General features: G+C 71.8%; 52 protein-coding genes and 1 tRNA gene (1 of these 53 cut by a window edge). 32 read left to right on the forward strand and 21 right to left on the reverse strand.

Going from position 1 to position 56,902, the window contains the following annotated elements:
- Nucleotides 1-115 precede the first annotated feature (115 nt).
- From NOD94_RS16355 to NOD94_RS16380, 6 genes are all read left to right on the forward strand, one after another.
- On the forward strand, nucleotides 116-901 hold the full coding sequence (locus tag NOD94_RS16355; protein WP_281206662.1) for a 2-keto-4-pentenoate hydratase: 786 nt from the start codon (nucleotides 116-118) through the stop codon (nucleotides 899-901).
- Between the two features lie 20 nt (nucleotides 902-921).
- Nucleotides 922-1,815 (forward strand): acetaldehyde dehydrogenase (acetylating), encoded by an 894-nt coding sequence (locus NOD94_RS16360; RefSeq protein ID WP_281206663.1) that lies wholly within the window; start codon nucleotides 922-924, stop codon nucleotides 1,813-1,815.
- Nucleotides 1,812-2,852, forward strand: a complete 1,041-nt coding sequence (dmpG, locus tag NOD94_RS16365; RefSeq protein ID WP_281206664.1) for a 4-hydroxy-2-oxovalerate aldolase — start codon at nucleotides 1,812-1,814, stop codon at nucleotides 2,850-2,852. The genes NOD94_RS16360 and dmpG overlap by 4 nt, the downstream gene beginning before the upstream one ends.
- 77 nt (nucleotides 2,853-2,929) lie before the next feature.
- Nucleotides 2,930-4,075, forward strand: coding sequence for a Rieske 2Fe-2S domain-containing protein (locus NOD94_RS16370; RefSeq protein ID WP_281206665.1), 1,146 nt, complete (start codon nucleotides 2,930-2,932; stop codon nucleotides 4,073-4,075).
- Nucleotides 4,075-4,305: a hypothetical protein gene (locus NOD94_RS16375; RefSeq protein ID WP_281206666.1), complete on the forward strand. Its 231-nt coding sequence runs from the start codon at nucleotides 4,075-4,077 to the stop codon at nucleotides 4,303-4,305. Before NOD94_RS16370 ends, NOD94_RS16375 begins: the two co-directional genes overlap by 1 nt.
- Complete coding sequence (locus NOD94_RS16380; RefSeq protein WP_281206667.1) at nucleotides 4,298-5,395, forward strand: ferredoxin--NADP reductase; 1,098 nt, start codon at nucleotides 4,298-4,300, stop codon at nucleotides 5,393-5,395. Before NOD94_RS16375 ends, NOD94_RS16380 begins: the two co-directional genes overlap by 8 nt.
- A gap of 69 nt (nucleotides 5,396-5,464) precedes the next feature.
- Here the strand turns inward: NOD94_RS16380 and NOD94_RS16385 are convergent, their stop codons facing one another.
- Entirely contained in the window at nucleotides 5,465-6,337 is an 873-nt protein-coding gene (locus NOD94_RS16385; RefSeq protein ID WP_281206669.1) for an IclR family transcriptional regulator, read from the reverse strand.
- 253 nt (nucleotides 6,338-6,590) lie between these two features.
- Between NOD94_RS16385 and hsaA the strand changes: the two genes are divergently transcribed.
- From hsaA to NOD94_RS16415, 6 genes are all read left to right on the forward strand, one after another.
- Entirely contained in the window at nucleotides 6,591-7,760 is a 1,170-nt protein-coding gene (gene hsaA / locus NOD94_RS16390; protein WP_281206670.1) for a 3-hydroxy-9,10-secoandrosta-1,3,5(10)-triene-9,17-dione monooxygenase oxygenase subunit, read from the forward strand.
- The gene (hsaD, locus tag NOD94_RS16395) at nucleotides 7,757-8,608 is read left to right on the forward strand and encodes a 4,5:9,10-diseco-3-hydroxy-5,9,17-trioxoandrosta-1(10),2-diene-4-oate hydrolase (protein WP_281206671.1); all 852 of its coding nucleotides are present in this window, start codon (nucleotides 7,757-7,759) and stop codon (nucleotides 8,606-8,608) included. Before hsaA ends, hsaD begins: the two co-directional genes overlap by 4 nt.
- A 16-nt stretch (nucleotides 8,609-8,624) precedes the next feature.
- Nucleotides 8,625-9,518: a VOC family protein gene (locus NOD94_RS16400; RefSeq protein WP_281206672.1), complete on the forward strand. Its 894-nt coding sequence runs from the start codon at nucleotides 8,625-8,627 to the stop codon at nucleotides 9,516-9,518.
- Nucleotides 9,506-10,024, forward strand: a complete 519-nt coding sequence (locus tag NOD94_RS16405) for a flavin reductase family protein (protein WP_281206673.1) — start codon at nucleotides 9,506-9,508, stop codon at nucleotides 10,022-10,024. Before NOD94_RS16400 ends, NOD94_RS16405 begins: the two co-directional genes overlap by 13 nt.
- Nucleotides 10,021-11,715 (forward strand): FAD-dependent oxidoreductase, encoded by a 1,695-nt coding sequence (locus NOD94_RS16410; protein ID WP_281206674.1) that lies wholly within the window; start codon nucleotides 10,021-10,023, stop codon nucleotides 11,713-11,715. The genes NOD94_RS16405 and NOD94_RS16410 overlap by 4 nt, the downstream gene beginning before the upstream one ends.
- Before the next feature lie 67 nt (nucleotides 11,716-11,782).
- On the forward strand, nucleotides 11,783-12,109 hold the full coding sequence (locus NOD94_RS16415) for a hypothetical protein (protein WP_281206675.1): 327 nt from the start codon (nucleotides 11,783-11,785) through the stop codon (nucleotides 12,107-12,109).
- 35 nt (nucleotides 12,110-12,144) lie between these two features.
- Here NOD94_RS16415 and NOD94_RS16420 read toward each other — a convergent pair whose 3' ends face one another.
- Both NOD94_RS16420 and NOD94_RS16425 read right to left on the reverse strand, forming a co-directional pair.
- Nucleotides 12,145-12,852: an HAD family acid phosphatase gene (locus tag NOD94_RS16420; protein WP_281206676.1), complete on the reverse strand. Its 708-nt coding sequence runs from the start codon at nucleotides 12,850-12,852 to the stop codon at nucleotides 12,145-12,147.
- Nucleotides 12,853-12,965: 113 nt separating this feature from the next.
- Nucleotides 12,966-13,916, reverse strand: coding sequence for a hypothetical protein (locus NOD94_RS16425; protein WP_281206677.1), 951 nt, complete (start codon nucleotides 13,914-13,916; stop codon nucleotides 12,966-12,968).
- 131 nt (nucleotides 13,917-14,047) lie between these two features.
- Here NOD94_RS16425 and NOD94_RS16430 point away from each other — a divergent pair, with 131 nt between their 5' ends.
- The 7 genes from NOD94_RS16430 (at nucleotide 14,048) to NOD94_RS16460 (ending at nucleotide 23,573) form a co-directional block, all read left to right on the forward strand.
- A complete protein-coding gene (locus NOD94_RS16430; protein ID WP_281206678.1) occupies nucleotides 14,048-14,821 on the forward strand; it encodes a serine protease in 774 nt (257 codons plus the stop codon).
- 256 nt (nucleotides 14,822-15,077) lie between these two features.
- A complete protein-coding gene (locus NOD94_RS16435; RefSeq protein WP_281206679.1) occupies nucleotides 15,078-15,734 on the forward strand; it encodes a response regulator transcription factor in 657 nt (218 codons plus the stop codon).
- Between the two features lie 70 nt (nucleotides 15,735-15,804).
- The gene (locus NOD94_RS16440; RefSeq protein WP_281206680.1) at nucleotides 15,805-17,052 is read left to right on the forward strand and encodes a histidine kinase; all 1,248 of its coding nucleotides are present in this window, start codon (nucleotides 15,805-15,807) and stop codon (nucleotides 17,050-17,052) included.
- 113 nt (nucleotides 17,053-17,165) lie between these two features.
- The gene (locus NOD94_RS16445; protein WP_281206681.1) at nucleotides 17,166-17,477 is read left to right on the forward strand and encodes a chorismate mutase; all 312 of its coding nucleotides are present in this window, start codon (nucleotides 17,166-17,168) and stop codon (nucleotides 17,475-17,477) included.
- 113 nt (nucleotides 17,478-17,590) lie between these two features.
- The gene (gene pepN / locus NOD94_RS16450; protein ID WP_281206682.1) at nucleotides 17,591-20,095 is read left to right on the forward strand and encodes an aminopeptidase N; all 2,505 of its coding nucleotides are present in this window, start codon (nucleotides 17,591-17,593) and stop codon (nucleotides 20,093-20,095) included.
- A 671-nt stretch (nucleotides 20,096-20,766) separates the two neighbouring features.
- Nucleotides 20,767-22,167 (forward strand): aminotransferase class V-fold PLP-dependent enzyme, encoded by a 1,401-nt coding sequence (locus NOD94_RS16455; protein WP_281206683.1) that lies wholly within the window; start codon nucleotides 20,767-20,769, stop codon nucleotides 22,165-22,167.
- Nucleotides 22,164-23,573 (forward strand): SidA/IucD/PvdA family monooxygenase, encoded by a 1,410-nt coding sequence (locus NOD94_RS16460; protein WP_281206685.1) that lies wholly within the window; start codon nucleotides 22,164-22,166, stop codon nucleotides 23,571-23,573. Before NOD94_RS16455 ends, NOD94_RS16460 begins: the two co-directional genes overlap by 4 nt.
- 21 nt (nucleotides 23,574-23,594) lie before the next feature.
- Here the strand turns inward: NOD94_RS16460 and NOD94_RS16465 are convergent, their stop codons facing one another.
- A complete protein-coding gene (locus tag NOD94_RS16465) occupies nucleotides 23,595-25,403 on the reverse strand; it encodes a 5'-nucleotidase C-terminal domain-containing protein (RefSeq protein ID WP_281206714.1) in 1,809 nt (602 codons plus the stop codon).
- 130 nt (nucleotides 25,404-25,533) lie between these two features.
- Between NOD94_RS16465 and NOD94_RS16470 the strand changes: the two genes are divergently transcribed.
- The 3 genes from NOD94_RS16470 to NOD94_RS16480 all read left to right on the forward strand — a co-directional run bounded on the left by NOD94_RS16470 (nucleotide 25,534) and on the right by NOD94_RS16480 (nucleotide 28,464).
- On the forward strand, nucleotides 25,534-26,238 hold the full coding sequence (locus NOD94_RS16470) for an SIMPL domain-containing protein (RefSeq protein WP_281206686.1): 705 nt from the start codon (nucleotides 25,534-25,536) through the stop codon (nucleotides 26,236-26,238).
- 168 nt (nucleotides 26,239-26,406) lie between these two features.
- Complete coding sequence (gene pyk, locus NOD94_RS16475) at nucleotides 26,407-27,834, forward strand: pyruvate kinase (protein WP_281206687.1); 1,428 nt, start codon at nucleotides 26,407-26,409, stop codon at nucleotides 27,832-27,834.
- Nucleotides 27,835-27,960: 126 nt separating this feature from the next.
- Nucleotides 27,961-28,464, forward strand: coding sequence for a GNAT family N-acetyltransferase (locus NOD94_RS16480; RefSeq protein ID WP_281206688.1), 504 nt, complete (start codon nucleotides 27,961-27,963; stop codon nucleotides 28,462-28,464).
- 58 nt (nucleotides 28,465-28,522) lie between these two features.
- On the opposite strand, the gene NOD94_RS16485 is transcribed toward NOD94_RS16480, so the two are convergent.
- The 4 genes from NOD94_RS16485 to NOD94_RS16500 all read right to left on the reverse strand — a co-directional run bounded on the left by NOD94_RS16485 (nucleotide 28,523) and on the right by NOD94_RS16500 (nucleotide 30,146).
- Nucleotides 28,523-28,822, reverse strand: a complete 300-nt coding sequence (locus NOD94_RS16485; protein WP_281206689.1) for a hypothetical protein — start codon at nucleotides 28,820-28,822, stop codon at nucleotides 28,523-28,525.
- A 65-nt stretch (nucleotides 28,823-28,887) separates the two neighbouring features.
- On the reverse strand, nucleotides 28,888-29,139 hold the full coding sequence (locus NOD94_RS16490; protein ID WP_281206690.1) for an EF-hand domain-containing protein: 252 nt from the start codon (nucleotides 29,137-29,139) through the stop codon (nucleotides 28,888-28,890).
- A 73-nt stretch (nucleotides 29,140-29,212) separates the two neighbouring features.
- Nucleotides 29,213-29,962 (reverse strand): helix-turn-helix domain-containing protein, encoded by a 750-nt coding sequence (locus NOD94_RS16495; RefSeq protein ID WP_281206691.1) that lies wholly within the window; start codon nucleotides 29,960-29,962, stop codon nucleotides 29,213-29,215.
- Nucleotides 29,963-30,071: 109 nt separating this feature from the next.
- Nucleotides 30,072-30,146: transfer RNA gene (locus NOD94_RS16500), tRNA-Leu, on the reverse strand.
- Between the two features lie 97 nt (nucleotides 30,147-30,243).
- Between NOD94_RS16500 and NOD94_RS16505 the strand changes: the two genes are divergently transcribed.
- Entirely contained in the window at nucleotides 30,244-30,903 is a 660-nt protein-coding gene (locus tag NOD94_RS16505) for a response regulator (protein ID WP_281206692.1), read from the forward strand.
- Between the two features lie 85 nt (nucleotides 30,904-30,988).
- Here the strand turns inward: NOD94_RS16505 and NOD94_RS16510 are convergent, their stop codons facing one another.
- The 8 genes from NOD94_RS16510 to NOD94_RS16545 all read right to left on the reverse strand — a co-directional run bounded on the left by NOD94_RS16510 (nucleotide 30,989) and on the right by NOD94_RS16545 (nucleotide 40,865).
- Entirely contained in the window at nucleotides 30,989-31,705 is a 717-nt protein-coding gene (locus tag NOD94_RS16510) for an ABC transporter ATP-binding protein (RefSeq protein ID WP_281206693.1), read from the reverse strand.
- On the reverse strand, nucleotides 31,702-32,766 hold the full coding sequence (locus NOD94_RS16515) for an ABC transporter ATP-binding protein (protein WP_281206694.1): 1,065 nt from the start codon (nucleotides 32,764-32,766) through the stop codon (nucleotides 31,702-31,704). The genes NOD94_RS16510 and NOD94_RS16515 overlap by 4 nt, the downstream gene beginning before the upstream one ends.
- A gap of 3 nt (nucleotides 32,767-32,769) precedes the next feature.
- Entirely contained in the window at nucleotides 32,770-34,587 is a 1,818-nt protein-coding gene (locus NOD94_RS16520; RefSeq protein WP_281206715.1) for a branched-chain amino acid ABC transporter permease, read from the reverse strand.
- A 5-nt stretch (nucleotides 34,588-34,592) separates the two neighbouring features.
- On the reverse strand, nucleotides 34,593-35,525 hold the full coding sequence (locus tag NOD94_RS16525; protein ID WP_281206695.1) for a branched-chain amino acid ABC transporter permease: 933 nt from the start codon (nucleotides 35,523-35,525) through the stop codon (nucleotides 34,593-34,595).
- A gap of 113 nt (nucleotides 35,526-35,638) precedes the next feature.
- Complete coding sequence (locus NOD94_RS16530) at nucleotides 35,639-36,874, reverse strand: branched-chain amino acid ABC transporter substrate-binding protein (protein WP_281206696.1); 1,236 nt, start codon at nucleotides 36,872-36,874, stop codon at nucleotides 35,639-35,641.
- Between the two features lie 543 nt (nucleotides 36,875-37,417).
- Nucleotides 37,418-37,828 carry a hypothetical protein gene (locus NOD94_RS16535; protein ID WP_281206697.1) on the reverse strand — a complete coding sequence of 137 codons (411 nt, stop codon included), beginning with the start codon at nucleotides 37,826-37,828 and terminating at the stop codon, nucleotides 37,418-37,420.
- A 239-nt stretch (nucleotides 37,829-38,067) separates the two neighbouring features.
- Entirely contained in the window at nucleotides 38,068-38,541 is a 474-nt protein-coding gene (locus NOD94_RS16540) for a hotdog fold thioesterase (protein WP_281206698.1), read from the reverse strand.
- Between the two features lie 53 nt (nucleotides 38,542-38,594).
- A complete protein-coding gene (locus NOD94_RS16545; RefSeq protein ID WP_281206699.1) occupies nucleotides 38,595-40,865 on the reverse strand; it encodes an FdhF/YdeP family oxidoreductase in 2,271 nt (756 codons plus the stop codon).
- Between the two features lie 267 nt (nucleotides 40,866-41,132).
- Here NOD94_RS16545 and polA point away from each other — a divergent pair, with 267 nt between their 5' ends.
- Nucleotides 41,133-43,856, forward strand: a complete 2,724-nt coding sequence (polA, locus tag NOD94_RS16550; protein WP_281206700.1) for a DNA polymerase I — start codon at nucleotides 41,133-41,135, stop codon at nucleotides 43,854-43,856.
- Between the two features lie 60 nt (nucleotides 43,857-43,916).
- Here polA and NOD94_RS16555 read toward each other — a convergent pair whose 3' ends face one another.
- The gene (locus tag NOD94_RS16555) at nucleotides 43,917-44,777 is read right to left on the reverse strand and encodes a DUF4184 family protein (RefSeq protein ID WP_281206701.1); all 861 of its coding nucleotides are present in this window, start codon (nucleotides 44,775-44,777) and stop codon (nucleotides 43,917-43,919) included.
- A 145-nt stretch (nucleotides 44,778-44,922) separates the two neighbouring features.
- On the opposite strand from NOD94_RS16555, the gene NOD94_RS16560 reads away from it, so the two are divergent.
- From NOD94_RS16560 to NOD94_RS16575, 4 genes are all read left to right on the forward strand, one after another.
- Nucleotides 44,923-46,356: a lytic transglycosylase domain-containing protein gene (locus tag NOD94_RS16560; RefSeq protein ID WP_281206702.1), complete on the forward strand. Its 1,434-nt coding sequence runs from the start codon at nucleotides 44,923-44,925 to the stop codon at nucleotides 46,354-46,356.
- Between the two features lie 278 nt (nucleotides 46,357-46,634).
- Nucleotides 46,635-47,117, forward strand: a complete 483-nt coding sequence (locus NOD94_RS16565) for a DUF6193 family natural product biosynthesis protein (protein WP_281206703.1) — start codon at nucleotides 46,635-46,637, stop codon at nucleotides 47,115-47,117.
- 156 nt (nucleotides 47,118-47,273) lie between these two features.
- Nucleotides 47,274-47,414: an SPW_0924 family protein gene (locus NOD94_RS16570; RefSeq protein WP_281206704.1), complete on the forward strand. Its 141-nt coding sequence runs from the start codon at nucleotides 47,274-47,276 to the stop codon at nucleotides 47,412-47,414.
- Between the two features lie 12 nt (nucleotides 47,415-47,426).
- Entirely contained in the window at nucleotides 47,427-48,419 is a 993-nt protein-coding gene (locus NOD94_RS16575) for a DUF3068 domain-containing protein (protein WP_281206705.1), read from the forward strand.
- Here NOD94_RS16575 and hrpB read toward each other — a convergent pair.
- Together hrpB and NOD94_RS16585 are read right to left on the reverse strand one after the other, a co-directional pair.
- Nucleotides 48,409-50,928: an ATP-dependent helicase HrpB gene (hrpB, locus tag NOD94_RS16580; protein WP_281206706.1), complete on the reverse strand. Its 2,520-nt coding sequence runs from the start codon at nucleotides 50,926-50,928 to the stop codon at nucleotides 48,409-48,411. The genes NOD94_RS16575 and hrpB overlap by 11 nt on opposite strands.
- 5 nt (nucleotides 50,929-50,933) lie before the next feature.
- Complete coding sequence (locus tag NOD94_RS16585) at nucleotides 50,934-51,803, reverse strand: class I SAM-dependent methyltransferase (RefSeq protein ID WP_281206707.1); 870 nt, start codon at nucleotides 51,801-51,803, stop codon at nucleotides 50,934-50,936.
- A 350-nt stretch (nucleotides 51,804-52,153) separates the two neighbouring features.
- On the opposite strand from NOD94_RS16585, the gene rpsA reads away from it, so the two are divergent.
- The 4 genes from rpsA to NOD94_RS16605 all read left to right on the forward strand — a co-directional run bounded on the left by rpsA (nucleotide 52,154) and on the right by NOD94_RS16605 (nucleotide 56,071).
- Complete coding sequence (gene rpsA, locus NOD94_RS16590; RefSeq protein ID WP_281206708.1) at nucleotides 52,154-53,671, forward strand: 30S ribosomal protein S1; 1,518 nt, start codon at nucleotides 52,154-52,156, stop codon at nucleotides 53,669-53,671.
- Between the two features lie 240 nt (nucleotides 53,672-53,911).
- Entirely contained in the window at nucleotides 53,912-54,850 is a 939-nt protein-coding gene (locus tag NOD94_RS16595; protein ID WP_281206709.1) for a PAC2 family protein, read from the forward strand.
- A gap of 77 nt (nucleotides 54,851-54,927) precedes the next feature.
- On the forward strand, nucleotides 54,928-55,539 hold the full coding sequence (gene coaE, locus NOD94_RS16600; RefSeq protein WP_281206710.1) for a dephospho-CoA kinase: 612 nt from the start codon (nucleotides 54,928-54,930) through the stop codon (nucleotides 55,537-55,539).
- Nucleotides 55,540-55,732: 193 nt separating this feature from the next.
- A complete protein-coding gene (locus NOD94_RS16605; RefSeq protein WP_281206716.1) occupies nucleotides 55,733-56,071 on the forward strand; it encodes a tetratricopeptide repeat protein in 339 nt (112 codons plus the stop codon).
- Nucleotides 56,072-56,115: 44 nt separating this feature from the next.
- On the opposite strand, the gene NOD94_RS16610 is transcribed toward NOD94_RS16605, so the two are convergent.
- Together NOD94_RS16610 and NOD94_RS16615 are read right to left on the reverse strand one after the other, a co-directional pair.
- Entirely contained in the window at nucleotides 56,116-56,376 is a 261-nt protein-coding gene (locus NOD94_RS16610) for a DUF6343 family protein (RefSeq protein WP_281206711.1), read from the reverse strand.
- Between the two features lie 191 nt (nucleotides 56,377-56,567).
- Nucleotides 56,568-56,902 carry the 3' portion of a hypothetical protein gene (locus NOD94_RS16615; RefSeq protein WP_281206712.1) on the reverse strand. The gene runs 325 nt beyond the window's last position, so the window shows 335 of its 660 coding nt (coding positions 326-660); the start codon falls outside the window, past its right edge; it ends in the stop codon at nucleotides 56,568-56,570.

Below are 56,902 nucleotides of genomic sequence, written 5' to 3' on the forward strand. Positions count from 1 at the left end.
GGGACGGAAACGTCCCGGCCCACGGCCTTTCCCGCTCACCGGGAACACGCCCTCCCGCCCGCGCCCGCCGCCCGCCTACCGTCTGCCGCACCACACCACGCAGCCGGGAGGACCCATGATCGACGACCTGCGCCGGCGCGAGGCCGCCGAGCTGCTGCGCGGGGCCGAACGGCACCGGACCCCCGTACGGCCGCTCACCGAACTGTTCGAGGGCATCGACACGCAGGACGCGTACGAGATCCAGCTGATCAACATCCGCCACCGCACCGGCGGCGGCGACGCCCGCGTCACCGGCCACAAGGTCGGGCTCTCCTCGCCCGTCATGCAGGCCATGATGGGCGTCGACGAGCCCGACTACGGCCACCTGCTGGACACGATGGAGCTGCGCCGGGACGACCCCGTCCGGGCCGCCGCCTACTGCGCGCCCCGCATCGAGGCCGAGGTCGGCTTCGTCCTCGGCACCGACCTGCCGGGGGAGGGCTGCACCGTGGCCGACGTGCTGGCCGCCACCGAACGCGTCGTCCCCGCACTGGAATTGATCGACAGCCGGATCGCCGACTGGCGCATCACCATCGCCGACACCATCGCCGACAACGCCTCCTCCGCCGGCTACGTCATCGGCGAGGGCCGCGACCCCCGCGAACTCGACCTGAGGGCGGTCGAGGCCCGCGTCGCGTGCGACGGCGAACTCCTCGCCGAGGGCCGCTCCGACGCCGTCCTCGGCGACCCCACCACCGCCGTCGCCTGGCTGGCCCGCACCGTCGCCCGCTTCGGCGTCCCGCTGCGCAAGGGCCACCTGATCCTGCCCGGCTCCTGCACCCGCGCCGTGGACGTACGCGCCGGACGGACCTACACCGCCGACTTCACCGGGCTCGGCCCGGTGTCCCTCTCCTTCGTCTGAGGCCCGTACGGGAGTACCGCATGAAGAAAGCCACCGCAGCCGTCGTCGGCTCCGGCAACATCGGCACCGACCTGCTCCACAAACTGCTCCGCTCCCCGCACATCGAGCCCCGCTGGATGATCGGCGTGGACCCCGACAGCGAAGGCCTCGCCCGCGCCCGCCGCGCCGGCCTCGACACCTCCCACGAGGGCGTCGACTGGCTCCTGGCCCGCGACGAACTCCCCGACCTGGTCTTCGAGGCCACCTCCGCCTCCGTCCACCGGGCCAACGCCCCGCGCTACGCCGAGCTCGGCATCAAGGCCGTCGACCTCACCCCCGCCGCCATCGGCCCCGCCGTGGTCCCGCCCGCGAACCTCACCGCCCACCTCGACCGGGCCAACGTCAACATGATCACCTGTGGCGGCCAGGCCACCATCCCGATGGTGTACGCCGTCTCCCGCGTGGTGCCCGTGGCCTACGCGGAGATCGTCGCCTCGGTGGCCTCCGTCTCCGCCGGCCCCGGAACCCGCGCCAACATCGACGAGTTCACCCGCACCACCGCCCGCGGCATCGAGGACATCGGCGGCGCCGCCCGCGGCAAGGCGATCATCATCCTCAACCCCGCCGAACCCCCGGTGATGATGCGCGACACCGTCTTCTGCGCGATCCCGCCGGACGCCGACCGGGAGGCCGTCGCCGCCTCCATCCACCAGGTCGTCCGCGAGGTGGCCGGCTACGTCCCCGGCTACCGGCTGCGCACCGAGCCGCAGTTCGACGAACCGTCCGCGGCGAACGGCGGCAACGCCCGCGTCGCGGTGTTCCTGGAGGTCGAGGGCGCGGGCGACTACCTGCCGCCGTACGCCGGGAACCTCGACATCATGACCGCCGCCGCCACCAAGGTCGGCGAGGAGTTCGCCAAGGAGCTGCACCCGTGAACGCCTACTCCGACACCCTCGACATCCGCGTCACCGACTCCTGCCTGCGGGACGGCTCGCACGCCAAGCGGCACCAATTCACCGTCGACGACGTGACGTCGATCGTCGCCGCCCTCGACACGGCCGGGGTCCCCGTCATCGAGGTCGCGCACGGCGACGGACTCGGCGGGTCCTCCTTCAACTACGGCTTCTCCCGGACCCCCGAGCAGGAACTCATCAAGGCCGCCGCCGAAACGGCCCGGAACGCGAAGATCGCGTTCCTGATGCTGCCCGGACTCGGCGTCAAGGACGACATCCGCGCCGCCCACGCGAGCGGCGGGAGCATCTGCCGGATCGCCACCCACTGCACCGAGGCCGACATCTCGGTCCAACACTTCGGGCTGGCCCGCGCGATGGGCCTGGAGACCGTGGGCTTCCTGATGATGGCCCACTCCACCAGCCCCGAGAACCTCGCCCGCCAGGCCCGGATCATGGCCGACGCCGGCTGCCAGTGCGTGTACGTCGTCGACTCCGCGGGCGCCCTCGTCATGGACCAGGTCACCGACCGGGTCCAGGCCCTGGTCGCCGAGCTCGGCGCCGACGCCCAGGTCGGCTTCCACGGCCACGAGAACCTCGGCCTCGGCGTCGGCAACTCCGTCGCCGCCGTCCGGGCCGGCGCCCTCCAGATCGACGGCTCCACCCGCCGCCTCGGCGCGGGCGCCGGCAACACCCCCGTCGAGGCGTTCGCCGCCGTCTGCCACAAGATGGGCATCCGCACCGGCATCGACGTCCTCGCCATCATCGACGCCGCCGAGGACGTGGTGCGGCCCGTCATGGACGACGAGTGCCGCCTCGACCGGATGTCCCTGCTCATGGGCCACGCCGGCGTCTACTCCAGCTTCCTCGTGCACGCCTACCGGCAGGCCGAACGCTACGGGGTCCCCGGCGCGCGGATCCTGCTGCGCGCGGGCGAACGCCGCCTCGTCGGCGGGCAGGAGGACCAGCTCATCGACATCGCCCTGGAACTCGCGGCCGAGGCCGGGGACTCCCGCGCGTAACCCGGCCCGCCCCGGCCCGAGTCGCCGCCGCAGGGCACCCCCGCAGCACACCCCACAAAGAAGTGGAGGGCCTCCCCATGGCCTCAACCGACGAAGGACCCCGCGTCATCGAGGCGGCGGCCGTACCCGCCCGCTTCGCGCGCGGCTGGCACTGCCTCGGCCTCGCCGCCCCCTTCGAGGACGGCGCCCCGCACGAGGTGGAGGCCTTCGGGACCCGCCTCGTCGTCTTCCGGGGCGCCGACAACGGAGAACTGGGCGTCCTGAACGCCTACTGCCCCCACATGGGCGGCAACCTCGCCCACGGCACCGTCAAGGGCGACACCGTCGCCTGCCCCTTCCACGACTGGCGCTGGTCCGGCAACGGCCGCTGCGCCGACGTCCCCTACGCCCGCCGCGTCCCACCGCGCGCCCGGACCCGCGCCTGGACCACCCTGCGGCGCAACGGCCAGCTCTACGTCTGGCACGACCCGGAGGGCAACCCGCCGCCCGAGGGCGTCACCATCCCCGAGATCGAGGGCCACGGCAGCGCCGACTGGAGCGACTGGAGCTGGAACTCCCTGCGCGTCGAGAACGCCAACTGCCGGGAGATCGTCGACAACGTCGTGGACATGGCGCACTTCTACTACGTGCACTACGCCTTCCCGCACTACTTCAAGAACGTCTTCGACGGACACGTCGCCACCCAGTACATGGAGTCCACCCCGCGCGGCGACGTCGACCTCGGCACCCTCTCCACCGGCGGCGGCCTGCGCTCCGACGCCTCCTACCACGGCCCCTCCTACATGATCGACCGGCTGTGGAGCGACGTCGGCGGCGGCCTGGAGATGGAATCCGTACTGATCAACTGCCACTACCCGGTCGACGAGAACAGCTTCGTCCTCATGTACGGGGCGAGCGTCAAGAAGCTCCCCGGCATGAGCGACGAACAGGCCGCCGAGGCCGCCCGCCTCACCGCCGAGGGGCTGGCCGTCGGCTTCGAGCAGGACGTGGAGATCTGGCGGAACAAGACCCGCATCGACAACCCCCTCCTCACCGAGGAGGACGGGCCCGTCTACCAGCTCCGCCGCTGGTACGAGCAGTTCTACGTCGACGCCGCCGACATCAAGGACGAGATGGTCCGGCGCTTCGAGTTCGAGATCGACACCACCCGCGCCACCGCCGCCTGGAAGGCGGAGGTCGAGGAGAACCTCGCCCGCCGCGCCGCGTCCCCGGGCGGCGCGTGATGACCCCCGTCGCCTGCGCGGAGTGCGGGACCGAGGTGCTGTGCGAGAAGTTCAGCGCCGCCCACACCCAGGTCCAGTGGACGGACCGGGCGGCCTCGGTGTGCCCGCGCATCGCCGCCCGGGTCGCCGCCGGCGAACTCAGCGCCCGCGTCCGCTCCTGCCCGGCCCTGCGCGCCGGCATCGAGGCGGCCGTACGGGAGGGCCGGCTGGAGGTGCCCGCCGATGCGTGAGAGCACTGCCGCACGGGCCGCCGCACCGGCGCCCGCCCCCACCGCACCGGCACCCGCGCCCGCTGCGGCGCCCGCGCCCGCCGGCTCGCTGCGGGTCCGGGTCCGGGAGCGGATCCAGGAGACCCCGGACGCGGTGTCCCTCGTGCTGGACACCGAACTGCCCTACCGCCCAGGTCAGTTCCTCACCCTGCGGATCCCCGGCGGCGGCGCCCGCTGCTACTCCCTGGCCAGCTCGCCGCACACCGGCGAGCCCATGAGGATCACCGTCAAACGGGTCCCCGGCGGGCTCGGCTCCGGCTGGGTCTGCGACACCGTCGCGGCGGGCGACGAACTGGAGGTCCTGCCACCGGCGGGCGCCTTCACCCCCGGCCCGGACGGCCTCGACCGGGACCTGCTGCTCGTCGCCGGCGGCAGCGGCATCACCCCGGTGCTCTCCCTGGCCAAGTCGGCCCTCGCCGCCGGGCGGGGCCGGATCGCCCTGCTGTACGCCAACCGGGACCCCGCATCGGTCATCTTCCGCCACGAGCTGGAGGAGTTGGCCGCCCGGCACCCCGACCGGCTGACCGTCGTGCACTGGTTGGAGAGCCTGAGCGGGCTGCCGACCGCCGCCCGGCTCGGGGGGCTTCTCGCCCCGTACGCGGGCCGCGAGGCCTGGCTGTGCGGTCCCGGACCGCTCATGGACGCCGCCGAGACGGCCCTGCGCTCGGCCGGGGCGCCAGGCTCCCGCATCCGCCGCGAACGCTACTTCTCCCTCGGCGCAGACGTGTTCGCCCCCGCGGCGGGGCCCGCTCAATCCCCACCCGCCGATGCCGGCGCCGATGCCGCCGCCGTCGTGCGGCTCGACGGGGAGACCCGTACCGCGTCCTGGCCGCGCCGGGCCACGCTGCTCGACGCCCTCCTCGCCGCGGGCGTCGAAGCCCCGTACTCCTGCCGCGAGGGCGCCTGCGCGGCCTGCTGCTGCCGGGTGGTCGAGGGCGAGGTGACGATGGTCCGCAACGAGGTCCTCGACGCCGAGGACCTCGCCGACGGCTACGTCCTCGCCTGCCAGGCCTTCCCGGTCACCGACCGGGTCCGGGTGACCTACGGCTGAAACGCAACGGGCCCGGCCCCCTGGCGAGGGGTCGGGTCCGGTGCGTGTGCGATGAGGTATCTGTACCCGCTACATCCACTCGCTGAACCGCAACCAACCCATCATGTTGTCCATTTCCCGCGCCGACACGGCCGGCTCGGCGGCCACGGGCGGTACGGAGGCCGCCGCGCGGCCCGCCCGACCCGGCCCGTACAGCTCGCGCCACACGGACCGCGCGCAGGCCAGGACCGCGGGCGCCTGCCGGGCGAGCTCGCGCTCGCCCCGGCAGGAGGACAGGGACACGGCGGCGACCGCCCGTCCCGCGCCCCGCAGCGGCGCGGCCACGCAGTGGACCCCGCGGAAGGTTTCCTCCCGGTCGTGGGCGACGCCGCGCTCGCGGGTCGCCGCCAGCTCCGCCCGCAGCGCGGCCGGACGGACCAGGGTCCGGGCCGTGCGCGGGCGCAGCCCCCGGGCCAGGACCTCCTCGACGGTGTCCTGGTCGCCGAAGGCGAGCATCGCCTTCCCGGCGGCCGTGGAACAGGCCGGCATCCGGCCGCCGACCCGGGAGGGCACGGCGCCCGCCTCCGACCCGCCGATCCGTTCCAGACAGACCACTTCCGCCCCGTCCAGCACCCACAGGTGCACCAGCTGCCCGGTCTGCTCGTGCAGCGCGTGCAGCAGCGGCAGGGCCGCCCGGCGCAGTCGGTTGTGGTGGGCGGCGAGCGCGCCGAGCTCCAGCATCCGCATGCCCATCCGGTAGTCCCGGCCCTCCCGGTCCAGCCAGCGCAACCGCACCAGTTGGTCCAGGATCCGGTGGGCGGACGAGCGGGGGATCCCGCTGCGGCGCACCACCTCGGTCAGCGAGAGCCGTGGCTGCGGACCCTCGAAGGCACCCAGGACCTTGGCGGCCTTCTCCAGCAGTGACAGCGGTGCGAGCCCGCTCTCCATGACCTGATCGAGCACGAGGAACCCCCTGCGTGAGGCGTTGGAGCGACCCTGCCACGCGGCCCCGGGCCCGGGGAAGGACCCGGAACCATGTATTTCATTCAGTAATACTTCTGATCGTCATGAGAGGGGTGCTGGGGCGCCCGGCGCGACCCCCGCCGCACCCTCCACGACGCCTTCCCGCTCAGCGGGAACGCCCCGTTCCTCGCCCCCGACCCCCGGGCGTACGTTCACCGCACCCCGAAGCCGACGACCCCGAGAAAGGGACACCATGAGCGACGAAGACGTCCTCGACGCAGTCCGCGCCCTCGCCCCGGCCCTGCGCGAACGCGCCGCCGAAGCGGAGGCTCAGCGCAAGGTTCCCGAGGCGAGCATCAAGGAACTCACCGGCGCCGGATTCTTCCGCCTGCTCCAGCCCAGGGCCCACGGCGGGCGCGCAGCGCACCCCGGGGTCTTCTACGAGGCCGTCAAGGAGATCGCCAAGGCCTGCGGCTCCACCGGCTGGGTCGCCTCCGTCGTCGGCGTCCACCCCTGGCACGTCGCGCTCTACGACCCCCGCGCCCAGGAGGAGGTCTGGGGCCCGGACCGCGACACCCGCATCTGTTCCTCGTACGCCCCCACCGGCAAGGTCGCCCCGGTCGCCGGCGGCTTCACCCTCAGCGGCCGCTGGCACTTCTCCTCCGGCTGCGACCACGCCGACTGGGCCCTGCTCGGCGCGCTCGTCACCGACGCCGAGGGCCGACCCGTGGACATGCGCACCTTCCTCGTGCCCCGCACCCAGTACCGCATCGACGAGGTCTGGGACACCGTGGGCCTGCGCGGCTCCGGCTCCAACGACATCGTCGTCGAGGAGGTCTTCGTCCCCGAGCACCGCGCCCTCAGCTTCGGGCCCGTCACCGCCCTGGACGTCCCCGGCCACGCGCTCAACCCCGAGCCCCTCTACCGGCTCCCGTACGCCTCGATCTTCACCACCACCATCTCCACCCCGATCGTCGGCATCGCCGAGGGCGCCTACGAGGGGTACGTGGCCGCGACCCGCGAACGCTTCCGGACCTCCTACGGCCAGCAGGTCGCCGAGGACCCCTTCGCGCAGGTCCGCATCGCCCGCGCCGCCAGTGACATCGACGCCTCCTGGCTCCAGCTCCGGCGCAACATCGGCGACCTCCACGCCCTCGCCGAACGCGGCGAACCCCTGCCCCTGGCCCTGCGCACCCGGGTCCGCCGCGACCAGGTCCTCGCCACCGAACGCTGCGTCGCCGCCGTCGACCTGCTGATGGAGAACGCGGGCGGCGGCGCCATGCGCACCGGCGCCAACCCCGTCCAGCGGGCCTGGCGCGACGTCCACACCGGACGCGGCCACGCCGCCAACGACCCCGAACGGGCACTGGTCCTCTTCGGCCAGGGCGCCCTCGGCCTCGACATCCAGGACACGATGCTGTGAGCCTCACCTACGAGAACACCTCCCGGACCGTGAAGGCCGGCGGCCTCGCCCTCCACCACCACGTGGCGGGACCCGCCGACGCACCCGTCGTGATCATGCTGCACGGCGGCGGACCCGGCGCCTCCGGCTGGTCCAACTTCGGCGCCAACCTGCCCCACTTCGCCGCCCGGTTCCGCACCCTGCTCGTCGACCTGCCCTGCTACGGCCGCTCCGACAAGCCCGAACCCGACTGCGACTACTTCACCTTCAGCGCCCGCGCCGTCGTCGCCCTCATGGACGAACTCGGCATCGAGGAAGCCCACTTCATCGGAAACTCCCTCGGCGGCGGCACCGCCGTCCGGATCGCCCTCGACCACCCGGAGCGGGTCGCGAAACTGCTCCTGATGGGCCCCGGCGGCATCTCCTTGAACCTGTTCTCCGCCGACCCCACCGAAGGCATCAAGCGGCTCTTCGAGTTCAGCCTCGCCCCCGAACCCACCCGCGCCGCGATGCGCACCTTCCTCACCACCCTCGTCCACGACCCGGCCGTCGTCACCGCCGCCCTCGTCGAGGAGCGCTTCGCGCAGGCCACCGACCCCGAGGCACGGCTCGGCAACGCCCGCATGGCCGCCGCCTTCACGAAATGGCCCGAGGACACCCTCCTGTGGCGCGAGGCCCACCGCATCACCCGCCCGGTGCTCCTCACCTGGGGCCGGGAGGACCGGGTCAACCCCGTCGACGGCGCCTTCCTCGCACTCAAGACCATCCCCGACGCCCGCCTGCACGTCTTCCCGCGCTGCGGGCACTGGGCCCAGACCGAGGCCGCCGCCGAGTTCAACCGCCTCGCCACCGACTTCTTCCTCCACTAGCCACCAGGGAGCCCCCATGGACATCCGCGCACTCGGCTACCTCCGCATCGAGACCGCCGACCTCGCCGCCTGGCGCACCTTCGCCCTCGACGTCCTCGGCATGACGCAAGGGCAGGGCAGCACGGACACCCTGCTGTCCGTCCGCATCGACGACCGCGTCCACCGCTTCCAGTTCGTCGCCGGGACCACGGACCGCCTCCTCGCGGCGGGCTTCGAGGTGGCGAACGCCCGCGCCCTGCGGGACGCGGCCGCCGAACTGGAGGCCGCCGGCCGCGCGGTCAAGCAGGCCGACGACGCCACCCTCGCCGACCGCCGCGTCCAGGGCCTGATCCACTGCGAGGACCCCGGCGGCAACCCCCTGGAGATCTACTGGGGCCAGGCCCAGGACCACAGCCCGCTCGCCGCGCCCTACGGCAACCGCTTCGTCACGGGCGACCTCGGCCTCGGCCACGTCGTCCTGCCCGCCGTCGAGATCGAGGCGAGCCTCGACTTCTACGAGAACCTCCTCGGCTTCCAACTGCGCGACTCGATGAAGCTGCCCCCCGTCGCCGTCCCCACCGGAGCCCCCGGCAAGGACTTCCACCTGATGCACTTCCTCAGCCCCAACCGCCGCCACCACAGCCTCGGCCTCTACCCCGGAGCCCTGCCGCCCGGCATCGTCCACTTCATGGTCGAACTGGAACGCCTCGACGACGTCGGCTACTGCCTCGACCGGATGAACGCGGCGGGCATCCCCATCGCCTCCACCCTCGGCCGGCACTCCAACGACCACATGGTGTCGTTCTACGCGCACGCCCCCGGCGGCTTCCAGGTCGAGTACGGCTGGGACGGCCTGATCGTCGACCCCGCGGCCTGGACCGCGAAGGAGATCACCGCCGACAGCTTCTGGGGCCACCAGTGGAACGGCTGACCCCGCCCGCCCCCGTCGATCCCGCCCCCGTCGATCCCGCCGCGTTCCGCGAGGTACTGGGCGCCTTCGCCTCCGGCATCACCGTCCTCGCCGCCACCGACCCCGACGGCCGCCCCGTCGGGCTGGCCTGCCAGTCCTTCGCCTCCCTCTCCCTGGACCCGCCGCTGGTCCTGATCTGCGTGGGCAAGGGCTCCTCCAGCTGGCCCGCCGTACGGGCCGCCGGCCGGTTCGGAGTCAGCATCCTCGACGCACGGCAGCGGGCCGTCTGCGAGGCCCTCGGCCGCCGCGGCGGCGACAAGTTCGCCGGGGTGGAGTGGGAGACCTCCGCGCACGGAACCGTCCGCATCACCGGGGCCCTCGCCACCGTCGACTGCGCCCTGGACACCGTCCACGAGGCGGGCGACCACTACCTGGTCACGGCCCGGGTCCTCGAACTCACCGCCCGCGACGGCGGATCGCCCCTGCTGTACTTCCGCAGCGACTACGCCACCGGAGCCTTCGGATGACCGACCAGCACACGCACGGGCACACGTACGAGTACGACGTGGTGGTGGCCGGCTCCGGCGCGGCCGGCCTGGCCGCCGCGATCACCGCCCGACTGCGCGGACTGACCGTCCTGGTCGTGGAGAAGACCGAGGCGTACGGGGGCTCCACCGCCCTGTCCGGCGGCGCGATCTGGGTGCCCGGCAACTTCCACCTCGACCGGGCCGCCATCGCCGACACCCACGACAAGGCGCGCGCCTACCTCGACGCGACCGTCGGCGACCGGGTCCCCGACGCCCGAAAGGAGGCCTACCTCGCCCACGGGCCGCGCATGGTCCGGGAGTTCCACGACCGCACCGAGGTCCGCTTCATGTACACCCCCGGCTACCCGGACTACTTCCCCGAGGCACCGGGAGGCATGGCCCAGGGGCGGTCCGTCGAGCCGTGCATCGTGGACTTCCGGCGGCTGGGCGAGCTCGGCCGCACGATGCGCCGCGCGGGGCTGCCGACGTACGGGCTGACCATGACCTCGTACGACTTCCGCTTCCTGAACATGGTGGCCCGCACCTGGGCGGGCCGGCGGACCTCCGTGAAGGTGGGGATGCGGGCGGTGAAGGCGCTGGTCACCGGCCGCAAACTGCTCTCCCTCGGGGAGGCGCTGATCGCCCGGATGCGGCTCTCGCTGGACCGGCTCGGCGGCGACCTGTGGCTGTCGGCGCCGCTGACCGGCCTGGTCACGGACGACTCCGGCCGGGTGGAAGGCGTACGGGTCGTCCGCGCGGGCCGCGAGGTGACCGTACGGGCCCGGGGCGGGGTCGTGCTCGCCGCCGGCGGCTTCTCCCACGACGCGGAACTGCGGGAGAAGCACCTGCCCGCGCCCACCTCCACCGACTGGACGCACGCCTCCGAGGGGCAGACGGGCGACGCCCTGCGGCTCGGCGAGGAACTCGGCGCGGCCACCGACCTGCTGGACCGGGTGTGGGGGGCGCCGTCGGTGTGCCCGCCGGGGGAGAAGCCGTTCTTCCTGGTCGCCGACCGGGGCATCCCCGGCATGGTGATCGTCGACGGGTCGGGGGAGCGGTACGCCAACGAGGCGCTGCCCTACCACGCGTTCGTGGACCGGATGTACGCCGCCGACCGGCCCGGTGCGAGCACCGTACCGTCCTGGCTGGTCCTCGACGCCCGCTCGAAGGCCCGCTACCTCTTCGCCGGGCTGTTCCCCGGACAGCCCTTCCCCGCCAGGTGGTTGGAGAGCGGCTTCGTGAAGAAGGCCGCGACGGTGGAGGAACTGGCGCGGCAGATCTCCGCGCCGGGCCTGCCCGCCGCCCTCCGTCGCTTCAACGGCTTCGCCGAGCGCGGTGTGGACGAGGACTTCGGGCGCGGCGCCGGCGTCTACGACCGCTACTACGGCGACCCGACGCTGCCCAACCCGAACCTGGCGCCGATCGACAGGGGCCCCTTCTACGCGGTCCCCGTGCACCCGGGTGACATCGGCACCAAGGGCGGCCTGGTCACGGACGGCGACGGCCGGGTGCTGCGCGAGGACGCGTCCCCGATCGGTGGCCTCTACGCGGCCGGCAACTGCTCGGCGGCGGTCATGGGCGAGACCTACCCGGGCCCCGGCGCGACGATCGGCCCCGCGATGGCCTTCGGTTGGGCGGCGGTCAACGCCATCGCGGAGGAAAGGGCGCACGGGAAGGCCGCCGGCTTCTGACGGACGCCGGTGTTCCGCGATCGGGGCGCGGGCACAACGCCCGTATGGAGACAAAGGTGGCGGGGGAGTGAGCCGGGGCGGCATCTGGGCCTCGGTCAGTGGGGTGCTGTGCCTCGGCACCTGGGGAGGCCTGGTGTGGCTCGCGATGGACCCGGATCTGCAGGACGCCCAGGAGACGATGGGAACGGGGTGGATGGTGGGGCTCGCCGTCCTGCCCGCGCTGTTCTCCTTCTTCCTGGGCGTCGCGGTGTTCCAGGACGGGGCCTGGTCCGGGAGCGGCGGCGGCGGCAGCGACGGCGTCGGACTCGGCAGCCCGGGTTGGGGCGGCGGGGACGGCGGCGGAGGTGGTGGCTCCTGCGGAGGTGGCGGCGGTTGCGGTGGTGGTGGCGTCTGACGGCCGCCACCCCGCCGCAACCGCGCGCCGCCGGATCAGGACAGCTTGCCGTCGTAGTCCGGCAGCTTCACGGTGCGCTCCGCGTGGCCGCCGACCAGGTCGCTCTGCTTGTTGCCGATGTTCGCGATGATCGTGTAGCCGCGGGCCTCGATCTCGGCGCGCTTGGCCGTCTTGTAGGTGCTCACCTCTTTGAACAGGTCGGGCAGGTCCCGGACGTACAGGCCCGAGACGGGGTGGCCGACGGCCTTGAGGTTGTGCTCGGTCAGGGATTCGATGATCCCCGGACGGGCGGTGACGAAGAAGATCGCGACGCCGCGGTCGTTGGCGTACCGGGTCAGCTCGCGGACCTTGGTGATCGCGGGCGTCGGGAACGTCCAGAACCAGTGGAAGTCCGTCTCCAACGACGAGTTGTCGATGTCGAGGACGAGCGCCGGCTTCTCCCCGGCCGGGGACGCGGCGATGCGCTGCTCGATCGCGGGACGGGCGGCGTCGATGACGGCGGCCACGTCGCGCTGCCAGGTGGCGTAGTCGATGCCGAGGATCGCCGCGTTGCCCCCGGGCGCGGAGGCGGTGACGGCGCTCGCGGCGGCCGGCGCGGTCACGGCCCGTTCCGTCGGGGCGGCTCCGGCCGTGGTGGCGGGCAGCAGGGCCAGGACTGCTCCCGCGACGGCCACGCCGGCGGCGGCGGAGGCGCTGCGGCGGGGAAGGCCGGTACGGGCGGGGAGGGTGCGGCTGATGCGCATGTGGGGGCGCTCCTCGGTCACGAATTGGCATGTACGCGACCAGGCTGGGGCAGTGCGGTTCCCCTGTCTACCGGTCGGTAGGAAACTTTTCGCGGCCGCCCGATGAACCCCCGCTAGGTGTCGCACTCCAGCACCGTGCGGCACACCCCGCACCGCACCCGCTGCGACCCCCGCACCGCGACCCGCAGCCGCCCGGCGCACACCGGGCACGGGAAGCTCACCCGCTGACCGTCCGGGTGCGCCTCGAAGCGGTACGCGGCCCCACCGAACGTGCCGCCGCCCCTCGTGCCGCCGCCCCTCGGGTCGCTCCCCGTCGTGCCGTCCCCCGTCGGGCGGTTCCCGGCGCGGCGGGCCCGCGCGTAGCGCAGCCGCTCCGTCGCGCCCGCGGCGGCGAGGGGGGCCCGGCGCAGGTCCCGGGCGGCCAGGGCGCGGCCGCGCACGTAGGCCTCGTACGCCTGTGGGCCGGTGAACCAGGGGGAGGGGTCCTCGTCGAGGAGGAGGGCGCGCTTGGCCAGGACGTACCCGAACTCCTCCGGGGTGAGGTAGCCGAGCTTCTGGTACGTCAGCACGTCCTCGCGGTAGGCGTCGAGGAGCAGCCAGCCGACCCCGAGATAGGCGGCGGCGGTGTCGGTGAGGATCTCGTTCTCCGCGGTCGTCGGCAGGCGCAGGTCCAGGCGGTGCAGCAGCACGTGGGTGACCTCGTGGGCCAGTGCGGCGGCCAGATCCCGCCGGTGCGTGCGGAATCGATCGTTCACCTCGATGAAGTACTCCGGGCCCACCGTCAACTCGACGGTCGCCGCGTCCCGCATCGGCCGGAACGCGACCACCACGCGCGCGTCCGGCAGGCCGAGCGCGCGCACCATCGCGGCGGCCACCCGATGGGCGCCGAGGTGCAGGTCATCGGCGGTGTCGAACGCCGCGTCGGCCGGCGCGAAGCTCGTCGAGTAGGCCCGGACGCCCTCGGGGGTCAGGCGCCGGAACAGGGCCGTGAGCGAGGCGCGAACGGTCTCCAGGTGCGGAAATCCGTGCTCGACCGGGCTGTCGCGCCTGCGGTTCTGCGTCACACCGCCTCCCCGACCGGAAGTTGTCCGAAAACGCGTTCTTGATTGCGTCGGACGTTCGGTTGTGTCATGGACTCGTCATTCACCCGATGACGCGCACAGCCCAACCCCCCACGAAAGGCAGTGTGTTGACCATGGCCATCCTCGGCAGATTCCTCAAGCAGTCCCTCGCCGTCGGCGCCGTCGCCCTCGCCGCCGTCAGCCTCCAGACGACCGGAGCGGGCGCCGCCCAAGCCCCCGTCGTCGGCGGCACCCGCGCCGCACAGGGCGAGTTCCCCTTCATGGTCCGCCTCTCCATGGGCTGCGGCGGAGCCCTCTACACCCAGCAGATCGTCCTCACCGCCGCCCACTGCGTGAACGGCTCCGGCAACAACACCACGATCACCGCCACCGCCGGCGTCGTCGACCTCAACAGCACCGCCGCCATCAAGGTCAAGTCCACCAAGGTCCTCCAGGCCCCCGGCTACAACGGCAAGGGCAAGGACTGGGCCCTCATCAAGCTCGCCAAGCCCATCAACCTGCCCACCCTGAAGATCGCCGAGACCAAGGCCTACGACAACGGCACCTTCACCGTCGCCGGCTGGGGCGCCACCCGCGAAGGCGGCGGCCAGCAGCGCTACCTCATGAAGGCCACCGTCCCCTTCGTCTCCGACGCCTCCTGCCAGAGCTCCTACGGCAGCGACCTCGTCCCCTCCGAAGAGATCTGTGCCGGCCTCCCCCAGGGCGGGGTCGACACCTGCCAGGGCGACTCCGGCGGCCCCATGTTCCGCCGCGACAACGCCAACGCCTGGATCCAGGTCGGCATCGTCAGCTGGGGCCAGGGCTGCGCACGCCCCGACTACCCCGGCGTCTACACCGAGGTGTCCACCTTCGCGGGAGCGATCAAGAGCGCGGCCGCGACCCTCTAGCCCACCGAGCGGCACCCCCGGCGCACCGAGCGCCACCCCCTCGTCCTTCCGGCCGGACGCGAACCGGCCGGAAGGGCGAAGCGCCCCACCCCGGACGTACGTACGCTCGAAGGACGTACCGCGAGGCCGGAACACCGCTGCCCCCACCCCGCGACACCCATCCGGCGGCCCCCCGTGCGGTTGCGGTCCGACGCCCGCACCGGTCCGATGGGAAGAGTCCATCGGCGGCAGCGGGCAACAGTGGGGCAGGCGGCGCATGACGATCAGAGTGGTCATCGCGGACGACCAGGACATGGTCAGGACCGGATTCCGCATGATCCTGGAGAGCATGCCCGACATCGAGGTCGTCGCCGACGTCGTCGACGGCGAAGCGGCACTGGCCGCCGTCACCGAGCACCGGCCGGACGTCCTCCTCCTCGACATCCGCATGCCACGGCTCGACGGACTCGAAGTCACCCGCCGACTCTCCGGCCAGGACAAGCCGCGCATCGTCATCGTCACCACCTTCGACCTCGACGAGTACGTCCACGCCGCCCTCCACGGCGGCGCGTCCGGCTTCCTCCTCAAGGACGCGAGCCCGGCCATGCTGGTTGAAGCGGTACGGGCCGCAGCCGCCGGGGACGCGCTCGTCTCACCCGCCATCACCGTACGACTCCTGCGCGAAATGGCCCCGCGCACCACCTCCGCCCAGGCCGCCCGCCGCCCCGCCGAGCCCCTCACCGAACGCGAACGGGACGTCGTGCGCTGCCTCGCGCGCGGGCTGACCAACGCCGAGATCGCCGGCGAACTGTACGTATCGCTGTCCACCGTCAAAACCCACCTGGCCAACGTCCAGGCCAAGCTCGACGCCCGCAACCGCGTCGAGATCGCCGCCTGGGCCTGGGAGAGCGGCCTGGCCGTCGGCGCGGCGTGACCCCGCCGCCCACCGCACCCGTCGCCGCCACCGCCGTCGCCGTCGCCCCCGCCTTCACCGAGGGACGTCGGTGAGCCCGCTCGCGAGCTGGGCGCGACGCCACCCGCACGTCGCCGACTGGCTCCGCTGGCTCCTCTCCCTGGTCCTGATCGGCCTCGTCACCGCCGAAGGCGTCATCCTCGCCCGCCGGCCCAGCCTCCCGCACACCGCCGTCTGGATCTCCGGGATCCTCGTCTGCCTCAGCGCCGCACCCTGGCCCCGGATCCCCCTCCTGACCCGCGCCTGGTTCGCCGCCGCCACCACCTGGACCGTCACCCTCCTCCTCATCTTCGGCAACCACCCCCTCATCGTCTGGGGCGGCGGCGAGGCCATCGCCCTGCTCGTCCTCCTCTCCCAGGTCCTGCTCCGCGCGCCCGCCCGTACCGCCGCGGTCCTCGGACCCCTCCTCGGCCTCGGCTGCACGGCCGTACCCGTCCGGGACACCGACCCCGGCCGCTTCACCCTGCTCTTCTCCGTCCTCGCCGTCGTCGTCGGCGCCTACTCCCTCCTCCTACGACTCCAGTCCGTCCAACGCGTCCGCGAACTGCGCGCCGTCCGCACCGCCGAACGCCTCGAACTGGCCCGCGAACTCCACGACCTCGTCGCCCACCACGTCACCGGCATCGTCGTGGAAGCCCGCGCGGCCCGCTTCACCAAGGTCTCCGCCGAACGCGCCGCCGAGATCTTCGGCCGCATCGAAACAGCGGGCGACGAAGCCCTCGGCTCCATGCGCCGCCTCGTCAAGGTCCTCCGCGACAACGACACCGACAGCGGCAAGGACGTCGGCGACGACATCGACAACGACGGCGACAACGCCCTGCCGGCGGCTGGCAAACGCACCGGAGGCGGAGCCGCCGGGCGCGCGGGCGGACCGGGGACGGCCCCCGTCGCCGGCCTCGCCGACATCCGCTCGCTCGCCGAACGCTTCACCGTCACCGGCCCGCCCGTCGCCCTGTACATCGAGGACGGCCTGGCGACCCGCCTCCCCGGCGACGTCGCCGCCACCGCCCACCGCATCGTCCTCGAAGCCCTCACCAACATCGGCAAGCACGCCGCCACCGCCACCGCCGTACGCGTCGGCCTGCGCACCGTCCCCGCCGGCCTCGAAGTACGCATCGCCGACGACGGCGGCCACCCCGCCCGGCTCTCCGACACGGCCCGGGGCGGCGGCTACGGCCTCGTCGGAATGGCCGAACGCGCCGAGGCCCTCGGCGGCTCCCTCACCGCCGGCCCCGCCCCCGAGGGCGGCTGGCTCGTCACGGCCGTCCTGCCCCTGTGACCCCACCCCGCCACCGACACCGGCACCGGCCCGGTCATGGCCCACGCTCCGCCCCGTCTCACGGACCGGCTCCCCGGAAAGACGGTCCCGCACGCCACGTATTCTCGGGAACCATGAACAACAGCGATATCGACGAGAACGTCGCCGCGGAACTGTCCCGCCTGCGCGACAGCATCGACAACATCGACGCGGCCGTCGTGCACATGCTCGCCGAACGCTTCAAATGCACCCAACAGGTCGGCCACCTCAAGGCACGCCACCAGCTGCCCCCCGCCGACCCCGGCCGCGAGGCCAGCCAGATCGCCCGGCTGCGGCAGCTCGCCGAGAACGCCAAGCTCGACCCGGCCTTCGCCGAGAAGCTCCTCAACTTCATCATCGCCGAGGTCATCCGCCACCACGAGACGATCGCGGCGGGCGAGGACTGAGCCCCGCGGCGGGCGCCGAGGAAGGCGCCCGCCACCCACCGCCCCCGGCCGACGCCGACGCCACCCACCGATACCCCCTGGGTCCGGGCGCTCCCTTCGGGCAGCATGGCCCCATGTCCGCACTGACGCGCAACGAAGCGCAGCTCCGAGCCCAGCTCCTCGACGTCCACCACTACGCCGTCACCCTCGACCTCACCACCGGTGACGACACCTTCGACTCCACCACCGTCATCCGCTTCGCGGCCCGCGCCGCCGGAGACACCTTCGTGGAACTGAAACCGGACGAACTGCGCTCCGCCACGCTCGACGGCCGGCCCCTCGACACCGCCGCCCTCACCGACAACCGCCTCCCGCTCGTCGGCCTCACCGAAGGCGACCACGAGCTGCGCGTCGACGCCCGCATGCGCTACTCCCGCACCGGCGAGGGCCTGCACCGCTTCACCGACCCCGCGGACGGGGAAACGTACGTCTACTCCCAAATGTTCATGGACGACGTCCAACGCGTCTTCCCGGCCTTCGACCAGCCCGACCTCAAGGCCGTCTTCGCGTTCACCGTCACCGCCCCCGCCCACTGGACCGTCCTCGCCAACGGCATCACCACCCGCACCGGCGACCGCGACACCGACGGCGCCGGCATCTGGCGGTCCGCCCCCACCCCCGTCATCTCCACCTACCTCGCCGCCGTCGCCGGCGGCCCCTGGCACAGCATCACCACCGAACACGCCGGACTCCCCTTCGGCATCCACTGCCGCAAGTCCCTCGCCCCCCACCTCGACGCCGACGCCGAAGAGATCCTCTCCGTCACCACCGACTGCTTCGACCGCTACCACGAGAAGTTCGCCGAGCCCTACCCCTTCGACTCCTACGACCAGGCCTTCGTCCCCGAATTCAACGCCGGCGCCATGGAGAACCCCGGCCTCGTCACCTTCCGCGACGAGTTCGTCTTCCGCTCCGCCGTCACCGACACCGAACGCCAGAGCCGCGCCATGGTCATCGCCCACGAGATGGCCCACATGTGGTTCGGCGACCTCGTCACCCTCGCCTGGTTCGACGACATCTGGCTCAACGAGTCCTTCGCCGAGTACATGGGCTACCAGACCCTCACCGAAGCCACCCGCTTCACCGGCACCTGGACCGAATTCGGCATGGTCCGCAAGCCCTGGGGCTACGACGCCGACCAACGCCCCTCCACCCACCCCGTCGCCCCCGCCCCCGAGGACGTCCCGGACACCGCCTCCGCCCTCCTCAACTTCGACGGCATCTCCTACGCCAAGGGCGCCTCCGCCCTGCGCCAACTCGTCGCCTGGCTCGGCGAGAAGGACTTCCTGGCCGGCATCAACACCCACTTCGCCCGCCACAAGTTCGCCAACGCCTCCCTCGCCGACTTCGTCGACTCCCTCGCCACCCACACCGACCGCGACGTCCACGCCTGGGCCCAGGTCTGGCTCCGCACCACCGGCGTCGACACCCTCACCCCCCGCATCGAGGAGAGCCCCGGCGGCTGGACCCTCACCGTCGACCACAACGGCAGCCGCCCCCATCACATCACCGCCGGCACCTACCACAGGGCCCCCGACGGCCTCCTGGAACGCGGCGAACTCCTCGGCATCGACGTCCCCTCCGACGAGGTCCTCTCCGGCAGCGGCCGCCGCCCCGACCTCCTCGTCCTCAACGACGGCGACCTCGGCTACACCAAGATCCGCCTCGACGAACTCTCCCTGGAAACCGCCCTGCGCGGCCTCTCCAACCTCCCCGACCCCCTCACCCGCGCCGTCGTCTGGGGCTCCCTGCGCGACATGGTCCGCGACGGCGAACTCGAACCCGGCGCCTACCTCACCACCGCCGACGCCCACCTGCCCGACGAGAGCGACCTCGCCATCGTCCAGGGCGTCCTCGGCTTCGCCCGCACCCACATCGCCGACCGCTACCTCGCCCCCACCGAACGCGGCGCCGCCCTCACCCTCATCACCTCCCTCACCCGCGACCTGCTCCGCCGCACCGAGGACGGCGACGAACCCGGCCTGCGTCTCGCCGCCGTACGCGTCCTCATCGACAGCGCCACCCAGCCCGACACCCTCGCCGGCTGGCTCGCCGACGGAACCGTCCCCGGCGGCCCCGAACTCGACCCCGAACTGCGCTGGCGCGTCCTCGCCCGCCTCAGCGTCCTCGGCGCCGCCGACGAGGACACCATCGACGCCGCCCTCGCCGCCGACCCCAGCGCCACCGGCAGCGAAGGCGCCGCCCGCTGCCGCGCCGCCCTGCCCACCCCCGAGGCCAAGGCCGCCGCCTGGCAGCGCCTCTTCCACGACGACACCCTCTCCAACTACCTCTTCACCGCCACCGCCCAAGGCTTCTGGCAGCCCGAACAGGCCGACCTCGTACAGGACTACGTCCCCCGCTACTACCCCGAAGCCGTCGCACTCGGAGCCCGCCGCGGCCCCGCCATCGCCGAAGCCGCGGGCCGCTGGGCCTTCCCGGCGCACGCCATCGACGAAGCCAACCTCCGGGCCGGACACACCTGCCTCGACGACCCCGACCTCATCCCGCTGCTGCGCCGCAAGCTCGTCGACCAGCTCGACGACCTCGCCCGAGCCCTCCGCATCCGCACCACCACCTGACCCACCCCGCCGGACGCCGCCCCCAGGGCAGCGTCCGGCGGACACCCGCCGCAGAACCCCGTCCCCGAGCCCCGTCCCGGCCCCGGCCCCGGCCTCCGGTTCACGCCCGCTCCCCGGCCCGTGCCCCGGTCCCCGGTCCCCGGTCCCCGGGCCCTGGTCCTGGCTCCGGCTCCGGCCCTGGTCCTGGCTCCGGCTCCGGCCCTGGTCCTGGCTCCGGCTCCGGCCCTGGCTCTGGCCCCGGCCCTGGCCCCGGCCCCCGGCTCCGGCCTTGGCCCTGGCCCTAGCTCCGGCCTTGGCCCCGGCCCCCGGCTCCGGCCTTGGCCCTGGCCCTAGCTCCGGCTCCGGCCCTGGCTTTGGCTCCGGCTCCGGCTCCGGCTCCGGCTCCGGCCCTGGCCCGGGCCCTGGCCCCGGCTCCGGCCCTGGCCCCGGCTCCGGCTCCGGCCCCGGCCCCGGCCCCTGGCCCGATCCCCGGGCCCTGGCGCCGGAGGCGGCCCCCGGCCTGCGGCCCCCGGCCCCCGACCTGCGGCCCCGGGTTCCTCCGCAGCCGTTCGATCGAACGCCCGGCCGACACCACCGGACCGGACAAACCCCGGCGGTTACCCCATTCGGGTCTGATCGTTGTATCGGGCGAGGACCACGCTGTCCCCGCCCAGCCGCGTGAAGGACCCCCGATGACCGAGCCGCCCCGCACCCCGACGCCCCCACCGCCGGCCCTCGCCGGCGGCCCCGGCGGACCCGACGCCCTGCGGCCCCTCATCGACACCGTCCTCACCGCCCTGCGCACCGGAACCCGCGAACGCGGCGGCCCCCTCCCCGCCGGCGGCCCCGACACCGTCACCGCACGCGTCCGCACCGCACTCGGCGACGTACTCCCCACCCACGGAACCGGCGACCACGAAGCCCTCCGCACCCTCGTCCACACCCTCGCCGCCGGCGCCGCCGACCCGGCCCACCCCCTGTGCGCCGCCCACCTGCACTGCCCGCCGCTCGCCGTCGCCACCGCCGCCGACCTCGCCGCGAGCGCCCTCAACCCCTCCCTCGACTCCTGGGACCAGGCCCCCGCCGCCTCCACCATCGAAGCCGAACTCACCCGCACCCTCGCCGCCGAGTTCTACGACACCCCCCACCCCGACGCCCTCCTCACCACCGGCGGCACCGAAGCCAACCAACTGGCCCTCCTCCTCGCCCGCGAACGCCACGGCCCCCACCTCACCGTCCTCCACGGAGCCAACGCCCACCACTCCGTACCCCGCGCCGCCTGGCTCCTCGGCCTGCCCACCGCCACCGCCCTGCCCACCCCCACCGGCACCCTCGACCCGGCCACCCTCGCCGAAGCCCTCGCCCGCACCACCGGCCCGGTACTCGTCACCGCCACCGCCGGCACCACCGACGCCGGACTCGTCGACCCCCTCCACGCCCTCGCCGACCTCTGCGACCACCACGGCGCCGACCTCCACATCGACGCCGCCTACGGCGGCCCCTTCGCCCTCAGCCCCCGCCACCGCCACACCGTCGACGGCCTCACCCGCGGCCGATCCCTCACCGTCGACCTCCACAAACTCGGCTGGCAGCCCGTCGCCGCCGGACTCCTCGTCGTCCCCGACCGCGCACTGCTCACCCCCCTCGCCCACCAGGCCGACTACCTCAACGCCACCGACGACACCGAAGCCGGCCTCCCCGACCTCCTCGGCCGCTCCCTGCGCACCACCCGCCGCCCCGACGCCTTCAAGATCGCCGTCACCCTGCGCTCACTCGGCCGCGACGGCCTCGCCGACCTCATCGACCGCACCACCACCGCAGCCCACCACCTCGCCGGACTCCTCGACGCACACCCCCGCTTCGAACTCCACGCACCCCCCACCCTCACCACCGTCCTCTTCCGGCCCACCCCCACGGACGACGACCACCTCGCAACCCTGCGCCGAACCCTCCTCCACGACGGCACCGCCGTCCTCGGCCGCGCCACCGCCGACGGCCGACTGTGGCTCAAAGCCACCCTCCTCAACCCCCACACCACGGCACAGGACCTGGAAACCCTCGTCACCCTCCTGGAAGGCAGGACCCACCGATGACCGCCCCACTCGACGCCCCCCACGACCTCGTCGGAATCGGAATCGGCCCGTTCAACCTCTCACTGGCCGCCCTCGCCCACGGCCTCCCCCAACAAGGCATCGGCCCCCTCGCCACCGCCTTCTACGACCAACGCCGCGACTTCCGCTGGCACCCCGGCCTCCTCATCGACGGCGCCACCCTCCAAGTCCCCTTCCTCGCCGACCTCGTCACCCTCGCCGACCCGACCAGCCCCTGGACCTTCCTCAACTACCTCAAACACAAGGAACGGCTCTTCCCCTTCTACTTCGCCGAGCAGTTCCACATCCAACGCGCCGAATACGACGCCTACTGCCGCTGGGTCGCCGGCCGCCTCCCCGGACTCCACTTCGGCCACCAGGTCGACGCCGTCCGCTGGAACCCCGAACGCGACCTCTTCGAAGTCGACTACACCCGGATCGACCCCGACGGCGAAGCCGAAGCCCTCGGCCGCGCCTACACCCGCAACCTCGCCCTCGGCATCGGAACCGCCCCCCACGTCCCCGAACCCCTGCGCCCCCTCGCCGAAGCACCCACCGTCCCCGTCATCCACTCCGCCGAATACCTCGACAACCGCCAACGCATCCTCGGCGCCGCACACGTCACCGTCATCGGATCGGGCCAATCCGGCGCCGAAGTCTTCCTCGACCTGCTCCGCAGCCGCCCCACCGGCCGCGAAGGCCTCAGCTGGCTCGCCCGCACCCCCTCCTTCGCCCCGATGGAGTACTCCAAACTCGGCCTCGAACACTTCACCCCCGACTACACCCGCTACTTCCACGCCCTCCCCGAACCCGTCCGCGACCAACTCGTCCCCGCCCAATGGCAACTCCACAAGGGCATCGACGCCGCCACCATCGCCGCCATCCACGACGAGCTCTACCGCCGCACCCTCGACGGAGGCTGGCCCGACGCCGTCCTCACCCCCGGCGTCAACGTCCGCACCGCCGGCCGCGTCGCCACCACCAAAATCGAACTCCACCTCGAACACACCCAGCAGGGCACCCGCTCCCGCCTCACCACCGACGCCGTCGTCCTCGCCACCGGCTACCGCGAACGCCCCCTCACCCGCATCCTCGCCGGCCTCGACCCCTACCTCCGCAAGGACTCCTCCGGCCGCCCCCGCATCGACGACCGCCACCGCATGATCCTCGACCCCTCCGTCACCGGCAGCGTCTTCGTCCAGAACGGCGAACGCCACACCCACGGCGTCGGAGCCCCCGACCTCGGCCTCGCCGCCTGGCGCAGCGCCGCCATCCTCAACACCCTCACCGACAAGGAGCCCTACCCCCAGCCCCACCGCACCGCCTTCACCACCTTCGGCCTCGAACAGCGGGAGCACACCCGCCCCCACCCCGCAGGCGAGCTGCTCCCGCTCGTCGAACACCCCTGACCCCCCCGAACGGCGGCCCCGCTAGAAGACCGGCACCCCGGCCCGCGTCAGCCGCCAATCCACCGAGGCGAACCCCGACGGATCCACCGTCCCCTTCGCCCTCACCCACTGGACGATCGTGTTACGGATCTCGTCCGAATCCGCCCACAACTGCCTGGCCTGCGGAACATGCGGGAAGTTACCCCCACCCGAGGCCCGGTAGTTGTTCACCGCCAACACGAACCGCCCCGCCGGATCCACCGGCTTCCCCGCGAACGACAACCCCACGATCCGCGACCCCACCGGCTGCGCCACGTCGATCTCGTACGCCAACCCGTACACCGCGTCGTAGTTGTAGTCCGGAATCCCCTCCGCGTTCGTCAACGCCGCCGGATCAACCGGCGCACCCGGCGCCGTCCGCACGTAATACCGCGCCGAATACTCCAGGTAGTCCTTCAACTGCGCACCCGTCAGCAGCCGCGCCTCCAGCGTGTTCTCGAACGGGTACAACCCCGCCGCGTCCCGGATCGTCACCTGACCCGCCGGTATCGACGCCGTCCGCGAGAAACACGACGCCTGCGACACCACCGGCAACGCCGCCCACTCGGTACCCGACAACGCCGCCCGCACCGTCTCCGCCTGCACGTGGTTGATCAGATCGATCACCGGCACGTCCTTCACCGGCCCCTCGGCCGTCGACATCGCCCGCGTCGACGTACCGATCACCTGGTTGACGTACGCCACCACCTTGCGGTGCTCGTCCGACAACAACCGCGTGATCTTCGAATCCTCCTCCACGGCATTGGAGTTCAACACCTTCGCCGCGACCTTCGACACCGACCAGCAGCCCCGCTCCCACACCAACTCGAAGTCGAACAGCGTCAACCGCTGCCCCCACTTCAGCGGCTCCGACAACACCACGTCCTTGCCCGTCGCCCGGTTCTTCACCCGGTACTCCGCGATCTCCGTGTGCGCGTGCCCCACCAGGATCGCGTCGATCCCCGGCACCTGCTCCGCCACCAGACCCGCCGCGTTCTCCACGTGCGGCAACTGGTCCCCGTAGCTCGACGTACCGCTCGACCCCGAATGCGCCGACACGATCACCACATCGGCACCCATCGACCGAAGCCGCGGCACGTACTTCGCCGCCTGCTCCTCCAGCCCCGGGAACGTCATCTTCCCCTGCACGTGCGCCTTGTCCCAGATCGCGATCCCCGGGTTCGTGAGCCCCAGCACCGCCACCTTCACGTCCCGCCCGAACGGCGTCCGCAACCGGTGCATGCTGTACGGCGCGAACGCCGGCCGGAGCGTCCTCGCGTCCAGCGCGTTCGCCCCCAACAACGGGAAGTCGCACTGCTCCTCGAACTTCCGCAACACCGGAATCCCGTAATTGAACTCGTGGTTCCCCAGCGCCGCCGCGTCGTACCCGATCGCGTTCATCGCCTGCGCCATCGGATGCACCGGCCCGCGCCGCGCCGTGATCGGATCCACCTTCGCGTAGTAGTACGAAAGCTGCGTCCCCTGGATCGTGTCACCGGCATCGATCAGCAGCGTGTTCCGACGCCCCTTCTCCGCCCGCACCCGATCCACCAACGTCGAGATCTTCGCCAGACCCACATCGTTGTGCGCCTTGTCGTCGAACTCCCTGTCCGTGAAGTAGTCCCAGTTGAAGACGTTCCCGTGCAGATCCGTCGTCCCCATCACCGTGAACGCGTACGTCCGCGGCCCCTTCCCCTTCACGTCCCCGTGCTCCTGCGCGGCGGCGGCCGGAGTGCTCGTGGCCCCCGCCAACGCCACGGCCGCACCCGTCGCGGCCGAAGCCCCCATGAACTTCCTACGGTCGAACGTCATGCCATCTCCCTCGTGAGGCCCTGAACAACGCGCGTAGATTCTGACCCACCAGTAACAAGCCGCAACACCCCCACCAGGTTTCGATCCGATGACCACACCCCCCACCAACCACGGTGCGACAGTGGAAAACATGACCCACGACACCGCACACCAGCCCTACGGAACCCCCGACGTACCCCGCGTCGCCGTCCGCGGCGAAGCCCACCTCGAAGTCGACCCCGAAATCGCCCGCATCACCATCACCGTCAGCGCCCGCGGCACCGACCGCCGCACCGCACTCGACGACCTCACCCGCCGCAACAACACCGTCCTCGAACTCCTCAAGAGCTACGGCGAACCCGTCGAAAAACTCGAAACCGGCGCCTTCTCCATCACCCCCGAACTCACCCGCCACGGCCGCGCCGAACGCGTCCGCGCCTACCACGGCCGCGTCAACATCACCGCCGAACTCAACGACTTCACCACCCTCGGCGAACTCACCACCCGCCTCGCCGACCTCGAACTCACCCGCGTCGACGGCCCCTGGTGGGCCCTGCGCCCCACCTCACCCGCCCACGGCGAAGCCCGCCGCCAAGCCGTCCTCGAAGCCGTCCAACGCGCCCGCGAATACGCCCACGCCCTCGGCGCCGACCTCGCCGCCCTCGTCGAACTCGCCGACATCGAAACCGAGAACGACACCCCCTTCGCCCGCGCCGGCGGCAGCGCGATGCGCAGCATGGCCTTCGCCGGCGCCATCGAGGACGACACCCCCCCGCCCCTCGACCTCGAACCCCAGCGCCAGACCGTCCACGCACAGGTGAACGCCCGCTTCACCATGACCCCGCCGCAACTCTGACAGCCCGAAGAAGCCACGAGCGAAACCGGACAAAAACGCGCCACGGGGGTGCTCCGATGAGCACCCCCATGCACATTCAACAGTTGTCAACAAGCTTTCGCCCAAAGGTTGTTGAGCAGACACCCACAACCAATTTCCTACTCCCTGGTAGGGGCATACGCTCGACCCATGCGCCGAGCCAAAATCGTCTGTACCCTGGGCCCCGCCACCGACTCGTACGACCAGATCAAAGCCCTGGTCGAAGCCGGAATGGACATCGCCCGCTTCAACCTCAGCCACGGCACCTACGCCGAACACGAGGAGCGCTACCACCACGTACGCAAGGCCTCCGACGAAACCGGCCGCAGCGTCGGAATCCTCGCCGACCTTCAAGGCCCGAAGATCCGCCTCGGCCGCTTCCGCGAAGGCCCCGTACTCCTTGAACGCGGCGACGAGTTCACCATCACCGTCGAAGACCACCAAGGCGACCGCCACACCTGCGGCACCACCTACAAAGGACTCGCCACCGACGTCACCACCGGCGAACGCATCCTCGTCGACGACGGCCGCGTCACCCTCGAAGTCACCGCCATCGACGGACCCCGCGTCCACACCCGCGTCATCGAAGGCGGCATGGTCTCCGACCACAAAGGACTCAACCTCCCCGGAGTCGCCGTCTCCGTCCCCGCCCTCAGCGACAAGGACATCGAAGACCTCCGCTGGGCCCTACGCACCGGCGCCGACGTCATCGCCCTCTCCTTCGTCCGCAGCGGCCACGACATCAAGGACGTCCACCGCATCATGGACGAGGAAGGCCGCCGCCTCCCCGTCATCGCCAAGGTCGAAAAACCCCAAGCCGTCGACAACATCGACGACATCGTCGCCGCCTTCGACGGCATCATGGTCGCCCGCGGCGACCTCGGCGTCGAAATGCCCCTCGAACAAGTCCCCATCGTCCAAAAGCGCGCCGTCAAACTCGCCAAGCGCAACGCCAAACCCGTCATCGTCGCCACCCAAATGCTCGACTCGATGATCGACAACTCCCGACCCACCCGCGCCGAAGCCTCCGACGTCGCCAACGCCGTCATCGACGGCACCGACGCCGTCATGCTCTCCGGCGAAACCAGCGTCGGCAAACACCCCATCGAAACCGTCCGCACCATGGCCCGCATCGTCGAAGCCGCCGAGGAAGACATCCTCGCCAAGGGCCTCCCGCCCCTCACCGAACGCAACAAACCCCGCACCCAAGGCGGAGCCGTCGCCCGCGCCGCAGCCGAAATGGGCGACTTCCTCGGCGCCAAATTCCTCATCGCCTTCACCCAGAGCGGCGACACCGTCCGCCGACTCTCCCGCTACCGCTCACCCATCCCCCTCCTCGCCTTCACCCCCGACCAGGCCACCCGCTCCCAACTCAACCTCACCTGGGGCGTCGAAACCTTCCTCGGCCCCCACGTCGACTCAACCGACGCCATGGTCGCCCAAGTCGAAGAAGAACTCCTGCGCATCGGACGCTGCGTACCCGGAGACATCGTCGTCATCACCGCCGGCTCACCCCCCGGCGTCAGCGGCAAGACCAACCTCGTCCGCATCCACCACATCGGCGACGCCGTACGCTGACCCACCCCGTCCCTCCACAACTTGCCGGCGACCCGCACCACCCACCAGCGGCCCACCCGGCAAGCCGGAGGGGCCCCGCCCCCACCCCCACCCCCGCCCGCCGCACGGCGCGGGTACGGTGACGCGATGGCCCGCACCATCACGCACCTGGAGATGACCGACCCCGGCGAACTGCGCCCGGGGCGCCCCGTACCCGCCATGGAACTCCGCCGCGAAGCAGGCCTCACCGCCCTCGCGCGAACCGTCCAGGCCCGCGTCGGAGCCGCCCACGGATGGCGCAGCTCCACCCGCACCGACCAACAGTGGGACGAACTGGCCCGCACCAACCCCCACCGCCAGTACTGGCTCATCACCCTCGCCGACGAGCCGATCGGCATCACCGCACTCGAACCCCACCCCGGCGGCGACGTCGAGATCCGCACCTTCGGCCTGCTCCCCGAACACATCGGCCGAGGACTCGGCGGCCACGCCCTGACCCTCGCCCTCGAACAGGCATGGGCCACCACCCCGCTCGACGCCGAAACCGTCCAGCAGGTCCGGCTCCACACCAACTCCGACGACCACCCCAGCGCCCTCCTCAACTACCTGAGCCGAGGCCTACGCGTCCACCACACCGAAACCGAGAACTAGCCCCGATCCGATTCCTCGCCCCGCCCGTGAATCCGCCCCCGACCCGTCAGCAGCCCTGTCAAGGAACGTCCTGACCGATCGCCCGGATCACGTCGGCAAGCCACACCAAGTGGTGCCCCACGGCCCGATCCTGATGAGCAAGCAGATCCTCAAGGTGCTGCCACGACTCCGAAAGCTCCCCGATCGTGAAGGCCCGGGGCTCGGCGCCGATGCTGTACAACTCGTCGGCCGGGACAGACCAGAAGAGATCTTCCTCGAGCGTCACGGTGGGTCCGGCCGACGCTTCAATGTGCCGAAGCGCCACGTCCAAAGCACGACGAAGCTGATCGATGGGAATCCGCACGGGTTCGGTGGCCATGGCGCCATCCTCACCCAATCACACCGGCCACGCCCCACCGGGCAGGACCTGGACCCCCACCCCACCTACCAACCGAACCGCCGGTCCACCACCCGCGCGAACTCCTCGAACGACAACACCGCGTCCCCGTTCTGATCCGCCTCGTCGAACAACGCCGACGACGCGTCCGCATCACCCACACCCCAGAACGGCAGATCGCCCCGAGCCGCCAGCGTCGGCCCCTGCGCCCGCAACGCGCTGATCACCTCCACCCGCGTCAGCTGCCCGTCGTGGTTCAGATCCAACGCCTCGAACAGCTTGCGAGCCTTCTCGCTCATCACGGAGTCCCCTTCTCACGGTGCCGAGTCCTTCACGCACCCTACGCGCGGCCCCGCGCACCGGGGCCGGGGGTCAGTGCTTCGGCCCGACGTGGGCGTCCATGAGCGCGACGGACGCCTTGCGCGCGACGGACACGTTGAAGGGGTCACCGCCCCGAGCCAGGACCGTCCACTCGACGCCGACCTTGGTGAGGGTGTCGGTGCAGTGCTTCCGGATGTCGTCCGACTTGTTGGTGAAGAAGTAGCGGGGGTACTCGTACCGCTTGCCGTTGCGGACGGTCCAGTTCATGCTCCGGCACCCGTCGGAGTGGATCAGCCCCTTGATGAACTCCCAGGGGTGCGCGTCGACGATCTCCTGCTGCCAGTCTTCGAGGACGATCCGCCGCTCGTGCTTCTTCCCCGGCCCGTGCTGCGGGAACAGGCACGTCCAGTGCCGCCCGTAGCTGGTGACGTTGACACAGCCTTGGCGCTGCAATACGTAGGCCTTGTCGGACGGCCGCACCGCCCGGACGGCCGCCCGGCACTCCTCGATCAGTCCGGGCCAGGCGTCGGCACACGCGATGCGCAGAAGGTGGCCACCTCGGGGGTGGGCGCTGATGCAACCATCGCCGAGATAGAGGCCGAGGAGATAGGCGTAGGCCGACGGGTCGGCAGGCCGACCATCGCAAGGGGCCCACCGGTTCCGGTGGGGGAGCGGCTCCAGTCGGACCTGCCAGGCGCGGATCGCTGCTCGGGATATCCCGGTCTCCCGGCTCACCGAGTTCATGCTGCGCCCCTCGGCGAGTAGCCCGAGAGCGTGCAGGCGCGTGTTGGTGTCGTACATGAGCTCGACGCTGCAACGTGCAATTCGCTCATGCTGTGCATTTCTGCGCGCTTCGCTGAAACGAGTGAAGGTCACGCGTTTTCGCGTGACCTTCGAAATAAAGGAAAAGTGCCCCAGGTGGGATTCGAACCCACACTGTCCGCTGTTTGAGAGCGGCCTCTCTGACCAGTTGGAGTACTGGGGCCTAAGAAACGAAGGGCTACGGGAACCCTGCGTGCCACCACCTTACAGGAGCTCGGTAGGCTCGGGGGAGCTGTTATGCCCCGCAAAGAGGAGCCCCCGTGACCGCCGAGCACGAGTCGACGCCCACGCCCGACGCCGACCAGTCGCACGTTCCGCCGCTGACGACGCGCGTCGTCATCGCCGAGGACGAGGCGCTCATCCGTCTCGACCTGAAGGAAATGCTGGAGGAGGAGGGGTACTCCGTCGTCGGTGAGGCCGGGGACGGTCAGAAGGCCGTCGAGCTGGCCCGCGAGCACCGGCCGGACCTCGTCATCCTGGACGTGAAGATGCCCGTCCTGGACGGGATCTCCGCCGCCGAGAAGATCGCGGAGGAGTCCATCGCCCCCGTGCTGATGCTGACCGCGTTCTCGCAGCGCGACCTGGTCGAGCGGGCCCGTGACGCCGGTGCCATGGCGTACCTCGTCAAGCCGTTCAGCAAGAGCGACGTCGTGCCGGCCATCGAGATGGCCGTCTCCCGCTTCGCCGAGCTGAAGGCGTTGGAGAAGGAGGTCGCGGACCTCTCCCTGCGTCTGGAGACCCGCAAGCTGGTCGACCGGGCCAAGAGCATCCTGCAGACCCAGTACGGGCTCAGCGAGCCCGCGGCCTTCCGGTGGATCCAGAAGACCTCCATGGACCGTCGCATGTCCATGCAGCAGGTCGCCGAGGCGGTCATCGAGGACGCCGAGGAGAAGAAGCAGCAGCAGAACGCGGCCAAGTAGGCCGGTGGTCCGCCATACGCCGTGAGGCCCGTCTCCCCCCGAGGGGAGACGGGCCTCACGGCGTTGGTGCGGGTGCGGGGTGCGGTCAGTCCTCGCCGAGGTAGGCCTTGCGGACGTCCTCGTTGTGCAGGAGTTCCTGGCCGGTGCCCGAGAGCACGATCTTGCCGATCTCCATCACGTGCGCCTTGTCGGCCAGCGAGAGGGCCGCCTGGGCGTTCTGTTCGACCAGCAGGATGGTGGTCCCGGTGGCCTTGAGTTCGGCGATGGTCGCCATGATCTTCTGCATCATGAGCGGGGACAGGCCCATGGAGGGCTCGTCCAGCATGAGCAGCTTGGGCTGGCACATGAGCGCGCGTCCCATGGCGAGCATCTGCTGCTCGCCGCCCGAGAGGGTGCCGGCGGCCTGCTTGCGGCGCTCTCCCAGGATGGGGAAGAGCTCGTAGGCGCGCTGGATGTCCTTCTCGATGCCCTCTTTGTCGGTGCGCAGGAAGGCGCCGAGCTGGAGGTTCTCGGTGATCGTCAGCCGGGGGAAGATGTGGCGTCCCTCGGGGGAGTGGGCCAGCTTCATGGCGACGATCTTGTGGGCGGGGACGTTGGCCAGGGGCTGGCCGTCGAAGACGATGCTGCCGCTGGTGGGCTTGAGGAGCCCGGAGAGGGTGCGCAGGGTGGTGGTCTTGCCGGCGCCGTTGGTGCCGACGAGGCAGACGATTTCGCCCTGGTTGACTTCGAAGGAGATTCCCTTGACGGCTTCGATCTTGCCGTAGGCGACTTTGAGGTCCTGGACCTTGAGGAGTGCGGTCACTTGGTCTCTCCTTCCGTGCTGGTGGTGCCGGTGGTGCTGTCCGTGTCCGCGTCGGCCGCCGGGGTGGCTTCGGCGTCCGCGTCGGCCTCGGGGGCTGCGGGGGCGTCGGCGTCGGCGTGGACGTCGGCCGGGGTCTCGGCCTCCGTGGGGGCTTCGACCTCCGCCGGGGCTTCGGTGGCCGGGGTCGCGACCTCGTGGGCCGTGGCCGCCTCGGCGTTGGCTTCGGCGGCCTGGACCTGGGCGTCCTCCTCGGCGCCGGGGGCGCCTTCGAAGGGGGTGCCGAGGTAGGCGGCGATGACGCGTTCGTCGCCCTGGACCTCGGCCGCGGTGCCCTCGATGAGCTTCTCGCCCTGGACGAGGCAGGCGACGCGGTCGCAGAGGTTGAAGATGAAGCGCATGTCGTGCTCGATGACGAGGACGGCGATGCCCATGTCGCGGATGGCGAAGATGAGTTCCTCGGCCGCGCGGGTTTCCTGCGGGTTCATGCCGGCGGTGGGCTCGTCGAGCAGGATGAGGCCCGGGTCGCTGGCGAGGGCGCGGGCGATTTCGAGCTTGCGCTGCTCGCCGTACGGCAGGTTCTTCGCGAGGTGCTGGGCCTTGTGCTGGAGGCCGATGAACTCCAGGAGTTCCATGGCCCGTACTTCGCTGGCGGCTTCGGCCTTCTTGAAGCCGGGGCCGCGCAGGAGGGCGGACCAGAGGCCTTCCTTGGTGCGGGTGTGGCGTCCGACGAGGACGTTCTCCAGCACGGTCATGTTGTGGAAGAGCCGGATGTTCTGGAAGGTGCGGGCGACGCCTGCCGCGGTGACCTTGTGGGGTGTGGGCGGCAGGACGGTGCCCTTGTAGCTGACGGTTCCCTCGGTGGGGACGTACAGCCCGGTGAGGCAGTTGAAGAAGGTGGTCTTGCCGGCGCCGTTGGGGCCGATGAGACCGACGATCTCACCCGCGTTGACCTTGAGGTCCACGCCCTTGACCGCGGTGAGGCCGCCGAAGCGCATGGTGACGCCGCTGGCTTCGAGAACCGTGGTCTTGGTGGTGGTGTCTGTGGTCGCGCTGGTCGTCATGGCTTATGCACCCGCCTTGGCGGTGGCGAGGTCCGTGGGGGCCTGGCCAGCGGTGTCGTCGTGGTACTCGAGCTGCGCGCGCTTGTTGGCGATGAGGCCTTCGGGGCGGAAGCGCATGAGCAGGATGAGGGCGATGCCGAACGCGAGGAGCTGGTAGTCCTGGAGGAAGGCCAGCTTCGCGGGGATCAGGAAGAGCAGTGCGGCGCCGAGGATGGGGCCGCGGATGGTGCCCATTCCGCCGAGGATGACGGCGGCGAGGAGGAACGCGGAGTTCGGCGGGACGGGCCCGGCGAAGACGTAGTTCTCGGGGACGACCGTGCTGTTGACGTGTGCCTGGACCGTGCCGGCGAGGCCGGCGAGGGTGGCGCCCAGGGCGAAGGCGATGAGCTTGACCTTGAAGCCGTTGATGCCCATGGCCTCGGCGGCGGTCTCGTCCTCGCGGATGGCGACCCAGGCGCGGCCGATGCGGCTGTTGCCGGCGCGGGCGAAGACCACGATGACCAGGGCCATCACGAGCAGCATCAGGAAGTAGTAGTTGGCGTAGGCGCCGAGGACGATGCCGCCGACGTTGTGGGACTCCCCGAAGTTCCACCCGAAGAGTTCGAGGTGGGGGATGTTGGGGATGCCGTTGGGGCCGTTGGTGATGTCCGGGCCGGAGGTGCCGTCGAGGTTGCCCATGGCGATGCGGAAGATTTCTCCGAAGCCGAGGGTGACGATGGCGAGGTAGTCGCCGCGCAGGCGCAGGGTGGGTGCTCCGATGACCACGCCGAAGATGAGCGAGGCGAGGGCGCCGACGATGACCGCTGCCCAGAAGGGCAGGTGGATGCCGAAGGCGGAGGCGGTGCTGCCGGAGACCAGGGCGGCGGCGTAGGCGCCGACGCCGAGGAAGGCGACGTATCCGAGGTCGAGGAGACCGGCGAGGCCGACGACGACGTTGAGGCCGAGGGCGACGGTCGCGAAGATCAGGATGTTGACCGCGATGAGCGTGTAGGTGTCGCCGCTCTGCTGGATGAAGGGGAAGGCGATGGCCGCGGCCGCGGTGGCGATCAGCGTGACCTGGCGGTGCTTGGCGATGATCGCGGAGAGGCGCTCGACGAGACCGGACTTGGTGAGTGCGGCTGTGGCGAAGGCGACGATCAGCAGGTAGGCGAAGAAGAGCTGCGGTTCCTTGTCGGGGGTGTCGATGCCGTACGTGACGACGAACAGGCCGACGGCGAAGGTTGCCGCGACGATCAGGATTTCGGCCCAGGAGGGGAGCTCGCGGGCCTTGGGGAGCTTGCCCTCACGGCGTCCGAGGCGGATGTGCCGGTAGAGGGCGTAGATGGCGATGCCGACGATGACGGCGAGGAACCAGTTCCAGCGGGGCAGGTCTTCCACGGGCTTGCGGTCGAGGGGCAGGCCCAGGGCGCCGATGAAGGCGAGGATGACGCCGGCCGCTGCGACGTAGCCGCCGGGTTCGAGGTTGGCGAGTCCGCCGAGCTCGACCGTGATGGCGATGAGTGTGAACAGCGTCGTGGCGAGGGAACCGAACGCCGCGAGGAAGGTGGGGTTGTTGCCGCCGGAGGGGTTCAGCCATCGGAGGCCGCGGATTCCGTAGCCGGTGGCGGCGAGGAGCAGGGTGAGTGCTCCGCCGACGATGGTGAGCATCTGGAGGTCGGCGGGGTACCCGTAGACGGTGAGGTCACCGGGGAACGCGTCGGTCCAGGTCCAGGCGAGGAACGCGGAGGCGATGGTGATGAGTGCGCCGACGAGGGTGAGGGCGCGTGCGGCGGTGGCCGGGAGGGGGATGACCGGGGAGGTCTCGGTGGTGTTGGTGGTCATGGTTCTCACGCCCGATCCGCGACGCGCTCACCGAGCAGGCCTTGCGGCCGCACGAGGAGGACGACGATGAGGAGTACGAACGCCCAGACGTTGGACCAGGCTCCACCGCCGAGCTGCTGCATGCCGGGGATCTCTTCGATGTAGGCGATCGAGAGGGCCTCGGCGAGGCCGAGGACGACGCCGCCGACCATGGCTCCGTAGATGTTTCCGATGCCGCCGAGGACGGCTGCGGTGAACGCCTTGAGGCCGAGGATGAAGCCCATTTCGAAGTTGATCTGGCCCTTGTCGAGGCCGTAGGCGACGGCGGCGATGGCGGCGAACGCGGCACCGATGGCGAAGGCCATGACGATGATGCGGTCGGTGTTGATGCCCATCAGCTTCGCGGTGTCGGGGTCCTGCGCGGTGGCCTGCATGGCGCGGCCGCTGCGGCTCTTCGAGACGAAGACGCCGAGGGCGAGCATGCAGAGGGGGGCGAGGATGAGGACGAACGCGTCGGCGCGCTGGATGGAGAGGCTGTCGGTGAGCTTGAAGGCCTCGCCCTTGAACTCGGGGAAGCTGACTGCCTTCTTGGCGTCCGGGTAGAACTGCCAGACGAGCTGTTGCAGCGCGATCGAGAGGCCGATTGCGGTGATGAGGGGTGCGAGCCGGGGTGCGCTGCGCAGGGGACGGTATGCGAAGCGTTCGGCTCCCATGGCGACGAGGACGGAGACGAGGGAGCCTCCGATGATCATGACGGGTATCGCGATCAGCAGGGAGGTGCCGGTCGGGAGGATGGCGTAGGCGGTGAGGGCGCCGAAGCCGCCGATCATGAATATCTCGCCGTGGGCGAAGTTGATGAGCTGGACGATGCCGTAGACCATGGTGTACCCGATGGCGATGAGGCCATACAGGGCACCGAGGGCCAGGCCGTTGGCCAGCTGTTGCGGCAGTTCGTGCACCGCAGGGCCTCCGATGAGCGTGTCGGATAAGACTCCGCGCGAGGGCGCTGTTTGCGCCCTCGCGCGGTGGTGGTGTGGTTCAGGTGGTGCGGGTGGTGCGTGGTGCTAGGGGATTACTGGTTGAACGTGTCGCTCTTGACGTCGACCCACTTGCCGCCCTCGACCTTGTAGACCGTGAGCTGCTTGTTGGTGGTGTCGCCGTTCTCGTCGAAGGCGACCTTGCCGGTCACACCCTCGAAGGAGACCTTGCCGAGGGCCTCGACGACCTTGGCGCGGGCGTCGGCGGGGAGCTTGCCACCGTTGGCGGCGACGACGGCCTTGACGGCCTGGACGACGGACCAGCCGGCGTCGTAGGAGTAGCCGCCGTAGGCCGCGTACGGGTCCTTGTAGCCGGCTGCCTGGTAGTCGGCGATGAAGGTCTTGGCGGTGGGGAGCTTCTCGACCGGGTAACCGATGGAGGTGGAGAGGTCGCCCTCGTTGGCCTCACCGGAGGCGGTGATGAAGGCGGGGTCCTGGATGCCGTCGCCGCCCATGAGGGGGATCTGCGCGCCGGTCTTCTTGATCTGGTCGGCGAGCAGGCCGCCCTCGGGGTACTGGCCGCCGAAGTAGACGGAGTCGGCGCCGGAGGACTTGACCTTGTCGGCGGTGGAGGAGAAGTCGGTCTCCTTCACGGTGACGTGGTCGGTGCCGACGACCTCGCCGCCGAGCTTCTTGAACTCGTCGGAGAAGATCGCGGCGAGGCCGGCGCCGTAGGTCTGCTTGTCGTCGACGACGAAGACCTTCTTCTTGCCGGCGTCCTTGAAGAGGTACTGGGCGGCGAACTTGCCCTGGACCACGTCGGTGGCGGCGGTGCGGAAGTAGGTCTTGAAGGGGCGCTTGAACTCGCCCTTGCCCCAGTTGTCGCCCTGGCTGAGCGCGGGGTTGGTGTTGGCGGGGGAGACCTGCGCCAGGTTGGCGGAGGCGAAGACGCCCTGCATCTGCTGGGCGACACCCGAGTTCAGCGGGCCGACGACGCCGAGGACGTCCTTGTTGCCGACGAGCTTGGTGGCGTTCGCCTGGCCGGAGGCGGGGACGGCCTGGTCGTCGAGGGCCTCGACCTTGAACTCGATGCCCGGGACCTCGTTGTTCTTGTTGGCCGTCTTGGCCGCGAGGTCGACCGAGTTCTTGATGCCCTGGCCGAGCGCCGAGAGGGAGCCGGTGAGGGGGGCGTCCACGCCGATGACGACGACGGTCTTCTTGCCGTCGGCGTTGTTGTCGGTGGAGCCTCCGTCGCGCGATCCGCAAGCGGTGAGGGTCAGTGCTCCCGTGGTGATCACGGTGGTGAGGACGAGCAAAGAACGGTGTCGCACGATTCTTCCTTTCCCTGGCGCGGCGCCCTCTTGTCGAGGTGCCGTTAGGTCGCCGGGCCGCACTGGGAGGTACACGGCCGTGCTGATTCGCGCCCGGCGGCGCGGTGACTGGCCGTGACTCTAGGCCCGAGGTGGCGAGCACGGGGAGCCGGGAAAGGAGGATGTGACGCTCTTGTTATGCCAAGGGCAAGAATGCGTGGTGGGAGTGTGGACAGATCGGGCGTTAAGCAACGCCGGAGAATGACCACATGCTGAGAAATACCAGCTGCCCTAAGGGGCTTGAGGGCCTCATGCTCCTGTCTCTGATCAAATTCGGTCGATTGTGGCGGTGAGTGTCCGAAAGAATCCGGGGGGTCGCTTTGTCCGGGGGGAAAAGGTGGATTCCGTATGGCGTGGGTAATACACAGCGTGACGAACGCGCGGGGTCGACTCCGGCCGGATCGATCTTGGTTCGCGCCACGGGAGGGCTGCGACCTGCGGTTCGGTCGTACGGGGGCACGTGCCCGGAAGCCGGACAGCGCGAGCGGATTCCGGTGACCCGCGTCACGTCGGGGGGTTTCGGTACTCCGAGCTGCCCGTGGCCCCGTCCCGTTCGGCGCAGCGCCGCGCGACGAGTCGGTCGATCAGCTCAAGTGCCTTGTCCCGCCCGGCTGTTCGCTCCTCGGAGCGGCCTGCGGCGACGGCTTCCTCGTGGATGTCGTACTGCTGGTTGGACAGGCCCTTCTGCTCCCAGTCCAAACCGGACCACTTGCTGCCCTTGAGGGTCTCCTTCGCCCAGTAGGACACCAGGCTCGTGCAGACCTGTGCGGGTGTGGAGGGGTCGGTCCCGGGCGTGGTGGCCGTGGTCGACGGTGGTGCGGCCGGCGAGGTGGGGCCGGTGCATCCGCAGAGGGCGAGCGCCGCGAGGAGGGCCGCGGAGCCGTACCGGACCGCGGCGGGTGGCTGGGTCCCCATGGGGGGACGGTAGGCGGTCACCATCGGTGACACAACAGTGGTGGCCCCCCGATGCGCGGAGTGGCGGATTCCGGGCGGTTGGCGGGCCCCGCGGGTCCGGATCCCTCGTGCGGGCGGGTGTGGGGCGCCGGTGGCCGGCGCCGCCCCGGGTGCGGGAACGGGCCCGGAGCCGCCGGGTGGGGCGGTTCCGGGCCCGTGGCAGGGCGCGTACGGCAGGGCGCGGGCCCCGTCCGGTGGGGTCAGGCCCCGGCGGCGGCCTGGTCGGCGTCGCGCAGCAGGCAGGTCAGGCGGGCGGTGCACACCCGGCGGTCCTGCTCGTCGGAGATGACGACCTCGTAGGTGGCGGTGGAGCGGCCCCGGTGGACGGGGGTGGCGACGCCGGTGACGATGCCGGAGCGGGCGCCCCGGTGGTGGGTGCAGTTCAGGTCCACGCCCACGGCGACCTTGGTGATGCCGCCGTGCATCATCGCGCCGACCGACCCGAGGGTTTCGGCGAGGACCGCGGAGGCTCCGCCGTGGAGCAGTCCGTAGGGCTGGGTGTTGCCCTTGACCGGCATGGTGGCGACGACCCGGTCGGCCGAGGCCTCCAGGATGCGGATCTCCATCCGGCGGCCGAGGTCGCCCGCGGAGAACAGCGCGGGCAGGTCTATGCCCAGGGCCGCGTACTCGTCGAGGACTTCCTGCGGGAACTTCACGCTGTGCTGCTCGCCCATGGGCCGGCTCCGTTCGTCAACGATCGTTAACCATTGTGTCCTGGGTCGTTCTATCAGGCCGGTTCGAAGCGCACGACGACGGACTTGCTCGCGGGGGTGTTGCTGGTGTCCGCGGTGGAGTCGAGGGGGACCAGCACGTTGGTCTCCGGGTAGTAGGCGGCGGCGCAGCCGCGGGCGGTCGGGTAGTGCACGACGCGGAAGCCGGGGGCGCGGCGTTCGACGCCGTCCTTCCACTCGCCGACGAGGTCGGTGTAGGAGCCGTCGGCGAGGCCGAGCTCGGCGGCGTCCTCGGGGTTGACCATGACGACGCGGCGGCCGCCGGTGATGCCGCGGTAGCGGTCGTCGAGGCCGTAGATGGTGGTGTTGTACTGGTCGTGGCTGCGCAGGGTCTGGAGCAGCAGCCTGCCGGTGGGCAGGTGGGGGTACTCGACGGGGGCGGCGGTGAAGTTGGCCTTGCCGGTCCTGGTGGGGAAGCGGCGTTCGTCGCGGGGGGCGTGGGGGAGCCGGAAGCCGCCGGGGTGGGCGATGCGGGCGTTGAAGTCCTCGAAGCCGGGGATCACGCGGGCGATCCGGTCGCGGACGGCGGCGTAGTCCGCTTCGAACTCCTCCCACGGGGTGGTGGAGCCGCGGCCGAGGACGGCGCGGGCCATGTGGGCCACGATGGCGGGCTCGGAGAGCAGTCGCGGGGAGGCGGGGGCGAGGTTGCCGCGGGAGGCGTGGACCATGCCCATGGAGTCCTCGACGGTCACGAACTGCTTGCCGGAGGCCTGGACGTCCTTGTCGGTGCGGCCGAGGGTGGGCAGGATCAGTGCCCGGCGGCCGGTGACGGCGTGGGAGCGGTTGAGTTTCGTGGACACGTGGACCGTCAGGGAGGCCCGGCGGATGGCGGCCTCGGTGACGTCGGTGTCGGGGGTGGCGCCGACGAAGTTGCCTCCCATGGCGAAGAGGACCTTGGCCCGGCCGTCGCGCAGGGCCTCGATGGAGCGGACGACGTCGTAGCCGTGGTCGCGGGGCGAGGTGATGCCGAACTCGCGGTCGAGGGCGTCGAGGAAGGCCGGTGCGGGGCGTTCGAAGATCCCCATGGTGCGGTCGCCCTGGACGTTGGAGTGGCCGCGCACGGGGCAGACGCCCGAGCCGGGGCGGCCGATGTCGCCGCGCAGCAGGAGCAGGTTGACGACTTCGCGGATGGTGGCGACGGAGTGCTTGTGCTGGGTGAGGCCCATGGCCCAGCAGACGATGGTGCGCCGCGAGGCGAGGACCATCGCGAGGGCGCGTTCGATCTCGGGGCGGGTGAGTCCGGTCGCGGTGAGGGTCTCGGCCCAGTCGGTTTCCTTGGCGGCGGCGGCGAACTCCTCGTATCCGTGGGTGTGTTCGCGGATGAAGGTCTCGTCGGTGGCGTCGCCGGCCTCGATGACGAGTTTGTTGAGGAGCCGGAAGAGGGCCTGGTCGCCGCCGATGCGGATCTGGAGGAACAGGTCGTTGAGGGCGGTGCCCTTGAGCATGCCGAGCGGGGTCTGCGGGTTCTTGAAGCGTTCCATGCCGGCTTCGGGCAGCGGGTTCACCGAGATGATCCTCGCGCCGGCCGACTTGGCCTTCTCCAGGGCGGAGAGCATGCGGGGATGGTTGGTGCCCGGGTTCTGGCCGGCGACGATGATCAGGTCGGCCTGGTGGAGGTCTTCGAGGGAGACGCTGCCCTTGCCGATGCCGATGGTCTCGTTCAGCGCGGAGCCCGAGGACTCGTGGCACATGTTGGAGCAGTCGGGCAGGTTGTTGGTGCCGAACTCGCGGGCGAAGAGCTGGAAGAGGAACGCGGCCTCGTTGCTGGTGCGGCCCGAGGTGTAGAAGAGGGCCTCGTCGGGGGAGCCGAGGGCGTTCAGCTCCTCCGCGATGATCTCGAAGGCCCGGTCCCAGCCGATGGCCTCGTACCGGTCGCCGCCCTCGGGCAGGTACATCGGCTCCGTGATCCGGCCCTGCTGGCCCAGCCAGTACCCGGAACGTCCGGCGAGGTCGGCCAGGGGGTGCGCGGCGAAGAAGGCGGGGGTGACCCGGCGCAGCGTGGCCTCCTCGGCGACGGCCTTGGCGCCGTTCTCGCAGAACTCCGCCGCGTGCCGCTTGTCGCCCTCGGGCCAGGCGCAGCCGGGGCAGTCGAAGCCGTCCTTCTGGTTGACCTTGAGGAGGGTGCGGGCGGTGCGGGCCAGGCCCATCTGCGCCTGGGCGACCTTCAGCGTGTGGCCGATCGCCGGCAGGCCCGCGGCCGCGTGCTGCGGCGGCGTGACCTGCGGCGCGTCCTGTACCGGGTCACCTGAGGGCGGCTTGGTCGCCATGGCGCTCTCCTTCGAGCGTGCGTACGGGTGCGGCACGTGCGACCGCATCCTTCGATACTTTCACGTGCGCCGGCGACGGGGGAGGGCGGCCGGGGGCCGCCGGGTCCGGTACGGGGTGCGCCGGGGGCGGACGCGTGGGGCGGATGCGCCGGGTGGGGCGCTGCGGGCCCGGCCCCGGCGGGCCCGAGCCGACCCCGGGCGGCCGCGGCGGCCGTAGCGCGATCGTCCGCGCCGGAATTGTCGGCGGGGGCGCCTAGGATCGGGGGCGTGGCAGATTCAGCATCGAAGAAGACCGACCAGACGACCGCAGCGGACCGCCCCCGCCTGATGCTCATGGACGGGCACTCCCTGGCGTACCGGGCGTTCTTCGCGCTGCCCGCGGAGAACTTCACGACCGCGACGGGCCAGCCGACCAATGCCATCTACGGCTTCGCGTCGATGCTGGCGAACACGCTGCGCGACGAGGCGCCCACGCACTTCGCGGTGGCGTTCGACGTGTCGCGCAAGACGTGGCGCTCGACGGAGTTCCCCGAGTACAAGGCGAACCGTTCCAAGACCCCCGACGAGTTCAAGGGGCAGGTCGAGCTGATCGGCGAGCTCCTCGACGCGATGAAGGTGCCGCGGTTCGCGGTCGACGGCTTCGAGGCCGACGACGTGATCGCGACGCTGACGACGCAGGCCGAGGCCCTCGGCTTCGACGTCCTGATCGTCACCGGCGACCGTGACTCCTTCCAGTTGGTCTCCGAGCACACGACGGTGCTGTACCCGACCAAGGGCGTCTCGGAGCTGACCCGGTTCACGCCGGAGAAGGTCGAGGAGAAGTACGGGCTCACCCCGCAGCAGTACCCGGACTTCGCGGCGCTGCGCGGCGACCCGTCCGACAACCTGCCGGGCATCCCGGGCGTCGGTGAGAAGACCGCCGCCAAGTGGATCACCCAGTTCGGGTCGTTCGCGGAGCTCGTGGAGCGGGCCGAGGAGGTCAAGGGCAAGGCCGGGCAGAACTTCCGGGACCACCTGGAGGCCGTCAAGCTCAACCGGGTCCTGACCGAGATGGTCAAGGACGTCGAGCTGGCGAAGACCCCCGCGGACCTGGCCCGGGCCCCGTACGACCGGTCCGCGGTGACCGGCGTGCTCGACGTACTGGAGATCCGCAACGCCTCGCTGCGCGAGCGGCTGCTCGCCGTGGACCCGGGCGCGGCCGAGGACGAGGCGCCGGCCCCGACGGCGGCAGCCGTGGAGCTGGACGGTTCGGTGCTGGGCACGGGCGAGCTGGCGCCGTGGCTGGAGAGCCACGGGGCGGGCCCGCTGGGCGTGTCCACCGTCGACAGCTGGGCGCTGGGCCAGGGCAACGTCAGCGAGATCGGGCTGGCCGCGGCCGGCGGGGCGGCCGCCTGGTTCGAACCGTCCGAACTGGACGAGGCCGACGAGAAGGCCTTCGCCGCCTGGGCGGCCGACGCGAAGAAGCCCAAGGTCGTGCACAACGCCAAGGGCCTCATGCGGGTCTTCCCCGAGCACGGCTGGACGCTGGCCGGCGTCACCATGGACACCGCCCTCGCCGCCTACCTCGTCAAGCCGGGCCGGCGTTCCTTCGCGCTGGACGTGCTGTCCAACGAGTACCTGCACCGGGAGCTGGCGCCCGCCGCGGCCGACGGGCAGCTGGCCTTCGGCGCCGACGAGACGGCCGAGGCGGACGCCCTGATGGGTCAGGCCCGCGCCGTCCTCGACCTCGGCGACGCCCTCACGGCGAAGCTGGACGAGGTCGGGGCGACGGAACTGCTCCACGACATGGAACTGCCCACCTCCGAGCTGCTGGCCCGGCTGGAGCGGGCCGGCATCGCCGCCGACCGGGACCACCTCGAAGGCATGGAGCAGCAGTTCGCCGGAGCCGTCCAGCAGGCGGTGAAGGAGGCGCACGCCGCGGTGGGCCACGAGTTCAACCTCGGGTCGCCCAAGCAGCTCCAGGAGGTGTTCTTCGGCGAGCTGGACCTGCCGAAGACGAAGAAGACCAAGACCGGCTACACCACGGACGCGGACGCGCTGGCCTGGCTGGCCGGCCAGACCGACCACGAACTCCCGGTGATCATGCTCCGGCACCGGGAGCAGGCCAAGCTCCGCGTCACCGTCGAGGGCCTGGTCAAGTCGATCGCCGCCGACGGGCGGGTCCACACCAGCTTCAGCCAGACCGTCGCCGCGACCGGACGACTGTCCTCCACCGACCCGAACCTGCAGAACGTGCCGGTGCGCACCGACGAGGGCCGGGCCATCCGCCGCGGCTTCGTCGTCGGCGAGGGCTACGAGTCGCTGATGACGGCCGACTACAGCCAGATCGAGCTGCGCGTCATGGCCCACCTCTCCGAGGACGAGGGCCTCATCGAGGCGTTCGCCACCGGCGAGGACCTCCACACCACCGTGGCCTCCCAGGTGTTCGGCGTCGAGCGCTCCCAGGTCGACGCCGAGATGCGCCGCAAGATCAAGGCCATGTCGTACGGCCTGGCGTACGGACTGTCCGCGTTCGGTCTCGCCCAGCAGCTGAACATCGAGCCCGCCGAGGCCCGCGGCCTGATGGACACCTTCTTCGAACGGTTCGGCGGGGTCCGCGAATACCTCCAGCGCGTGGTGGACGAGGCCCGCGCCACCGGATACACGGCGACCGTCTTCGGGCGCCGCCGCTACCTGCCCGACCTCAACAGCGACAACCGCCAGCGCCGCGAGGCCGCCGAGCGGATGGCGCTGAACGCCCCGATCCAGGGCACCGCCGCCGACATCGTCAAGGTGGCCATGCTCCGCGTCGACAAGGCCATCACCGGCGCGGGCCTGAAGTCGCGGATGCTGCTCCAGGTCCACGACGAAATCGTCCTGGAGATCGCCCCCGGCGAGAGGGAGCGGGTCGAGGAACTGCTGCGCCGCGAGATGGGCGCCGCCGTGGAACTCCGGGCCCCGCTGGACGTGTCCGTCGGCGTCGGCGGCGACTGGGAGTCCGCCGCGCACTGACCCGCGTACGCCCCGTACGGACGCCCGCCCCCTCGCACCGAGGGGGCGGGCGTCCGTACGTCAGGCCCGGCGGGCGCCGGCGGGCGTGGGCTCCTCGTGGTCGGGGCGGCGGTCGCCGGCGTGGCGGTGGCGCAACCGGAAGAGGACCCCGTACAGCAGCAGGGCCACGGCGAGGCCGCCGCCCGCGCCGAAACAGACGGTCGGGATGATGTCGAGCGGACTGTCGATCCGGTCGAAGAACGTGTACCAGCGGATCACCCGCATCGTGACCCCCACCGTCACGCACACGGCGAACAACGCGAGGGTGCCCAGGAACTCCGCACGGCCGAGCGCCGGCACCGACGCCGGAGCGGGCCCGTCCGGCAGCCGCCGCAGACCGGTCGTCACGAACCGGAACAGGACGCAGGCGGCGAGCGCGGAAGAGCCGTACTGGACGTACGAGTAGAGCGGCAGCCCGAACGCGAACGGTTCGCCCAGCTCCGGCAGCGCGTTCGTGCCCCAGCGGTCCAGGTGGGTGAAGCTGTCCCACACGACGTGCGTGAGGGAACCGACCACCGCCGAGACGTAGAACCACAGGACGAGCGAGGACGGCCGCCGCCCCCGCCAGCGCTCGCCGCGCACGAAGGCGTGGACACGGCCCTGCCGGCGGCGGGGCAGCAGCGCGATCAGCGGCTCGCGCAGCAGCACCCAGCACGCCGCGAGGGCGGCGGTCAGCAGGGCGTCCACGGTGATGACGCCCAGCAGGGAATGCGTGAAGGCGCCGTACGCCATCACGCCCTCGACGACCGCGTCCATGAAGTAGAAGGTGTCCGGCGCGAAGGACCCCAGAACCAGTGCCGAGGCCACCAGGGGCCCCCGGGCCCGCCCGGTCCGGCGAACGGCCGGAAGTACGGCAGCCGCGTGGCTGAGAGTGAACGGCACGGTGCTTCTCCTCGGTGCGGACGTCGGGACAGTATGCGTGACCTGCGCAGGACGTGGGGATGTCGTGAAATCCGAGCCGCGGTTCGTGCCCCGTGAAGGGAGTTGACGTAGGGTCACGCGGACGTCTAGGGGAGGGGTCCGGCTCATGTCGGCTCGAATAATCGGACGCAGGCTGCGCAGGGGCGGTTTCGCCGCGGTGATCTCGGCGCTGGTCGTGGCCGCGGTGACCGGCTCACAGGGCCCGAACGGCGGGAGCGCCGGCCGGATGGCCGCCGCGGGAGAGGGCAGCGCACAGCCCGCCCCGACCGTCGCCGGAGCCGGCGGCGACTCCACCTACTTCACCGAACTGCCGCCCCTGCTGAGCCCCGAACCGCCCGCCGTCGTACTCCCGGTGGACGGGGCGACCCCGGCCGCCGCACCGACCCCCGACCCCGCCCCGACGGTGGCGCCCGCCGCGGCCGACACCCCGCGCACCGAGCCGGTGACCGCCCCGGAGGGCGCGAAGGGGATACCGGCGAGCGTGCTCGCCGCGTACCGGCGGGCCGAGCAGAAGGTCGGCGGGAGCGACCCCGGGTGCGGGCTGCGCTGGCAACTCCTCGCCGCCATCGGCAAGGTCGAGTCCGGGCAGGCGGGCGGCGGCCGGGTCGACGCCGCGGGGACCACGCTGCGCCCGATCCTCGGCCCCGTCCTCAACGGCAACGGCTTCGCGAACATCTCCGACACCGACGGCGGGGCCTACGACGGCGACCCCCGCTACGACCGGGCCGTCGGCCCGATGCAGTTCATCCCCTCCACCTGGGCGTCCTGGGGCCAGGACGCCGACGGCGACGGGCGGCGCAACCCGAACAACATCCACGACGCTGCGCTGGCCGCCGGCCGCTACCTGTGCGCGGGCACCCGGGACCTGCGGACCCCGGCGGACCTGGACCGGGCCGTGCTCTCCTACAACCAGTCCACCGAGTACCTGCGGACGGTGCGGTCCTGGTTCGCGTACTACCTCGCGGGCACGCACGAGGTCCCGGACGGCACGGGCCCCGCAGCGGGTACGGGCGGAGGTACGGGCGGAGGTACGGGCGGAGGTACGGGTACGGGTACGGGTGGCGGAACCGGAGCCGGTGCGGGAACCCCGGTGGGTCAGCCGGGCACGAAGCCGACGCCGGGACCGGTGACACCCCCGGCGCCGAAGCCGAGCCCGAAGCCGACGCCCAAGCCGACCCCGACTCCTACACCCACCCCGACCCCCACGCCGACTCCTACACCCACCCCGACGCCGACGCCGACGCCGACGCCGACGCCGACGCCGACTCCTACACCCACCCCGACGCCGACGCCGACTCCTACACCCACCCCGACGCCGACGCCGACGCCGACTCCTACACCCACCCCGACTCCTACGCCGACGCCGACGCCGACGCCGACTCCCACCCCCACGCCGACCCCCACCCCGACGGGCACATCCACCCCCGAGCCCACCCCGAGCTCCACCCCCAGTACCCGGCCCGGCACCTCCACTCCGAGCCCCACCGCCCCGGGCCGGCCGGCCACGGCGCCGGCGGCGAGCCCCAGCAGCACCCCGTAGGCCCGGCGGGGACAACGGCATGCGCGGCGACGCCGGGCCGAAGCCGCCCCGGCGTCGCCGCCCGCACCGCGAACGCCGTTGCGCGCGCGAGGAGTTCGCGGACCACCGTGGCGTCGGCCGCGCCGGCGTCCCCGTATGCCGTCGCACCGGCGGAGGCGGGCGGGCGCAACCGGCTTCGCGCCGCCCCCCGCCCGGCCCGCGGGCTTCGTTCCCGGTGGCGGATACTCGCCTGCCCGCCACCCCTGGTCAGGGCCGGTGTCCGGCGCCAGACTGGCGCGATGAACGACAACGTTGACGTCCCCGTGGCCGAAAAAAGACCCCTCCTGCCCCGGCCCGTCCTCCCCGACCTGGCCGCCGCGCGCCTGCTCGGACCGGCGGAGTTCGTCGAGGTGAGCTGGCAACGGCTGCTGCTCAGTTGGCGGGCCATGCGCGACCACCAGTTGGAGAGCCGCCCCGATCGGCCGTACCCGCCGATCGTCCCCCTGTTGGAAGCCGCGTACGCGGAACCCCTGTTGCGGCAGCTGCACCCCTTCACCAGCCACCACAGCCTGAACCTCAGCAGCTGCACCGAGTTCCCGTACCTCGTGCGGGTTCCGGCCGTGGACCCGCTGCCCGACGGGCGGTTCCGGGTCCGTCTGGCCCGCAGCAACGGCGTGCTCGGCTGGGCCGACACAGCCGAGGAGGCCGTCGCCCTCGTCGCCGCGCACGTACCGCCGGGGCTCGGCCCCGCGGTCACCCGCGCCGAGGACGTCAGCGACTGAGGGAGCGGGCCGCGGCTCCCGCTCCGGCGCGGACCGCGGCCGCTCGCCCCGCTTCCCGCGATCCCCGCGATCACCGCGCGAGACGGTTCTCATCTCGCCCCCGCGTTGCTACGGTGCCCCATCTCTGACGCCCTATCAGATTTCGGAGGCCCCGGCATGCGCGCTCTCGTCGCCGCCGCCATCGGGCTGGCCGCCGCGCTCGCCGTCGTCCTCGCCATCACGGCGGCAGGGGCGCCGGAGGGCCGGACCTCGCCCAAGCCGCTGCTCACCACCGCGCCCCCCGCGCCCGGAAAGTAGAGGAGGCCCGGCATGCGACGCAGAGCGAGCCTCGTCCTGCTTGCCCTCGCCGTGTTCTGCGCGGCCCTCGCACCCCTGCTGCGCTGGTACGCGTACCCGCGGCTCGCCAAGATCCCGCCCAACCAGTACCAGGAGGTGGTCCTGGAGGCGAAGGACGCCACCCTCATCGACTACAACGACGGCATGAAGCCCAAGAAGGTGGACAAGGTCACCATCGTCCAGACCCTCAAGGGCAACGTCGAGGCCTCCGAGGAGATCGAGGCCGACGCGGGCAAGGACGTCGTCGTCTGGGACGCGCTGTCCTACATCATCGGACCCGACGGGAAGATGGTCTCGCAGATCCCCGAGCGCTACATCTTCGACGCCCACACCCAGGACCCGGTGCACGCCACCGGCGAGATGGTCGACGGCGACCCGGTCAAGCGCGAGGGCATCGAGTTCAAGTGGCCCTTCTTCACCGAGCCCCGCGACTACCTCTACTTCGACGCGCAGACCCGCACGTCCTCGCCCATCCACTACGTCGGGCCGCGCACCTACCGGGGCATGGAGGTCTACTACTTCGAGCAGACCGTCCCGTGGACCAAGGTCCCCATGCCGAAGAAGATGCCCATCGAGGGCATCGACCCGGCCACCATCGAGCAGACCACCGGAACCAGCCTCTGGTACACGGTCAAGGCGATGTTCTGGGTCGACCCGGTCACCGGCGCACCCGTCAACGCCGAACAGGTCATCCAACAGGAGATGCGCGGCGGGATCGCGGCGAGCGGCCCCGACGGGAAGCTGACCGCCTTCGCCGGGCACGTCAAGATGCGCCCGGACTACGCCGAGCACACCCTCGACCTCGTCAAGTCGAACCGTACGAAGGTCCTCGCGCTGCACACCTACGCACCCGGCGGACTCGCCATCGGTGCCCTCGGCCTCCTCGCCGCCGCCCTCTGGCTGGAGGCCCGCGGCCGCCGCGTACGGGAGCCCGACCCGCACCCCCGGGAGCCGGTCAGCGCCTGAGCCGGGCATTGGTGTGCCGGGTGGGCTCGGCGGTCGCCGGGTCCTCCGGCCACGGGTGCTTCGGATACCGGCCGCGCAGCTCGGCCCGAACCGCCCGGTAGCCGCCCTGCCAGAAGGAGGCGAGGTCGGCGGTCACCGCGGCGGGCCGCCCGGCCGGCGACAGCAGGTGGACCAGTACGGGAACCCCCGCCACCCGGGGCGTCTCCGCCAGCCCGAACAGTTCCTGGAGCTTCACCGCCAGCACGGGCTGCTCGCCGGAGTAGTCGACCCGGATCCGCGAACCGCTCGGCACCGGGAGCCGCTCGGGAGCCAGCTCGTCCAGCCGCCCCGCCTCCCCGGTCGCCCACGGCAGCAGCCGCTTCAGGGCCTGCCCGGCGTCGATCCGCCCCAGGTCGGCCCGCCGGCGCGCCCGGGACAGCTCCGGCTCCAGCCAGTCGTCGGCCCGCTCCAGCAGGACCGCGTCGTCGGCGACGTCGGGCCAGCCCCCGCCCAGCGCGCGGTGCAGGAAACCCAGCCGGGCCCGCAGCGCCCGCGCGTCCTCGGACCAGCGCAGCAACCCGAGCCCCTCCGCGGCCAGCCCGTCCAGCAGGGCGGCCCGTACGAGGTCCGGGCCCGGGGCGCGCAGCGGGCGGACCGTGAGCTCGATCGCGCCGAGCCGTTCGACGGAGCGGGCGACCACGTCGCCGGCCTCCCAGCGCACCTCGTCACCAGCGCCCAGCAGGTGCCCGCAGGCGGCACGTGCCGTCTCCTCGTCGATGACGGCGGCGAGCCGCACCCGGGCGGACGTGGCGTGCGCCGCCCGGTCGGCGACCGCGACCGCCAGCCAGGGCGCGCCGCGCAGCACCGACCCGTCCCCCACCTCGGCTCCCGTCCCGGAAGCCATCAGGAAGGCCCCGCCCCCCTTGGCCGCGGCGACCCGCTCGGGGAAGGCCAGGGCGGCCACCAGTCCGGCGGCCCCGTCATCGGAGAGGACCGCCCTGACCGGGGCGTCCTTCCCGGCGGCGTCGGGGGCTCCCGCCGCGCGCTCCAGGCGGCGGCACTCCGCGCGCCAGCGCGCCGCGTACCCGTCGCCGCCCCGCCGGGCCGCCCGCCAGGCGGCGGCCAGGTCGTCCCCGTACTCCCGCGGCGGTTCCTCGCTGAGCAGAGCCACCAGCTCGGCCGCCCGGCGGGTGCCCAGCGCGGCCGCACCGTCCAGCAGGGCGCGCGCCAGCCGCGGGTGCAGCCCCAGCCGCGCCATCCGCAGTCCGCGCGCGGCCGGCCTGCCGGAGTCGTCGACCGCCCCGACGGCGAGCAGCACCTCCCGCGCCGCGGCCATGGCCCCGGCCGGCGGCGGGTCCAGCAACGCCAACCCCGACGCGTCGGGGTCGCCCCAGCAGGCCGCCTGCAGCGCGAACTGCGCCAGGTCCGCGATCCGGATCTCGGGCGAGGGGAAGGGCGGCAGCCGGGAGTCCTCGGCCCGCTCCCAGCACCGGTACACCACGCCCGGCGCCTCGCGCCCGGCCCGGCCCGCCCGCTGGCGGCCCGACGCGCGGGACGCCCGTACGGTCGTCAGCGCGCCCAGCCCCCGCGCGTGGTCCACCCGGGGCTCGCGCGCCAGCCCGGAGTCCACGACCACCCGTACGCCGGGCACCGTCAGGCTCGACTCCGCCACCGAGGTCGAAAGGATCACCCGGCGATGGTCCGCCGCGGTCAGCGCCGCGTCCTGGACGGCCGCCGGGGCCCGGCCGTGGACCTGGAGCACCTCCGCGTCGACCCCGCCCAGCTGTCCGGCGACCCGGGCGATCTCGCCCACCCCCGGCAGGAAGCACAACACGTCGCCGGAACGCTCCGCCAGAGCCCGTCGCACCACCGACGCCACGTGCGCCAGCTGCGCCGGATCCACCCGCATCCCGTGCGGCGGCCGCACCGGCCGCGCCGGCGGCGCCCACACCGTCTCCACCGGGTACGCGATCCCGGCGGCCTCCACCACCGGGGCGTCGCCCAGCAGCCGCGCCCAGCCCGCCGCGTCCGTCGTCGCCGACGCCGCGACCAGGCGCAGCTCCGGGCGCAGGGTCGCGCGCACGTCCAGGAGGAACGCGGCGACGGTGTCGGCGTCCAGGTGCCGCTCGTGGCACTCGTCCAGGACCACCACGTCCGTGCCGGCCAGTTCCTGGTCCCGCTGGAGACGCTGCAGCAGCACGCCCGTGGTCACCACCTCCACCACGGTCCCCGGGCCCACGACCCGCTCGCCGCGCACGGTGAAGCCCACCGACCCGCCCGGCCGCTCGCCCAGCAGCCAGGCCATCCGCCGCGCCGCCGCCCGGGCGGCGATCCGGCGCGGCTCGGCCACCACGACCCGGCGCCGCGGTCCGCCGCCGACCAGCCCGGCCAGCACAAGCGGCACCAGCGTGGTCTTGCCGGTACCGGGCGGGGCGCACAGCACGGCCGTGCCGTCGGCGTCCAGCGCGGAGACGAGGGCGGGCAGGGCCTCCCGTACGGGAAGGGCGTCGAGGTCGGCCTGGCGGATCAAGGGGGTCAGTCCCTCTCGCACACGAAGATCGCGGTCCCCGGGATCAGGTTGCCGCGCAGCGGGGACCAGCCGCCCCACTCCTGGTCGTTCCATTCGGGCCATTCCGGCTCGACGAGGTCCACCAGGCGGAACCCGCCCGCGACCACGTCCCGGACCCGGTCCCCGATCGTGCGGTGGTGCTCGACGTAGACGGCGTCGCCGTCCTCGTCCTGCTCCACGTACGGGGTCCGGTCGAAGTAGGAGGCCGCGACGGACAGCCCCTCGGGGCCGGGCTCGTCGGGGAAGGCCCAGCGAATGGGATGGGTGACGGAGAAGACCCAGCGGCCGCCCGGACGCAGGACCCGACGGACCTCGCGCATCACGTTCACCGGGTCGGCGACGAAGGGGACCGCGCCGTAGGCGGAGCAGGCCAGGTCGAACGAGCCGTCGCGGAAGGGGAGCCGCCCGGCGTCCGCCTCGACGAGCCGGACCGCCGGCAGATCGGAGCCGCCGATGCGCAGGGCGTGCTGGAGCTGGCGGTGCGAGAGGTCGAGCGCCACCGGGCGGGCGCCCCGGGCGGCCAGCCAGCGGGAGCACTGGGCGGCGCCGGCGCCGATCTCCAGGACGTCCTTGCCGTTGAGGGAGTCCGCGGGGCCGAGGAGGGCCGCCTCCGCCTCGTCCAGCCCCTCGGGTCCCCAGACGAAGCGGTCGTCGCCGAGGAACGCGCCGTGGTCGCTCTGGTACTCGTCGGCGTTGCGGTCCCACCAGCCACGGTTCGCGCGGCTGCTCTCCGCGTCCCCCGCGTCACGCCGGGTGGCCTGCGCGTCGTCCTCGGCGGCCCCGTCCGCCCCGTAGCCGTCTTCGGGGGCGGGTTTGTCGTAGGACTCTTGGTTCATGGGGCCCGTCGTCGTAGTCTGCGGATGGCTCGGGAAATCCATGTGGACTGCCCACCGGGGCTTCTGTGCCCCCGAATTGTGCCGGTTGTGCGGTGATCTGCCCGGGGTGTGCGCCTTCGCGCATTGACCCTGTCCGGCTGCCCCCGTATGCTACAAGTTGCGCTGCGAGCCTGTGCTCCTCAGACCTAGCAGGCTGCGCTTGCTTCTGTTGATGTCCCCTCGGTTTTCGAGGCCCTCCCGCTCGTGCGGATCCGGGCTTCCTTGGCTGTCCGGCTTCGGCAGATGCCGATAAGGGCTCCCGGCGTAGCAGTACCTACGACTTTCTGTCCGTAACCGGAGCCCTTTCCCACATGACGAGCAGCACCGAGACCACCGCCACCACCCCTCCGCAGGTAGCGGTCAACGACATCGGCGACGCGGACGCGTTCCTCGCGGCGATCGACGAGACGATCAAGTACTTCAACGACGGCGACATCGTCGACGGCGTCATCGTCAAGGTGGACCGGGACGAGGTTCTCCTCGACATCGGTTACAAGACGGAGGGCGTGATCCCGAGCCGCGAGCTCTCGATCAAGCACGACGTCGACCCGAACGAGGTCGTCAAGGTCGGCGACGAGATCGAGGCCCTGGTTCTCCAGAAGGAGGACAAGGAAGGCCGTCTGATCCTGTCCAAGAAGCGCGCTCAGTACGAGCGTGCCTGGGGCACGATCGAGAAGATCAAGGAAGAAGACGGCATCGTCACCGGTACCGTCATCGAGGTCGTCAAGGGTGGTCTCATCCTCGACATCGGCCTCCGTGGCTTCCTGCCGGCCTCTCTCGTCGAGATGCGTCGCGTCCGCGACCTCCAGCCCTACGTGGGCAAGGAGCTCGAGGCGAAGATCATCGAGCTGGACAAGAACCGCAACAACGTGGTCCTGTCCCGCCGCGCCTGGCTCGAGCAGACCCAGTCCGAGGTTCGCCAGACGTTCCTCACCACCCTGCAGAAGGGTCAGGTCCGCTCCGGCGTCGTCTCCTCGATCGTCAACTTCGGTGCCTTCGTGGACCTGGGCGGCGTCGACGGTCTCGTGCACGTCTCCGAGCTGTCCTGGAAGCACATCGACCACCCGTCCGAGGTCGTCGAGGTCGGTCAGGAAGTCACCGTCGAGGTCCTCGACGTCGACATGGACCGCGAGCGTGTCTCCCTGTCGCTGAAGGCGACGCAGGAAGACCCGTGGCAGCAGTTCGCCCGGACCCACCAGATCGGTCAGGTCGTCCCGGGTAAGGTCACCAAGCTGGTTCCGTTCGGTGCGTTCGTCCGCGTGGACGAGGGCATCGAGGGTCTGGTCCACATCTCCGAGCTGGCCGAGCGCCACGTGGAGATCCCGGAGCAGGTCGTCCAGGTCAACGACGAGATCTTCGTCAAGGTCATCGACATCGACCTCGAGCGTCGCCGGATCTCGCTGTCGCTGAAGCAGGCCAACGAGTCCTTCGGTGCCGACCCGGCGTCGGTCGAGTTCGACCCGACCCTGTACGGCATGGCCGCGTCCTACGACGACCAGGGCAACTACATCTACCCCGAGGGCTTCGACCCCGAGACCAACGACTGGCTCGAGGGCTTCGACACCCAGCGCGAGACGTGGGAGCGCCAGTACGCCGAGGCGCAGGTCCGCTTCGAGCAGCACCAGGCGCAGGTCATCAAGAGCCGCGAGGCCGACGAGGCCGCCGCTGCCGAGGGCGCTGCCGCCCCGGCCGCCGGTGGCAACACCGGTGGCGGCGCCAGCCTCTCCGGTGGTTCGTACTCCTCGGAGTCGGACGAGACCTCGGGCGCCCTGGCGTCCGACGAGGCCCTGGCCGCGCTCCGCGAGAAGCTGGCCGGCGGCCAGAGCTGATCGCAGCGCGCATCACACTCCGGTGTGAGTTGAGCTGAGACCGACGGCGAGGCCCGTCCCCTTCGGGGGGCGGGCCTTTCCGCGTTCCCGGCCCCCGGCCCGCCCCGCGCGCGGGGCGGGTCCGCACCCGTCGAGTGCCGTCCCGCGGCGCCGCGATCCCGCGAAAGACGTCAACTGGGGAATGCCGACGGCACCTTGGACGTTCTTGGCAGAGAACGCGGCGAGGGAGGAATGGTGACAGTGCTTGATCCACAGGGTTTGTACGAATGGGACGCCAAGGGCCTGGCGGTGGCCGACCTGGCGCTGGCCCAGGACTCGGCCGGACTGGTCATGCTCTACCACTTCGAGGGATACATCGACGCGGGCGAGGCCGGTGAGCAGATCGTCGAGCGGCTCCTGGAAACCCTGCCCCACCAGGTGGTTGCCCGCTTCGACGCGGACCGCCTCGTGGACTACCGGGCCCGCCGGCCGCTGCTGACCTTCCAGCGCGACCACTGGACCGAGTTCGAGGAACCCCGCCTGGAGGTCCGCCTCGTCCAGGACGCGACCGGCGCGCCCTTCCTGCTGTTCTCCGGCCCGGAGCCGGACGTGGAGTGGGAGCGTTTCGCGGTCGCCGTCCGACAGATCATCGAGCGGCTCGGGGTCAGGCTCTCCGTCAACTTCCACGGCATCCCGATGGGCGTCCCGCACACCCGGCCCGTCGGCATCACCCCGCACGGCAACCGGACCGACCTGATGCCCGGCCACCGCAGCCCCTTCGACGAGGCACAGGTACCCGGCAGCGCGGAATCGCTCGTCGAGTTCCGCCTGGCCCAGTCCGGGCACGACGTCCTCGGCGTCGCCGCGCACGTACCGCACTACGTCGCCCGCTCGCCGTACCCCGACGCGGCCCTGACCGCGCTGGAGGCGATCACCGCCGCGACCGGACTGGTCCTGCCCGCCGTCGCGCACGCCCTGCGGACCGAGGCGCACCGTACGCAGACCGAGATCGACCGGCAGATCCGCGAGGGGGACGAGGAACTCGTCACCCTCGTCCAGGGCCTGGAGCACCAGTACGACGCCGCCGCCGGGGCCGAAACACGCGGCAACATGATCGCCGAGCCGGCCGAGATCCCCTCGGCCGACGAGATCGGCCGCGAGTTCGAGCGGTTCCTGGCGGAACGCGAGGGAGAGCTGTAGCCCGTCGCCGTCGGAACGGGCCGCGGGGGGCCGGGGGGCCTGGCCGCGGCCTTCCGCCGGGGCCTAGGGTGCTGACCATGCTGAAAGTGGGCCTGACAGGCGGAATCGGTGCCGGCAAGAGCGAGGTCTCGCGGCTGCTGGCGGAGTACGGGGCAGTGGTCGTCGACGCCGACCGGATCGCGCGGGAGGTCGTCGAGCCCGGTACGCCGGGCCTCGCGGCCGTGGTGGAGGCCTTCGGGGAGTCCGTGCTCACCGCGGCCGGAGAACTCGACCGGCCCGCACTGGGAGCCATCGTGTTCGGCGACCCCGACAAGCTCCGCACCCTGAACGCGATCGTGCACCCGCTGGTAGGGGCCCGCTCCGCCGAGCTGGAGGGCGCGGCGGGACCCGACGCGATCGTCGTGCACGACGTACCGCTGCTCGCCGAGAACGGCCTCGCCCCCCTCTACGACCTGGTCGTGGTCGTGGACGCGTCCCCCGAAACGCAGCTGGCCCGGCTGACGGCGCGGCGCGGCATGACCGAGGAGGACGCGCGGGCCCGGATGGCGGCCCAGGCCACGCGGGAACAGCGGCTCGCGGTGGCCACCCTCGTCATCGACAACGACGGGCCCCTGGAGGCGCTCGAACCCCAGGTGCGGACGGTGTGGGACCGGCTCACGAAGCGGGCCGGCGGGGACGCCGGGGCCTGAGCACGACGGGGCAGCGGGGTGTTCCGCACCGGCGCGCAGCGGCGCGGGCGCGGAATAGCCCGAGCGGTCGGGCGCGTTGAACGCGCCCGTAGAGGGAAGGAAAGACACCGTGTCCGATACCACGCCCCCGCAGCCGCCGTCCCAGCCCTCCGGTCCGAGGTCTTCCGGCTCCGCGAGTCCCGAGACGCACGTCATCGACTTCCGGGCCGCCGAGCAGCTGCTGGCCGCACGCGACCCCCGCGGCGCGGTCAAGCTCCTCGACTCCGTCATAGCCGCCCACCCCGAGAACACCGCCGCCCGGCTGCTGCGCGCCCGCGCGTTCTTCGCGGCGGCGCAGCTGCGGCCGGCCGAGCTGGAATTCGAGCTGGTGCTGGAGCGGGAGCCGGACAACGCCTTCGCCCACTACGCCCTCGCCCGTACCCACGAACGTTCCGGGCGGCGCGAGCAGGCCCGCCGACACTTCCGGCTGGCCGCCGCCCTCGACCCGCAGCCCGAGTACCTGGCGGCGGCACGGTTCGACGACAACCCGTAGTCGACGACAGGCCCTGGTCGACGACCCGTGGTCGATGACAGGCCCTAGCGGATGCGCGGAGGTTCGTACGGGGGGACGTCACGGCCGGGCTGGTAGTGCGGGCCCTGCCGGATGTGCCGGGTCACGATCACCAGGTCCACGGCCGCCAGCAGGGCCACGACCCCGCAGGCGGCCGCCCAGCCGGGCCGGCCGCCCAGCGAGAACGCGACCGTCCCGGCAGCGGCCCAGATCAGCCCCCACAAGCTCAGCCAGAACCGCAGCCGCAGCGGACTGCGGGCGGTCACCGGCTCGTTACCGGAACGCATGCCCATCGCCTCGTCCCGCGTCGACTCGGCCCCGGATCGCCTGCCCGGCCCCGCACGGGCGCGGCGGATCCCTCGGATCCATGGTCCCACCCGGGGGACGGGGCTGCGATCCCCCCTTCCCCCCCCCCGGGCCTATCGGGACCACGGAAACTCGCGGGCTTCCGGGCGCCCTGGACTTCCGGACCGCGCGACTACGGGTTGAGCTTCTTGACGGCCGTCGTGGTCGTCTTCTTGAAGGCGGGGACGGGGGCGTCCGTCAGGTATCCCATCTGCCCCCAGTTCACGACGGTCACCGTGGCACCGTCCCGCCCGATGCCGAAGAGGTGCACGCCCGGCTCGGACTCCGGAACGGAGGCGTGGACCCCGTAGACGTGGGCGCCCTCCTCCACGGCGATCTTCCCGTAGTCCTGCCAGGAGGCCGTCCCGCCCGGGGTCGCGCGCAGCCAGTCGGCGGCGCAGGCCGCGACCTTGCGCTCCAGGGTCGTCACGAGCTTGGCGGCGGCGGTGTTCGAGGCGGTCCGTACGG

Source organism: Streptomyces sp. Isolate_45 (assembly GCF_024721315.2).
Taxonomy (GTDB): domain Bacteria; phylum Actinomycetota; class Actinomycetes; order Streptomycetales; family Streptomycetaceae; genus Streptomyces.

Bases quoted from the DNA above. Each gene is read 5' to 3' on its own strand.
- NOD94_RS16355 (WP_281206662.1), top strand. From the start codon at position 116: ATGATCGACGACCTGCGCCGGCGCGAGGCCGCCGAGCTGCTGCGCGGG.
- NOD94_RS16360 (WP_281206663.1), top strand. From the start codon at position 922: ATGAAGAAAGCCACCGCAGCCGTCGTCGGCTCCGGCAACATCGGCACC.
- NOD94_RS16370 (WP_281206665.1), top strand. From the start codon at position 2,930: ATGGCCTCAACCGACGAAGGACCCCGCGTCATCGAGGCGGCGGCCGTA.
- NOD94_RS16375 (WP_281206666.1), top strand. From the start codon at position 4,075: ATGACCCCCGTCGCCTGCGCGGAGTGCGGGACCGAGGTGCTGTGCGAG.
- NOD94_RS16380 (WP_281206667.1), top strand. From the start codon at position 4,298: ATGCGTGAGAGCACTGCCGCACGGGCCGCCGCACCGGCGCCCGCCCCC.
- hsaA (WP_281206670.1), top strand. From the start codon at position 6,591: ATGAGCGACGAAGACGTCCTCGACGCAGTCCGCGCCCTCGCCCCGGCC.
- NOD94_RS16400 (WP_281206672.1), top strand. From the start codon at position 8,625: ATGGACATCCGCGCACTCGGCTACCTCCGCATCGAGACCGCCGACCTC.
- NOD94_RS16410 (WP_281206674.1), top strand. From the start codon at position 10,021: ATGACCGACCAGCACACGCACGGGCACACGTACGAGTACGACGTGGTG.
- NOD94_RS16420 (WP_281206676.1), bottom strand. From the start codon at position 12,852: ATGCGCATCAGCCGCACCCTCCCCGCCCGTACCGGCCTTCCCCGCCGC.
- NOD94_RS16430 (WP_281206678.1), top strand. From the start codon at position 14,048: ATGGCCATCCTCGGCAGATTCCTCAAGCAGTCCCTCGCCGTCGGCGCC.
- NOD94_RS16435 (WP_281206679.1), top strand. From the start codon at position 15,078: ATGACGATCAGAGTGGTCATCGCGGACGACCAGGACATGGTCAGGACC.
- NOD94_RS16445 (WP_281206681.1), top strand. From the start codon at position 17,166: ATGAACAACAGCGATATCGACGAGAACGTCGCCGCGGAACTGTCCCGC.
- pepN (WP_281206682.1), top strand. From the start codon at position 17,591: ATGTCCGCACTGACGCGCAACGAAGCGCAGCTCCGAGCCCAGCTCCTC.
- NOD94_RS16455 (WP_281206683.1), top strand. From the start codon at position 20,767: ATGACCGAGCCGCCCCGCACCCCGACGCCCCCACCGCCGGCCCTCGCC.
- NOD94_RS16460 (WP_281206685.1), top strand. From the start codon at position 22,164: ATGACCGCCCCACTCGACGCCCCCCACGACCTCGTCGGAATCGGAATC.
- NOD94_RS16465 (WP_281206714.1), bottom strand. From the start codon at position 25,403: ATGACGTTCGACCGTAGGAAGTTCATGGGGGCTTCGGCCGCGACGGGT.
- NOD94_RS16470 (WP_281206686.1), top strand. From the start codon at position 25,534: ATGACCCACGACACCGCACACCAGCCCTACGGAACCCCCGACGTACCC.
- pyk (WP_281206687.1), top strand. From the start codon at position 26,407: ATGCGCCGAGCCAAAATCGTCTGTACCCTGGGCCCCGCCACCGACTCG.
- NOD94_RS16480 (WP_281206688.1), top strand. From the start codon at position 27,961: ATGGCCCGCACCATCACGCACCTGGAGATGACCGACCCCGGCGAACTG.
- NOD94_RS16485 (WP_281206689.1), bottom strand. From the start codon at position 28,822: ATGGCCACCGAACCCGTGCGGATTCCCATCGATCAGCTTCGTCGTGCT.
- NOD94_RS16490 (WP_281206690.1), bottom strand. From the start codon at position 29,139: ATGAGCGAGAAGGCTCGCAAGCTGTTCGAGGCGTTGGATCTGAACCAC.
- NOD94_RS16495 (WP_281206691.1), bottom strand. From the start codon at position 29,962: ATGTACGACACCAACACGCGCCTGCACGCTCTCGGGCTACTCGCCGAG.
- NOD94_RS16515 (WP_281206694.1), bottom strand. From the start codon at position 32,766: ATGACGACCAGCGCGACCACAGACACCACCACCAAGACCACGGTTCTC.
- NOD94_RS16520 (WP_281206715.1), bottom strand. From the start codon at position 34,587: ATGACCACCAACACCACCGAGACCTCCCCGGTCATCCCCCTCCCGGCC.
- NOD94_RS16535 (WP_281206697.1), bottom strand. From the start codon at position 37,828: ATGGGGACCCAGCCACCCGCCGCGGTCCGGTACGGCTCCGCGGCCCTC.
- NOD94_RS16540 (WP_281206698.1), bottom strand. From the start codon at position 38,541: ATGGGCGAGCAGCACAGCGTGAAGTTCCCGCAGGAAGTCCTCGACGAG.
- NOD94_RS16545 (WP_281206699.1), bottom strand. From the start codon at position 40,865: ATGGCGACCAAGCCGCCCTCAGGTGACCCGGTACAGGACGCGCCGCAG.
- NOD94_RS16560 (WP_281206702.1), top strand. From the start codon at position 44,923: ATGTCGGCTCGAATAATCGGACGCAGGCTGCGCAGGGGCGGTTTCGCC.
- NOD94_RS16565 (WP_281206703.1), top strand. From the start codon at position 46,635: ATGAACGACAACGTTGACGTCCCCGTGGCCGAAAAAAGACCCCTCCTG.
- NOD94_RS16570 (WP_281206704.1), top strand. From the start codon at position 47,274: ATGCGCGCTCTCGTCGCCGCCGCCATCGGGCTGGCCGCCGCGCTCGCC.
- NOD94_RS16575 (WP_281206705.1), top strand. From the start codon at position 47,427: ATGCGACGCAGAGCGAGCCTCGTCCTGCTTGCCCTCGCCGTGTTCTGC.
- NOD94_RS16585 (WP_281206707.1), bottom strand. From the start codon at position 51,803: ATGAACCAAGAGTCCTACGACAAACCCGCCCCCGAAGACGGCTACGGG.
- rpsA (WP_281206708.1), top strand. From the start codon at position 52,154: ATGACGAGCAGCACCGAGACCACCGCCACCACCCCTCCGCAGGTAGCG.
- coaE (WP_281206710.1), top strand. From the start codon at position 54,928: ATGCTGAAAGTGGGCCTGACAGGCGGAATCGGTGCCGGCAAGAGCGAG.
- NOD94_RS16610 (WP_281206711.1), bottom strand. From the start codon at position 56,376: ATGCGTTCCGGTAACGAGCCGGTGACCGCCCGCAGTCCGCTGCGGCTG.